We start from the raw sequence: 56,629 nt of genomic DNA on the forward strand, positions 1-56,629 counted from the left end.
CCGCCGAGATGGCACTCTCGGTCCTCGCCTATAACCTGACACGGGTCATGAACATCGTCGGGACCAAGCCGCTGATGGCTGCGATCGCGGCGTGAGACCGAACCGGTCCTGGCTTCTCACCGACTTCCTTGGAAGGGTGTTTTTACACGGCCAAGACCCAAAGCGGAAGTGCACGCTCGCCTCAATTCGGTCAGTCGTATAAACTGTCTGAGTTTGGTATTCGTCCACATTTCAAAGAGGCAGATTATGGAGCTTCCCCGTCGACGATTTCTGCAACTGGCTGCCAGCGCCGCTACACTGCCCGTTCAGATATATAGTGCATCAGCGGCCGATTATCCTGTGCGACCTGTTCGTATTATAGTCGGCATTCCTCCCGGACTCGCGCCTGATGTAGCGGCCCGCTTGATCGGCCCAGCTTTGTCGGAACGGTTTGGTCAACCCGTCATTGTTGAGAACCGCCCAGGTGCGGGCGGATTGATTGGCGCCCAAGCTGTAAGCAGCGCCGCACCAGACGGCCACACGCTGCTATTGGTGCTATCGGGGTACGCGGCCAGCGCCGCGCTTTATCCGAGCACCACGTTCAATTTTGTCAACGACATTGCGCCGGTCGCCCTCATCGGCAACACGCCGTATTTGTTGATACTAAATCAGTCTCTCCCGGCAAAAACGGTCCCTGAATTCATCGCCTATGCCAAGGCTAATCCGGGCAAGATCAACATGGCCTCTCCGGGTATCGGAACAGCCCCTCATCTCGCAGGCGAACTATTCAAGATGATGACGGGTGTTGATCTTGTTCACGTCCCGTATCGCGAAAGCTATATGACGGGGCTTTTGGGCGGACAAGTTCAGGTCGCGTTCCCCGCAGTCGCTCAGGCGATTGGCTATATCAACGAAGGGAAGCTGCGTGCACTTGCGGTGACGGAAACGAAACGCTTAGACGTGCTACCGGAAATTCCGGCTATGAACGAGTTTGTGCCCGGCTATGATGGCAGCGGCTGGCTCGCTGTCGGCGCGCCAAAAGGCACACCCTCCGATATCATCGACAGGCTCAATACAGAAATTAAGGCGGTGGTTGCAGATCCCAAGTTCAGGGCTCGTCTGGTCAGCGTTGGAATAGAGCCTGTGCAAATGACACCTGCCCAGCTAGGCAAACTGATCGAGGGTGCCACCGAAAAGTGGGCCAAGGTGGTCAAGTTTGCCGGAGTGAAAGCAGAATGATGGAGCAGGCACCCGTTTACGATATTCGCACCGCAACGGCCGAAGACATTCCCGAATTGCTCGCGTTGCAGGCGGACAACCAGATCAGTAGGGGTGGTGCTCTATCAATCGAGTTTCCGGCGACATGGTTCGCGGATGTTATTCGTGACATGCCGATCGTTACCGCTTGGCGGGAGCATCGCCTCGTCGGGTTCCTTGTTTCGAGCCCAAGAGAGGCAACACAACATTTGCCGCTTGGTAAGGCCAAATTTGGTGCGTACCCGGCTGGGTCGAACGCCTATAACTCCGGACCATTATGCATCGCGGCCACGGAACGTGGGCGGGGCTTGGTCGCACAGCTGTTCGACAAACAGGAGTCGCTTTTGCCGGGCCGCGAGGGCGTCGCATTCATTCGCCGGGACAACGCGGCGTCTCGCGCAGCGCACGCCAAGTGTGGTTTTCGAGAGGTAGCGGAGTTCTCATACGCAGGTGTCGACTACCTCGTTGCGGCACGCGCGGCTCCGCCCGTAGCATAGAGATGTCCGCTTTGGCGATCGAATGCCAGTCTGCGGTGCCACGACTTCCGGTATTGGCACCTTTGAGACATGCCGACAGCCTTTGACGAAGTCCGTTGTCGAGGGCAAAGCCGACCTCCCGAAGGCCCGCTTGGACTTCTCAGTTTCCCAAAGCGGACATCACTCGTGCCGTCATCGATGTGCGTTCCTCGCGCGTGAACGCGTTGAGGTCCGGAACAAAATTTCGACTGCCTTTCGGGGCAGTTAAGATCCGCGATCTAGGGCCTTGCCATATCAACATTGTTACTGGGGCATGGTAGGCAAAGAAGGTCTTGTTAGTACTAGAAGCCGGTGGCTTGCGCTCTGGAACGTGGACATGACCGGTTACCAAGGATAGACGGGCTGTCGACCTCTGGGCGGTGACGCGGATCGCACCGAAGCTATGACCGGCGTTCGCGGGAATGTTGTCCGTGGGGGTCGTCGAAGGAGTTTATTCTGGGGCAAGCTGCCTTGCACTGGTGGCCGATCATGGCACCAGACTTCCGGTGTGAGCAGAGAACACGGCGAAAGGCAGGTCGGCTTGCTTAAGTCCTAGCCATTGAAGAACGTCCGATCGGCTCGAGCCTTGCGCGGCTTTCTCCCTGAGCAGCCACTAAGCGCCAGGGCTCCCCCCTGATCCAGATCCGATCAATTTCGATCGAACGCCACCCAGCGGGCAGGATCACCGGTCCTTTGCACCAGTGTTGAGGATTGTCGGGCCCGGGCTGTATCCTCGGAAAACCCAGAATCAACCCCAACAAAAAGCCGCCAAGATTTGCAAAGAATGGTCCGGCGGGCGGTTGCTCCGGAAATACGTCTTTACGGTATTCGAGGGTTTGCATAAATCTGCCCGTGCAGAAATCGCCGTAGCCTCGCTCCAACATCTCTAAGGAAAGTCGTCTGTTGCCTGTTCGGGCGGCCCAAACGCCGTACAGGGCCGACAACATAGGACTGCCAATGTATCGTTTTGCGACTTTCAAATAAAACGCGAGAGTGGCTTGTTCTGTCTCCACATCAAAACCGCTTCCGAGGGGGAAGATCCCCATTAGCGGATCGGGTGTAGCGGCCTTTTCTTCATCAACCCGGAACTCATCGTGAGAAATCACTACTTTACCCCGTTTGGGGATTACCATCTTCGTTGCGATCTCAAGCCACGCGGGATCCAACGGTATGTTTAGTCGCTTCGCAGCTGAGATAGCGTCTAGCAAAACGGCTCTGGCTGAAATATTCGTGAATACTGCGTTGTCCGACGGCGATTTACGCTCGGCGATACCCATTGAGGCACGAATTTCATATTTGCCGCGCCGCTTCGTCACGCGGCTCTTGACCCATTCGGCTACGCCCGACAGCACAGGCCAGGCCTTGTCCCTCAAGAACCCATCGTCTCCGGTTACATCTGCGAAAAGCGCAAATGCGCGAGCTATATCAAGTGAAGCATGATCTTCGCGCCAAGCTGCCGAACCAGGCATCGGGGCGGCCTCTTCGCCGGTGGATGGCGCACTTTCCCAAGGAAATTGCAGGCCGCGCCTTCCCATTAGACGTGCATTGCCGCGGGCAGACTCCAGACTCCGTACGCGGTAGTCTAGGATACCTTGCGCCGCGTCGGGCTGAAGAAAAATCAACGGCGGAACACAGAAGCTTTCAATGTCCCACATCACGTGACCAAAGTAGTAATGGTAGTCATGCCAGGTCGCCAAGCCGAACATGGATGTGGAAGCGGGAGATGAGGCGTGGGTCGACGACACCAAGTAGAAGAATGCGGCATCAGCCATGGCTTGCCATCGCTTCTCTGCGCCCACCAATCGAATTCGGCTCTTCCATAGTTCGGCCCAGCGAGCCCTGTTATTTTTCCTGATCGCGTCAAAGCCGATGTTGGCCGCCATGGCAATCAATCTTGCGGCCTGGTAATCTGGCTGACTATGGAGTGCGCTAGGAACCAAACTCACTAGCTGACGGAGTTTGTATTGACGCCCGCGGCGAGCGCGCCACGCATACTCGCTTCTCAAACCGTCACCATCCAATGGCGGTCGTTGCGCTTTTGCATCGTTGCCAACGAGCTCGGTTACGTACGCTAGTCCGCATTTCGAAATCGCGCCCGCGCTTTCCCACAGCAGCGACCCGTCGCATGAAGGTTTGGCTTCTCCGGGCGTGTCGCGATTGTATCGCAGAGGGCGTCCTTCAATACTGGACAGGTCTATCCTTCCGCGAACTTTAAGGTCCGAGGCGGCATCGATATCAATGGCAATCTCTTGGCACACTACAGTGGGCTGCTCTCGGCTACAGAACGACGTCACGACGATTTTTGCCTGGAGCTCCCCGACTTTAAAATTCAATCGGGTGATCAATTCGGCGGTCGAAAAATCGTAAGCTTGGTCGACAATGCGAACGCCTTGAGGTGTGTCCGACATCCACACTCCATCTACGCAGATGTCGCCGGCAAGCGGATAGGGAGCGAATGCGGCAGCCTCTATTTTTCTTTCGGGATGCTCACCGGAGAACCCACTGAGCAGCGCCATGCCAGGAGCCAGTGGATTGTCACGAACCTTCAGGCCTACGACGCCATTTGACATATAGGCCGGCAACTCATCGCCCGCGCTTCCGGCGACTGATCGAGGACTAATAGGACCGTCCATTGCAGCTTCCTCCAACCGGCGCAACGCTTAGCGAGGTGGGGCGTTCCAAGGCCCTTGCCCGGCAGAGCGCGCATCAACGGTAGGAACGCTGGATTTACCGGCGCGTTGCTAAACCCGAGACGTTCAAAGCTTAAAAAGGTAGGGGTTCAAGATGGCGGGAGAAAGCGCGAATTGGTGGCAGACTGGGGTCATCTATCAGATCTATCCCCGTTCATTTCAAGACAGCAACCACGACGGCGTAGGAGACCTGCGGGGAATTTTACATCGGTTGCCTTATCTAGAAGAACTGGGTGTCGATGCCATTTGGTTGTCTCCGATCTTTACGTCGCCTATGGCAGACTTCGGCTACGACATAGCTGATTACACCGATGTCGATCCACTATTCGGAAATTTAGCGGACCTCGATAGCCTTATAGACGCAGCCCACCGCCATCAGCTCAAGCTCATTCTGGACCTCGTTCCCAATCACACATCGGATAAGCATTCCTGGTTTGTTGATAGCAAATCATCTCGCAATAACCCGAAACGCGATTGGTATATCTGGCGTGATCCGGCTGCAGACGGAGGGCCTCCGAACAATTGGCTTTCAGAGTTTGGGGGAAGCGCGTGGGCATTCGATCCGAACACTAATCAGTATTATTACCATACGTTTCTGTCTGCCCAGCCAGACTTAAACTGGCGCAATCCTGCCGTTCGCGACGCCATGCATGACGTCATGCGGTTTTGGCTCCGGCGAGGCGTCGATGGCTTTCGTGTGGATGCCGTGTGGTATCTAATTAAAGACGATCAGTTCCGCGACAATCCCCTGAACCCCCTTTTCCAGCCGGGCGGGCTACCCCGAGATGCGCTGATACCGTTCTATACGGCAGATTTACCCGAGGTTCACGAGGCGATTACCGGGATGCGACGAGTTCTAGATGAATTTCCCGATCGAGTGTTGCTCGGGGAAATTTATCTTCCGATCGAGCGTCTTGTCGCCTATTACGGCCGAGATCTGAAGGGCGTCCACTTTCCCTATAACTTTGCGCTCCTCACCGCCAAATGGGAAGCCCGATCACTCGCACAGCTAATCGATGAGTATGAGGCCGCTCTTCCGTCGGGCGGGTGGCCGAATTGGGTTCTGGGCAATCACGATCGACCTCGCCTCGCAACTCGAGTGGGGCCGAACCAGGTGCGAGTGGCCGCAATGCTTCTGATGACTTTGCGCGGGACACCGACCCTCTACTATGGTGATGAAATTGGCATGCAGCAGGCGGCAATTCTGCCGGAACAGGTTCGGGACCCGTTCGAAAAGAACGTTCCAGGCATCGGTATTGGTCGCGACGGGTGCCGCACCCCGATGCAATGGGACGGCACGAAATCCGCGGGTTTTTCGGAAGCTGACCCATGGTTGCCAATTGCTGATGACTTTCGCGAGGTAAATGTGAACAGTTTGAGCAAGGATAAGGGATCGCTCTATTGGCTCTACCGTCGGCTGATCGATCTCCGGCGCAAGCACGTTGCTCTTGCAGAGGGCTCGTATAAGCCCCTCATGGCCAGCGGCGAACTGCTGCTGTTCTATCGTGAGCTGCGGAAGGAGCGAGTGTTGATAGCCCTCAACATGGGGCCTGAGCCTATCGCGGTCTCATTTCCTGAGGAGAGAGTATCTGGCCGCGTTCTTTTATCTGCATTTGCAGACCGCGAGGGGGAAGAGGTGAGCGCCAGTTTCGATTTACGTGGCAACGAAGGCTTAGTCATGAAATTGGACTCGGATCGGCGCGACAATTAGGAACATATGGCAACATTGAGCGTTCGATGAGTTGCTAGACATCAAGTGTTTAAACATGGGTGAAAAAGGAGATGAGGATCGCTCAGATTGCCCCGCTGATGGAGAGCGTGCCCCCAATGCTCTACGGCGGGACTGAACGGATCGTTTCCTACCTTACGGAAGAGTTGGTCAGATTAGGTCACGAGGTTACGTTATTCGCCAGTGGAGATTCTGTGACCTCGGCGAAATTGGTGGGCTGCGTTCCGACGGCCCTTCGGCTGGACCCTAAAGTCTGTGATGTCATTCCGTACTACAGGCTCATGCTCGACCGGGTCCGGCGCCAGGCACACCAATTCGATGTTCTCCACTTCCACCTCGACTATTTGCACTTTCCACTTTTCCGCGAAATGTCCTCGCGAGTCCTGACCACACTACACGGAAGGCAGGATCTCCCTGACAACAAGCCCATCTACACGTGTTTTGATGAGATGCGTTTGGTCTCCATTTCCGATAGCCAGCGGATTCCGATTTCGAACGCAAACTTCGCCGCTACAATCTACCACGGGATCCCAGCGACAAATCTTAAGGCAACCCTACGACCGCAGGGCGGCTATCTTGCTTTTCTGGTCGCATTGCTCCGGAAAAGGGTCCGGAAGCCGCTATTCAAATCGCACGATCTGCCGGTGTGCCACTCAAAATTGCGGCCAAAATCGATCGGGTGGACGAACAACTTTCGCGAACGAATCGCGCCCTTGCTGGATCAACCGGATATCGAATTCATTGGAGAAATCAACGAACAACAGAAAGCGGAATTTTTGGGTCAGGCTTACGGCCTGCTTTTTCCGATTGATTGGCCGGAGCCGTTTGGCCTGGTGATGATAGAGGCAATGGCGTGCGGCACTCCCGTTCTGGCTTTTAATCGAGGCTCGGTATCGGAGATCGTGGAGGACGGCAAGACGGGTATCGTAGTTCAATCAAAGGACGAGGCGATCGAGAAATTACACCACGTTCTAACTTTGGATCGACGGAGAATCCGGCACGAGTTCGAACGGCGTTTTTCGGCTCAACGAATGGCCAGTGATCATGTTAGACATATCAAGAGCTGCTAAAGGGCGAGCAGGAATGCCTCCTCCAAAGAGGTTTGTTCGGAAACAATGCTCAGCAAGCTTGTCTCACCTCAGCCGTTCAGTGACCAATGTGTTGCCGCTCGTTGATAACAGTCGACCGTCGTAGCTTCTTCTGGGACTAATTGCCGCTAGCGTTCGCGGGACGTTCCAGTGGGAAGGAGCCGGGCTAGCTGTTCACTGGCTGCGCTCACTTTACGGACTTAACAAGGGCCGTTTCCTTCTCGTAGACGTTGATGATGGTTTGGCCGCGGGACCCACGGCGACGGTCGCGGTGTGGGCGACGCCGGCCCGTTCGGTCGTCAGCTTTACCTAGTCGCCAATAACGCGAGGCCGATCCTGTTCATTAATTGCGCCGCGCTGCGGATCGGGCGATCGTCGGCCTTCCTCACGATATCGCCTTTGTGCAAGCCTGCGGCTTCCGCTGGCGATCCAAAGCCAACCTCCGCGATCCTAGCGCCCTCGCTGCGGCCACCGTCGGAAGCAGGATGCATGTCCTGCAGGGAAATGCCGATCCGGCCGCGATCGACGCGGCATTTCTCGACGATCTGATCCATCACGCGCCGCGCCATGTTGATGGGGATCGCAAACCCGATTCCGACGTTGCCGCCGCCGGGAGAGATGATCGCCGAATTGATGCCGATCAGTTCGCCCTTAAGGCCGACCAGCGCGCGCCCAGCCCCCAGGCCGCCGGCGACGGCCAAGTGCTGATCGCGAACAGTCGAGCAATTTAGCGTCAGCCGTTCACCGACCATCGTGGCCGCGGGCGATCTAGAGTCAGAAAGTAATGTCAGTCGAGTCGAAGCCTCAATTGCCGGCGGCTGCGCAATCGTTCGAGCAATGGAACGGCGCCATGGCAGTCCTGGACATTGGCCGGGTGAACATGGACCCCGAGCAGAAGGCCGTTGGTGTCGGTGACGATATGCCGCTTACGTCCATAAATGCGTTTGCCGGCATCATAGCCCCGCGGGCCGCCAGCCTGCGTCGCAGAAATAGTGGTCAAGCCATCGGCCACTGCGCTCTGTTTTGAGAATTTTATACTTTATCGCTTTGATTTCTTCTTAGTAGCCCTCTTGCTTTTCTTGGCGGACTTCTTCGCACGCTTAGCCGACATTTTGGCTGCTTTTCTCGGCGGCTTTTTGGCAGACTTCTTCGCGGATTTCTTGGCGACCTTTTTCGCAGACTTCTTGGCGGACTTTTTCGCCTTTGCGGCCTTTGCAACCTTCTTGGCTGCCTTCTTTACCGATTTGGGAATGCGCTTGGCCACTGCTTTGGTTGCGGTCTTGGCAGTCGACTTAACGGCAGTCTCTGCGAGCGTTCCGGCCGCCGTCGCCAGCACGTCAGTCGTCTGCTCGATGATGGGCTTCTTCTCTTCTGGCTTTTCGGTGTCCATGGTGTCCTCCAGAATCGGGAGCGTAGCTCATTTTCCCTTCTGGCGGCATTGGCGGGGGAGGGGTATGTCCCCAAGAAATTCATTCAACACGAAGGTTTTCGGGCGGTTTCTGCGTTTGTCAGGCTCCTGGCTTAATTTGAGCAATGGCAGGCCTCCAGGTCGTCTTGTGGATCTGATGCCGTGTTACCTATGATCCGAGCAATTAAGTAGTGTAGATCGCGCCCGCGATCGTCATCATCTGAACGCCTAAGTGCCGCCTCGACAAGCGACGCATACTCGCTGCTTACGAGGAGCACACCGACAGCGCGAGTTGTGCGTCTCGCTAAGCTTAAGAGGTATCTAGTCTACCACTCAGCCATTCCGTAGGTTGATTGAAACCGGACGGCCCGCTTGCATGGTGTCAAACGGACCGCCCGGCCGAGGACCGTCTGCTGGCTAAACGAGACGGCTGATACGAGAATACACGGCCGCTGCTCGTGTTCCTATTATTTTAAGAGCAGGCAACCAGACGCAATCGGTTGGCCCGGGTGCCGTGGCCTCTGTCGTGGAGATACTCGCGCAACCAAGACATCGGATTAGGAACGCATGAGGTCATATGAAGTTCTTAAGGCAGCTAGTGTGAGGACCGTATGTACGCTGCGCACTTTCCTATTACGGAAAACCACCCGGACCTGGGCCGAGCTATGGATATCGCGATGGGCTACGTCTACGGAACTGGATTGATCGACAGATTTCCAAATCCTGAAATGTTGGTCGCTACCGCGATCTCGAATGCATGGAAGGCCGGCGTCAGGCACCCAATAGCGCTTGCGAATGCGGGCATCGTCTGTGCCGAGCGAACGGCTCGCCGGGGCAGCTGCCAGACCTTCCAAATGCTAGTGTAGGCTGGGCCTGAGATCGCATAATGCCAGCAATCTGGGCGAGCCGGTTGCAGCAGGACGCGAAGGCATGGAGCGGCGAGAGGGGTAGTTCGGTCCGTTTACGCCATGTGCAGTCCAACGGTCCGCGAGGCATCCCTGTCACCGTCAGACGTTCTCGTCGTGCTGCGGATGCCCTTAGGTTCGAATAGAACCGCAAGATTTCAAAAGCGATGGATGACCCGTACGATCTGGTGCTGGGCATGTTTGCCGTGGCGATCGCTGCCGTCATGCTGATAGCGGGCGAACTCTACTTTGTGTGGGCGCCCGATCCACCGCAAACGTACACGCCGCCGCCCTCGGTCGTAACGTCATCCATCAACGGGGACCGTGCGCCAAATTAGGTCTCAAATTTGGGTACGAAAACGCTGGATACGAGCTGTCGAATAGAGACGAGGAGGTGAACAATGGGAGGCACCGCATTTGTTCCGATGCTGTCGCTCGACGCCGGGTTGACGCTTTATCTTGCGGAAATCCGCAAGTTTCCCATGTTGCGGCCGGACCAGGATTCGGCCTATGCGAGGCGCCGGCGCGACCATGGCGACCGTGAAGCAGCCTATCATCTCGTCACCAGCCATCTGCGGCTCGTCGCCAAGATCGCCATGCGTTATCGGGGCTACGGGCTCCCGATTGCGGACATCATTTCGGAGGGAAACGTGGGCCTCATGCAGGCCGTGAAGCGCTTCGAGCCCGAGCGCGGCTTCCGGCTCGCGACCTATGCGATGTGGTGGATCAAGGCTTCGATACAGGAATACATCCTGCGTTCGTGGTCGCTGGTAAAAATGGGAACCAGCGCCGCCCAGAAGAAACTGTTTTCAAGCTTCGGAGGACAAAAGCGGAAATCTCGGCACTAGAGGAAGGCGACCTTCGTCCGGAGCACACCGCGATGATCACCAAGAGGCTCGCCGTGCAGGAGAACAACGTCGTCGAAATGAACCGGCGCCTTGGCAGCGACGTGTCGCTCAACACTCTGGTGCGTGCAGACGAGGCGGGCGAAATGCAGGACTGGCTCGTCGACCCGGCATCCAGTCCCGAAGCCGTGTACGCGCAGGAGGAAGCCAAACAGCGGCGTCAGGCGCTTGCCGGCGCCATGGAAGTCCTCAACCCGCGAGAGCGCTGCATATTTGAAGCGCGGTTGAATGGAAATGCTGGCCCGAGCGTTGCAGAACAGGCGAGGAGCCGCATTATTCGTGGGGCAGTCTCTTAGGAGGATGCAATGAACAAGCCGTTACAGGGCTATGTCCGCGCTGACGTTCCTTTGCGCATGTTGGATACCGCGCTGCATAAGTCCTCAAGCGACCCGTCGGCGGGTGTTCTAGATATTTCAACTGAGGATGGCGTGCTCCGTCTTGAGATAAGTGCGATGCTGCTAAAGACCTGCAGATTGATTTGAACCAATTCCTCGGCGTAGAATGACGCCGGTTCGATGCCGCGAGTACTTGGCATTAATTCTGCAAACGTGCAACGCTTGTTGCGAAGGTTGCTTTGTTCGACAATGCCGTATGCAACGTCCCCCACATTGCATCCAAAGATGGCCTCAGTCGCTGCCCCGCCACTGGGGCCGTTTCGGCTTGTGTTTGAGAATCACCGTCCGCACACCAGCCCCCTGAGAGCCGCCAAGTCGGTGGCAAGCGGTATGGCTGAAGAACGGAAGGATTGGCTGCTTTCGCCCGCTCAGTAACTAGCTCTCACCGATTTTGCCATTTCAACCTTAGCAGTTCCCATTTCTTCTCAATCCACACCAAGCAACTAACGAGAGGCTTTTGCAAAAAGGGGATATCCTGAGCGATCAAGAGTAGGCCAAGGGGCAGCATCCAGACACCCAACACAGGTAAGAAGCTAAAGACGCCCCCGAGAATGAACAGTAAAGCCACCGCTAGCCGAGCGGCGAATGACGACGGTTTGCGCAACCAGCGAATGAACTGAGAGACCCTGGTCGGCACTCGCCGATGGATCATCTCGAAATACCTATTCATCTCTTTAAGAGAGGCGGTCATTTATCTCGTTCAAAGTACGCAAGGAAGTATCGGAGATAACCGTAGCGGTTATGAAAGTTCCTCCGGGAGCCCAAAGCGCATAACTTGCTCGCATCCCTATTACCGAGCTAACGCGAGCCATCGTGCACACCCGAAGAAGGCCGCCAAACACCAATTGCGGACTGATTAGCGTCACTACCAGCTTGGGCGGACCTTCCCGGGAGAACTATCCATCAGATGTGCTTGCCTCGCGTTTGGCCACGCCACGGGCGAACGGTCCTTTGGAATGCCAAGTAGCCTCGCCCGGTGGCGTATGAGCCGGTGGAACTTTGCCTACGTTGCCTTGTTTCTTGTACTCGCGCACCTCGTTCGCTTAAGGAGTCATCATGACCTCAGCTGAGCATCCCGATAACCCGACTGGTTTGGACGGCAAGGAAACGACAGAAAACACTGAACCGAAAGCAACGATGGAATCTGCTTCGAGTTTGGACGAACCCAGTTTGACCACGTCAGCACCTCCCGCAAAGGCGAAGACAAAGGGCGTGGCTGATATCGTGTTTATGGTTGATATCAGCGGCAGTATGGCTCCTTGCATTGATGCGCTGCGGACAAACATCGAAGCTTTCATCGACTCTTTGAGCAAAGGAGAAGCGAATAACGCTCCACCGATCCGAGACTGGCGAGGAAAGGTGGTGGGTTATCGTGACGTCGAGGCGGCTCAATCGGAAGGAATTCAATGGATCGTGGACGCACCTTTTGTGCGGGATACTAGCCAGCTGAAGGCGCAATTAGCTGCTTTGAAAGCAGAGGGAGGGGGTGACGAGCCTGAATCGCTTCTTGATGCTCTGTACAAGGCTGCTTCGATGGAAGCCAGTCCAAAAGGTTCCCAGACCGAAGACCCGACCAAGTGGCGGTATAGAAGCGATGCGGCACGTGTAATCATCGTCTTCACGGACGCATCGTTCAAGGAGACAATGAGCATCCAGGAGGCAAAGGGCGGCTCCTTGCAAGATGTCGCAAACGTCATAATGGCCAACCGGATCATTCTGAGTTTGTTCGCTCCCAATTTTGAGGGATACGACCGCCTTAGTCAGATCGATAAGTCGGAGTGGGAAGTCGTAGAGTACGAGGGATTGAGTCCGCAGGAGGCTTTGAAGAAATTTACATCCGATCCTGTAAGTTTTCGAACGACCTTGAAACAGCTCGCTGCGAGCGTGTCTCGATCAGCGGAAACTGTGGCCCTCTGAAGAAGAGAGTGCCCTGTTATGGCAAAAAAGCTGAAAGTCGGTGACGTCATCCGAGGTTACCGCATCACGAAGGTCTTCGGACCTGGCATGATGGCCATCTCGTATGGCGCGGTTTCGCCCTCCGGGGAGTTAGTATTCTTTAAGCAGTACAAATCGCCTGCACCAACCGTGGTTTGGTACAATTCGTTTGTTGAATATCAGCGCGAGCTCTCAGCACGGGTGAAGAAGGGGAAGGCGGCTCGCTTCGCAGTTGGCCAGCTGGATGCCTTTGAGGAAATCTGGGGCGGCCGTTGCTATTTTCAGGCTTTTGAGTTCGTGAAGAATGGGGACGATCTACAAAAAATATTCGATGCCGAAGCCGATGAACACCGAAAAGCAAAGGTAGCTCCGACCCAAAATCCAGCAGTGTGGTCTCGGCATGTTACATGGGCTAAAGTCTTGATGGCCGGAATTGAAGCGCTGCACCAATCTAGCATTGCGCATGCTGATCTTAAGCCAGCTAATATTTACTTGATCCGTGATCCAACTATCAAAGCAGGCTATCAGCTCAAGCTTATTGACATGGATTTCTCGTTACTGACCGACCATCGAGCGCCGTGGCACGGTCATCAAGGATACATCGGAAGCGATAACTACCGCTCTCCCGAGCACCTCACCCGTCGTCGAGTGCCCGATGTCCGATCAGATATTTTCACCTGTGGCCTAATTCTTTCAGAACTGCTAGCGGGTAGGCATCCTTACTGGAGCGAAGACCAGGGCCAATATGCCAAAATGGTACTGGGGGATGAGGCTAAGCCTCTGCCGCTGGTGGGGACCATGCCGCTACCAGCCCAAAATTCGTCCGTAAGTTTGGCGATCCACCGCTCTCTTTCTTCCGATCCTGCCCTTCGCCCAACAGCTTCCGAATTGCGTGCCGCTCTGAGCGGAAGCGATTCGAATCGGGAACGGAGCGAGACGTCAATAGATACCGTGTCCTCATCGACAACCAGCGATAGAAGGAAACGAAGAGAGCCTATCACCGCCGATTTGTTGCAGCTCCAAAATGCCGAGGGCGCATCCCTGAGAATCGGCGTTCGAACGGAGCTAACTCGGCCTCTTATGCAACAACTTGGTCCAGAGGCTCAATTTTGGGATGACAAGCAATGTATCCTCGACCGCAACTCTCGAGGTCAATGGGTCCTGACCCCACTAGAAAGAACAGTCAACGAGACCTTGCTTAATGGAGCAGCGGTTACCGGACCGGTGGTGCTCAGCCAAGGCGATTCGATCGCTGTTGGCCGAGAAGCAAAGGGCGTTGTCAAAATGCCACTCGCAGTGCGGGGCGGCTGATGCCAGTGATCGGCCGCCCCGACTCGGAGGACGAACCCCAAAAGGTGGCCGACCTTGCATCACAATCTGACGGGGTGACCGGTCCGGTCGTCGATCGAAACCCCGAAAAAGTGAATGCACCTTCAACTGCGGAGTACGCAACGGTTGACCCACCGGAATCGACGGGTACAACGCCTGATTTGCCGGACGGAGGCCATCGTGCATCCCCGCCATTCCTTCCCGTCGTTGATATTGAGGATTTAGATTGGCACGCAATAAGTCAGCTCATGATTGGTACTGGCATCCGCGGTCGGATCGCCGATACTGTTAGCAAATTAGAGGCCTTTCTCAGCGCTTCTGAGAAAACGATGTTATTTGATACCCATCGTGCTTTTCCGGACGATAAAGTCATTCATGTAATTGAGCCGGGCCAGTCCCCGCTGTGGTTTATCGGTGACCTTCACGGCGATCTACTCGCGCTTGAATCCGCCTTATCCCTGATTCTTACCCATCCGAAGTATGGATCCCCCGATTCCCGGATTATTTTTCTCGGCGATCTATTCGACGACGAAGGTTTTGGTTTGGAAGTGGTGCTTCGTGTTTTTGAGCTTATCCTGGCCCACGGTGCAACTATTTGTGTGATTGCTGGAAATCATGATGAGTCGCTTGGACACGACGGTAACCGTTTTACGTCCAATGTATCTCCATCGGACTTCTCTGAGTTCCTTAATAACAATCTGTCCGACGATGCGATTGTTAGCGCTGGAAAGTTAGCTATACGCCTTTTTGCGAATGCGCCCCGAGCCCTCTTTTTTCCTGACGGGCTTTTAGTTGCGCATGGAGGTTTTCCCTTGGCCGACCTGCATTGCACGCTCAAAGAGACCGGAGACTGGAACGCTCCATCCTGCTTATCAGACTTCGTGTGGGCCCGAGCCCACCCGACTGCCCGGAAGAAACTACCAAACCGCTTTACCCGGGGCAGTCAATTCGGTCATGAAGATTTTTCAGCGTTCTGCTCGGTTGCGGCCTTCTTGGGCCGTCCTGTTACACACATGGTGCGGGGGCACGACCATGTTGAAGAGCGCTATCAGCTTTACGCAGCATACAAAGCGAACCCCGTTCTGACTACTGTTGCCTTATCCAGGCGCCTTTCTAGAGAGTTTCTGGGCTCCCATGAACGGCTTCCGACAGTAGCTCTATATACCGAGCATTCGTTACCTCAGGTGTTTCGACTCCATATCCCACCACATCTGATCCGAGGAGTTTACCCAGACTTGTCCGAACCTCAGGCTTGTGACGCATCATGAGTGCCGTTGTCTTGCGATGCGACAACTGCGGCACTTCGCATTCCGTTCGCGGGGTGTGCGAGGCCTGTCATGAGGGCCAGGTTCGGTACTTCTGTAAGAATCACGATCCTGGCCGTTGGCTAGACGGCCCGAAGTGCTCACAATGTGGTGCTGAATACGGTGTAACTATAACTCCGTCGCCAGCCCGTCCTACCGTAGGGACCGTCCGAAGCGGCGGCACTAGAAAAAGCGCAACGACTAGCGATGCTCCATCTCGAAGCCCGGCATCTCCGAAGAGACGGGGGCCTTGGGGCTCAAGACCCACTCATTCCGACGAAATCCTTGTAAGTGATGAATTGGTAGCGCGGGCAAGGGCCATAGAAAGGTTGCGTCGTATACTTGGTGGGGCCGGTTACGGCCCCAGAGTGCCGGATTCATCCGATTACACTTATGTCCCCACTACCCCGAGGATAGCAGGTGGCTGCTTTAGGGTCATTTTGCTTTTCATGTTCTTCTTTTTCCTGCTCTCATTGCTTGGTTCAAATTTTGGAGCGCTGCTGCTTGGCTACTGAAACCCGGCCGCAGCGTTGACAGCGGTGCGCTTGTTCAGTTGCCGGGCCCCGGTCTTTGTAGCGGATTCGACTGCGCCGTAAGGATGACCGCCGCCCGGGAAAGTGAGCAGCCTCTCACTGGGAAGGCGTCGGTATCGGAAGCGGGAGACATCAACGAAAGGTTTGTGCCATTTCTCCCGATTTGGAACCTCTTCGATTACTGGAGCGTTTCAGGAAATAAATCTGCGGGAGAACATCTATGAAGAGAATCTTATCGTCCCTTGGAACAGCAACTCTCCTGTTGGCAATCTCGTTTGCCAACGCCCATGCAAAAGACAAGCCGAGCCAGACATTCCTCAAGAAGGCAATCGAGGGCAATTTCGCCGAAGTTAGCATGGGAGATCTTGCACAGAAGAATGGGCAAAGCGATGACGTCAAGGCGTATGGCAAAATGCTTTCCGCAGACCACGCCGCCGCCAATCAGAAAGCTTTGGATGCTGCCAAGGGCCTGGGGGTGAATCCACCAACCGGACCAAATGCGAAGCAGAAGGCCGACTATGACAAGATGGCAAAAATGTCCGGTTCGGCTTTTGACAAAATGTTCGCCACTCACATGGTTGCCGACCATCAGAAAGATATCGCCGAATACACGAAGGCGTCCAAGCTTAAGGATTCAGCCGGCGAATATGCTTCAGGTCAAATCGATACGTTACGGAAACACCTCGATGCCGCAAAATCGTTGAAACCCGGTAAGTAATCCCACGCCTCCAAGGCCGGTGAAGAAGGGCTAGAGACAACGGTGTTTAGTTGGTTCAAGCCAAACAGGCAGCGAGAGAAGATCCGGAAGGATTGTAAACACCTTGAAGTCAGGGCTCGGCGCCTGTTGAAGAATTACCTGTCTGCGGACGGCCCATCGAAAGCAGCAATATATGAATTGGTCGCTGGAGCAGCTGCAGGATGCCAGCCTGATATTTCTGACGCGGAGTTGGAAGGTGTTCGACTCGCTCAAGCCTCCGCTAAAATAGCCCTCAAGGTGGTTAGGGTGCGTGAACGCCAGTCAATCGATGACAAAGATCAGTTAGCCGCATCGATCACTGATGCTTACGCGACGGTCGCCATTGCATACCGTCGTGCCTCCGCCGCCTATACTGTCGATGGAGAGATGCAGAAACTAGGAGACTGCGGCTGTGCACCTGCTTACCATAGCAACCTCGTATATGGCGGCAAAGGACAGTGCGCACGAGTGATGACGGACCCTTCTCTGGTGCAACGTCGCTACTGCGAGGACGCCGTGGACAAGTTACTCCAAATCGAAGGGGCCGAGCTAATAATTCCGACTCATTCGGTGGCGGAGATGATGTTGCGGGGCACAGTAATGTACCTGTCGCTTTTCATTATCTTACGATTTGTGATGGTGCGTCAGACCTCAACCATTGGAATTGCCGACATACTTGTTATGTCGTGATAACCGACGCCGTACAGAACGGATTCTCTAAAGAATGGGGACCTACCGCCCCGGCTCGCCATACGTTTTAACCATCGGAGGTGGCTTTAGCATCCGCTCTTTCACGGGACCGCAATAACCAAAGGCGGTTGTCGACAGCGCCGACCGTGCGCTTCAGCGCGTTGGCGATCGAAACGGAAGTACGGCCGGCATCCCGCAATTCCAGCAGCCGCCGGTCCTCGTCTTCGCTCCATGATCCTGTCTTGACCATCTGCCGGCCCTACGCTTCACGCCACCGAAGGCGGCACTCACTTCTTGTCGTCAAGCTTTTGCGCCATCTCGAGGTGATGACGAAGATGCGGCAGCGTCTTGCCGGCCCAGGCCTTCAGCTCGGCGTTATCACCACCATTTGCGTATCGTTCGAATAGCGACACCGCGTCCTTATGAGCACTGACCTGTATCGAATTGAATTCGGCGACAAAGTCATCGCCGGTTTTTGCTTTGAGTTTATCGAGCTTGCTCTGGTGAGAGCTGGCGACAGCCGCCGGTAGTTCCGCCGTTACCTTTCCGCTCGAAACAAGCGATTTCAACTCGGCCGACGTTTTGGTGTGATCTCTGACCATTTCGGCGGCGAATGACTTTTGGGCTGCGTTGCCCTTGTTCTCGCCTATCTTGTTCGATTCAATTTCGAACATGTCCGAAATGGCGACTTGTTTGACGAAGTCGGGGGTGGACGGGCTAATGCCCTGCGCAGAGTTGACGCCCGTTTTTTCTCCAACCGACTGTGCGAGCACAGGCGCTGCCATGACGAGGCAGGTAAGCACGATTAAAATCCGCTTCATTTTTCTCTCACGAGTTGGAATGCTTGTTCGACAAAACAAAGTGAGGGGCTGCTAGTTCCTAAGGCAGCCCGGAGGGGGCCAAATCAAAAGACCCTGCCGAAAGAGGCCGTTTGGAATGGGGTACGTCTCCGCCCGGTATGCGGCTTCCGTCGTTCCGTTTGTTGATTGAGTTCGGATGACGTGGGCTAAAGATTTTCCCGCAGCCCCTTGAAGAACGGGTGCCGGACCTTGCCTTCGGCGGACTTGGCGCGATACTCAATCTCGGCAAGCAATTCGGGTTCGACCCAGATGCCCCTGTGCGCGATTTTCCTGGCGTAGGGCTGGGTTTTGCGGATCAGCGGCGTCAGGCGCTTGCGCAGTTCGGCAGCGGACTTCTTGTCGAAACCATGGTCGACCTTGCCGGCGTAGATCAGGTCGTTGCCCTTGCGCCGACCGACATAGATGCCGTCCCAGTCGCTGCCGTCGAGGGCGAAGCCGGCGATCGTCAATGTCTCGCGCTGAGCGCAGGTCCTCTTGACCCAGTTGTTACCGCGGCCGGACGCATAGCCGCTGTCGCGCACCTTGGAGACCACGCCTTCCAGCCCGACCTTGCAGGCGTGCTTGTAGATCTCGCGGCCGTCGGTCTCGAAGCTTTCGCTGAACTGGATGTCGGTGGCGGCGATCAGCTTCTTGAGGTGCGCCTTGCGCTCCATCAGCGGCAGCTTTCGTAGGTCGTAACCGTTGAGATAGAGCAGGTCGAAGGCGACCAGCACGATGCGGGTCGATTTGCCCTTCAGTTCGTTCTGCAGAACGGAAAAGTCGGTGGTGCCGTCGGCGGCCGGCACCACGACCTCGCCGTCGATGATCGCGGACCCGGCGCTGATGTGCCAGGCGTCGTCGGCGATCTTTCTGAACCGGTTGGTCCAGACGTTGCCGCGCCGGGTGTAGACCTTTATCGCTTCGTTGGCGAGGTGGACCTGGACGCGGTAGCCGTCGAACTTGATTTCGTGAATCCAGCGTTCGCCATTGGGCACATTGTCGATCGAGGTCGCCAGCGCTGGCTCGATGAATCCGGGGAAGGGCGCCTTGACGCCGATCGCCGCTGGTTTCTTGCGCTGAAAGGCCACCGGTCAAACCAAGTGTATCGGCAGCGGCAGCTGCACGTCGCGGTAGCGTTCGAAGCGGTCGGTGAAGCCTTGCAGGAAGAACGGGATATCGCGCCCCTGCAGATCGCAGCGCCGGCGCAGCTCATGGGCGGTGTCCTCGGAAACGTCCTCCGACCAGCGCTCGGCGGTGTTGAAGGCGACAACGCGGATCGGGTTGCTGTATTGCCCCGTGAGCAAATCCTGGATGACCGTCTCGAGGTCGGGGGTCTCATAGTCGGTCTCGCGCCAGGCGCGGCCGATTTTGCCAAAATCATCGGCCACCAGATAGACCGTCTCGTCGTTGCCATTGGGCACGATCGACGGTGTCCAATTGGACGTACGCATAAACCAACTCCACGAACAGAACCGGGATTCAAGCGCGCCCCAGGAGATTCGTTCCCGGGCGGGATATGCCGGATAAGACGGGCGACGTTTATGTTCAAAAGTATACTTAGCTCGTGCGCAGAGAGGCAGGTAAGCGCTTAGACGGCCTTAATTCCTTTGCGTCATCCTCGGGAAAAAATGGCAATAGGCTGGCCGGAGAGTGGAATGGGAACACCAAAGGAAAGCGAACGTCGGGTGAAGTTCGAACACGGGCTGAACGCGCACATGATGGCCATTGACGGCACCTGGCGCCGGGACTGCGTGATCAGTGATGTATCCGACGGGGACGCGACATTGACGGTGAATGTCTCGATTGAAGGCTTACAGCTGAAGGAGTTTTTCCTTCTGCTTTCCTCCACCGGTCTCGCTTATCGGCGCTGCTCGCTCAAATGGGTAAATGGAGACCAGATCGGCGTCTTGTTTCATCGACAGAAGGGCAAAAAGGCTAACCGATCTTCGAAGGATCCTGAGTTTGTTGAGTGACCACATTGAGTCTTTTGAATGTGGCAATGCAGACGTCTAGCAATCCGTTATTTTTTGCGCCGGGTTGCTGGCCAATGAAAAAGGCCACAGTGCGTCGCGCGCTGCGGCCTTGCCGGGAAAATTGAATGTCAGTGCAATGCGGACTTCCAGCCCCGATAACGCCGAGGCTGCCGCAAGACGTTCGATCACGGAAGTTACATTTAGTGTTCCAAGAAGCAGAACATTCTCCATGTTGCAAGGGGGAGACAGTTCTTGCCTTTGCACGTATGCGGGACAAGTATGCAAGAAAAGAGATCGACTGTGCCGCCTATGCTATTACAGTGTCAGCAGCCTCACTCGGGCTAAGAAGCAATGATACCCCGACTTAGCCCCGCCCTAACCGGCGGGGTTTTTCGTCTGCGTGCCAAGCGTTGGATGAAAAAAAGGGCCAGCCTGACGGCTGACCCTTAATCTTCATCTTACTAAGCCGTCAGTAACGAGAAGCCGCCGCGTTGCCCCAACCGAACCGGTAGTTCAGGCCGGCCTTGATCGTATGCTCGTCGTTGCGGAACCCGACAGCGGTGACAACGCCAGCAGCGCTGGTGAAGAGAGCGTTTCGGGTACCGAAATCGTAGTACTGGTATTCGATTTTGCCCGACCAATTCTGGGTGAACAGGTATTCGAGACCGCCGCCGACGGTGTAGCCGTCGCGACCGCCGCCGTCGTTTGAAAAGGTGCCGCCGCCGAAACCGTTGGTGAGGCGGGAGTCAGCCCAGGCATAACCGCCCTTGACGTACACCAGCGCCGGACCCCACGTGTAGCCAAGGCGGCCGGTGACCGAACCTAATCCGCGGTTGACGAAGGGATTGTTGTTGGTGTCGAGGAAGCTGTAGTTCGCTTCAAGGCCGAGTACCCAGTTCGGTGAGAACTGGTGGTCGTAACCAACCTGCACGCCGCCCATGAACACACCGTCGTTGCCGTTGGTGCCGGTGAAGCCGGGAGCCAGAATGTTGTTGTCGCCACCGAACGCGCCGCCGACGTGACCACCGATGTAAAAGCCAGTCCAGTTGTAAATCGGGGAGGCCTGCACCATTGGGGCTTTAGTGTAGGGACGCGAAGCGGTCATTCGGCCAAATGCAGATGTCAGAGCCTTACGTTAAGCGTGATTGGATCGGTGGCTACAAAAGACGAGGTCATCGCGCGACGCATAGCGCGCTGTATCGGATCAAAACGCTGTTTCAGCATAAGACTTTGATGACGTTGCATCGGGGGTTACCAGTCCTCGTCGTAGATCCAATCTCTTGGGAGTCGAGGCCGCGCCCTTACGTGCGGCGACTGAAGCGTGCGCTCGGGCTTGCGCAAGGTCGTCGTCGGTTGCGTGGGAGGCTGTGACGTCTTGGGCGGGTTCTGCTCGGAGACCCTCGCTAGTGCGCGTTTCATCTCTTCCTGGTTAGCCTTGAGCTCCTCAATGGCCTTTGAACTGTCGCGGACTATTTGTTGCTGGTTCGCCTTGAGCTGTTCGATGTTTCGCTCGAGAGTCGCGAGTTCGCGCGCCATCGTTTGCAGCAACTCTGTCTGATCAGGAAGCGCTGCAGTGGTTGTCGGCGCGGCGTCTTGCGGTGCGGCTTGGGGCAAGGGCGATGCTTGCGGTGGTGTTGCCTCCACCGCGGCCAATTGAAGGGTAGATGGCGCCTGCGGGGCGAGTACCGGCGGATTCTCCGACGGCAATGTTGAAGCGAGCTGGGGAACCCAACGGGCGACAACCAGCTTGGCTCCCGCTCCATAAGAGGACTGCAAAACCAGGGCACCGACAACGACGCACGCCGCCAGCACCAAGCCGACGAGCGCCCGGCGCGCCAGCTTTCCAAGCGGTGATTGCGGGCGAGGTCCGGCCGGAGAAGGTCCAGCCGAAGGTGGGCGCTCGGCATCGTGCTCCATTTTTGCAACCTGTTCACTCACACGCGCAAGCTCTTCACCCGCGCGTGTGATCTGTCCGTAGGCGTGTGCGAGTCGTTCATCGGTGCGCGGGACCGGGGCATCGGGGGAGACATTTCCCATCGAAGTGGGCGTGGAGTTCATTGGCGCTTCCATTTTCCGTCCAACGTCATCCCAAGGTTGAGGTCGACGAGCCGCCGACACTGAGTCCAGTCTTGTTCAAAGAATGGCCGCATGATGGAGAGAATGCTCGTGTGGTGACAGACATCAGCAGACCAGCCGGGGGCGGGCCTATAGGTAAGGTCTCCAGACCAGCTCAAAAGCAATCGATTAGCCAACCAGCTCAGATGGTGGCCTTCTGGAGTCCGTAACGCGCGCACCAACCTCAATAATTCGTCAGAAAAGCCGATTGGCGAATGGCAGATTGAAACCTACGATGCGCAAGCGGGCGACAAATTCATAGCTCTTAACAGATCACCATAAGGACCAGGCCGGCTGCATGGCTTCACCGGATCAGGTGGTCTGGATCGATCGATAGCTTGATTTCGTTTACGGTCAGCGTTCTTTTTCGTCTTTCTGAGTTCGCTCCGTCGCGAATCTTTGAACGAAGGCGAAAAGGCATGAGGGTCGCGCCAGTGTCGGCTTATGATTTTAGCTTCCACCGGCGGGCTGGGCGGAACTATGACAGGGGCGGTTGGCTCGATTGACTGCAAGACAGCTTGAGGCGGGTTTCCTCACGCACGGAGTTGATCTCAAGTCGATCCGCCTTGCTGAGCGCGTGTTCAGCGTCAGCAACGCCGACCGTCGATGCGTCTGGTGATACCTGAGCGGCCGCGAGGCCGGCAGGCGTCCAAACCGCCTTGCCGACCGTCAAGGCGCTGAGCAGCGCTAGACATACAATCGCAAGCCAGATCGCTGCCCTAGACCGGTATCAGCGGGTAGCCTCAGTATGGATTCTGGCGGTTAAAGGGCGGGATGGACTCAATTGTGAGGAATAAATGGAAATCGCCGGCGAGCGCGCTACGCAAGGCCGCCTGCGGTTGCTCGGTATGCTCGGCTCTTACACGTCAAGCACCGAGCATAGCTCGCAAAGTTGAGTAACACTCAGTTATATAGGTTTGGACCATTTTGGATTTCGCTCCGCTGTATTTCATTGTGCCCACTGGAGGGTACTCCATCGGGCTGACCGCAGCGGCCCGGATATGAATTGCATTCAGCAGCTCGCTGGCCCAGTGATAAAACTGGGGCGATTTCCACAAATGCACTCAAAGCGACATAAGCAGCAAAGCTCGCCACCGTGTCGGCAACTTGGTAATGCGCCGCAGTCCTATCGGCATCAAGGGAGCTTGGGGTGATGTCCGAAAAACTGGCGCTCTTTGTCGACGGCCTGAACCTCCACTACACGGCGAAAGCCTTGGACTTCAGCATTGATTTCAAAAGGCTTCTCGCCGAGTTCAGGACGCGCGGCGTGCTTGTGCGTGCTTATTACTATACGATCATCGCTGAAGAATTTGAAACGGCCCGGCCACTCATCGATTGGCTCGATTATAACGGTTTCGCAGTGCGTACGACACCGGTCAAAGAGTTTGGTGATGTTCAGGGCCGGCGGAAATACAAGCGCAATATTGGAGTTGAGCTCGCAGTCGATGCGCTCGAGATTGCGAAGTCCTTAGACCACCTATTATTGTTTTCCGGGGACGGCGATTTTCGTCGCCTTGTGGAAGCAATACAGCGCGTCGGTCCTCGCGTCACAGTCGTATCCAGCATGCGGACGAAACCTCCGATGGTCGCTGACGAATTGCGTCGGCAGGCGGATACGTTCATCGAGTTGGATGACCTCAAAGCTGCGATAGGGCGGACAAAGGATGAGAGGCGCAACCCGAGGGATGAGTTTTCGTAGGGAATCTCAGGAACGACGGGAGCTTGTCAGAACTCGACGTGGTCTCGGGTGGGTTGAAGTTGCAGCTCGGTGGACTTGGTATCGACATTGGCGAGCACGGTGTCGCGTTAGGCATGTACATAAACGGCGTCGGCGGCATCGCGATCGGGAGGTATGCCTGCGGGGTGCTGAAGGGCGTGGGCGCCGGTTGCATCTGATCCGCGTGGTGAGCGCGCACCAGAGCCGCCGGGGCACCTACCAGCGGGGTCCCTTATACGAGGCTGACAACGGCGAGGACTATTTCGGAGCCGAATTCGCTCGATGCGAGCGCGATAAATGTTCCGGCAAAGACGGCCAAAATGGCGGTGACTGTGAGAGCAATCATTTTGAGTATCCCCCTGCGTTGCCTGTGACGATGAGACTGCGCTGGTTTCGTTTCCGGACGATTGCGTGGGGAGGGCAATCGGTTTCGTTCACCGAGGCGTTATCTTCCGTCATGCGATCGATAAAGGCTGGGAACACGCGACGCGAGGTCATGTCCCCAGACCGCAAGGGCCTGTAATGAATGAGGCCGCCAATTGAGGCGGCCTTCCTGCTTCGTCCATTGGGATAATTCGCTATGTCGGCCGGTGTAGTTCTTGCGAGGCCGTCCATTCTTCAACTGGGCGCGACCGTAGATCTTTCACTCGCTTCAATGCCGCGAGCCGGAATAAGCCTAGAACAATGACGGTCGGGACAAAGACGGCACCTACCACCAACGCCAGCAGATCGTCCCACATAGCAGCACCCGTTTCTGCTGCCGCAGGGTAAACTCGGTCAGGCGGGACCAGTTCCTGGACGGAAACTTTTCGCGAACGATGCTCTCAGCTGTGCGCACAAGTTGGCATTGGTGCGACTTTGTTCTCCTCCGGAGAACTACGGGGCTATCCGTGCGCTGGATGAGAATTCCGCCTCGACTTACCCTTTCGAGAAATGCAAACAGCGCCCCCCAAGTTGAATCTATGTCTGGGCGAGACATGCCAAGGTTCAACGACGCGCAAGAATTTCGGGAATAAGTGGCGGACAGCCTTGGATGCTGTGCTAGTTAGGACACTCATACGTCCGAAGTCGGCGGGATGGGCCGCATCAGATGGTGAATGTCTGGGCGGCGGGCGATTGGAATAGCGCCCCAGCCTAGTTCCCCACCTTCTCTGCGGAGTTACTCAATGATGTTGTCCACCCGGGTGGTAAGCCTGGATAGCAAAAGCTTAATTGATTATGGACCTTTGCCTTCGTACTCCCAGAGAACTCCCTCTCGATCGAAGAACTCTAGCACATTCGTTGCGCGGTTCGAATTCCAGAGGCCGATGCAGTAGAAGCCTATCAATTGTTATCTTGGCCAATGTCCCCGCCCCACAGGCTAACCGCAACACGTAGGCGTGAAAGCCTCCCCGAGGGGGTGCCGCCATCGGGCTTACATTCGATACGTCCGGAGCCGTTCCAAATGGACGAGGAACTTTCCAGTTTTTTCCCGAGTTCAGAGTTTCGTATTTGAGGCGGAGCAAGTCGATGGGTAAGCGTTGGACTGACGAAGATATTCAGGACCTTAGAAAACTGGCGCAGCGACACCCCATTCCGAAAATTGCGGAAATTATGAACCGAACGGTGGGCGGTATTGTTTTCAAGGCCCATAAGCTGAAGGTCTCGCTCAAGAGCCGCAATCAGGACAAACGCGAGAATTTCGTGCGTCGATCCAGGACTCGTCGGACTCTTGGAAAATTGTCCACCTAAGATTTAGCTGGGTTATCCATCAAGAGAACGTATCGAATCGCAATCGAATGTCCCGAGTTCAGTCATCTTGAAGCGAGTCCCGCCGAGAGGGAAAACCTCGTCCGTGGCAGTCGCTTCCTCGGACAGGCGTAATCTATCAAACCCGGCGATCACCATTGCACTGCAATGCATTCGTGCTTTTCACCTTCCGAGATCAGTACCCAAGTAAAAACAACTACGGGCATCGATCTGAAAATAGCCGTTCCGGTTGGAGGTAATGCTGCTCGCATGGCTTGGATTGCCAACTACGAGAACTTGGCCCAGTACGAGGCTATGGGGCTGAAGCTTCTCGCGGATCAAAAATACCTGGAGCTGATCAAGAAGGCGGCGGGCCTCTTTGTGCCCAACACGCTCCATGATGAGATTTGGCGAACGCTCTAAAGGCGCGCAAAAGCCGCGTCCAGATCGTCGAAGGAGGCCGCCAGCGGGACGGCCTCCTCATAAAACTCAACTGTCAGCCAAAATAGCCGTAGTAGTCGGTTGGATTGTTGCGGGCAAACGCCGCGGTAAGCTGTTGCTGCAACGCAATCCGCTGGTCCGTCCGCACCCCGAAGCCAGCAATGGCACCGGCGCCGCCGCTGACAGCGTCAAGCTGCTCGCCCGTCATTTCGGTTGTCTCAATCTGAAAATCCGATTTCTTGTCGCTCTCCTAGTTCCTTTTTCTCCCGATGCACCATTGCCCTCGGCTTCTGCGACATTGACGGATAAATCCTCGTGCCGCTGTTCCCTACGGAACAAGCTAGGCCGCGCGAATTCGGTCAGCCTAAGCACTATGGGCGGTCGCTGGCGTTCGCGAGGATCGATGAAAACTCGTCAATCGAATAGCGATTGACGCCGTCGCTAATAGAAACGTCGGCGAGCTTGCTCAAGACATGCCATTCGACCGCTTTGGCAAATGCGTCTTTCGCAGTTTCGGTAGTCACGGAAACGAGATGATCGTCAACGTAGGCAGAGACTGAAAATGGCATAGGGGCGGTAATTCCGAATCGAAAGTCCAGGTCTTTCAGATGACGCGAAATCCCCCGTCCGGGGGGCTGGCGCGGACGGGGGCATTCCAAAGCGCTCTCGGCGGCGTTTTGGTGAGCGCGCCGAAAACCTATCAGCGGAGTTACTGCCGGAAAGGAGATTTCGGGGGAGTTAGTATTTGTACTGGGAATAAGTGGCAATTTTTCCGAGTTACTTCCGGTCTTAATGGGATTTAGACATCGTGACTCAACGGTCTTAGTGCTCGTCCCCGTTTGGCGCTGAGACTTTTTTTGAATCTCCCGCATACCAGTAGGTTGAGGTTGCGGATAGCACCGCGAGCAACGGGGCGAACCGCGTATGGCCGACTCCTTCTTCTGTTGTTTCGAGTCGGCGCTCAGGCGTTTGTCATGCGCTTTTTGCGGCGTTTAGCGTGTCCCTGAGATTCTCCGCAACGGAGAGCGATAATCCCACCAAATCCTCACCCTCAAATCGGGCAAGCCGCTTCAGCTTACGGTCCCAGACCATCTAGTTTGTTTCGGCACGATCCCGTCTGACTAGGAAGCGGGACGGCGGGGGCACGAGCATTGCATCCTCCCAATCAGGATGGGACCTTGACGCTCGCTCGAAGCGTGAAGTCCTGTTGCGACGCGATCGTTCCACGATAAACCAAGACAGCAGCAAAACGTTCCTGCGTAGACGGGCTACCAATCTTCCCGTAGCCCCATTGAAAATGGATGCCGAGCCTTTCCTCGGCGGACTTGGTCCGTACTCGACCTCGGCCAGCAGCTCGGGCTCAACCCAGATGCCTTTGTGCGCAATGCGCTTCGCGTACGGCTGGGTTTTGCGGCTCCGCGGCGTCAGCCGTCTGCGCAACTCGGCGGCGGACGTCTTATTGAAACCGTGCTCGACCTTGCCGCATAAACCCCAGTTTTTTCCCTCGCAACGGCTGGAGACGACGACGGCGATAGCGCGCGAGCAAGAGCGCTAGTTTCTAGGTCTCGCACCGGATGATGCGACCAGCGCACAAGAACCTTGCCTCCGTATTGCGCGATCACAGGAGTTACGAGCTTGGCGTACTTGGCGTGAGCCTCAGCATCCGTAATCGACCTGTACCCGATGATCGTGTAGTAGATTTTCGTTTCGGTTGAATGTGTATCGTTGCGGGCGTTTAATCGCACCGTTCACGTTACGATTCAAACGAGCCCGCTTAAATTCTCGATTCTTTCCTAGTGTCCTAGCCGTCAGCAAGCAGTCGCTGAAGCCGATTAGGCAACTCCGCCGAGGCCTTCAAATCCTTGCAGCTTACCTTCCAGGCCTCGAAATACCTTTCTATCGGTAGTGCGCTGCGGGCTTCCCACCTGTTCAGCGCCCCAAGCGCTTCGATGCCGGCGGGGTTGCGTTCATACTCGGCGAGGATCGTGAGCGATGCCGCTTGTGCGAAGGCATTCAGACCCGGCTGCGCTTCCATTGCCGGGCGATGTTGCTTAAACCACATGCTGAGGTTTTTTGGATTGCCTTGTTCGATCGCAAGCTTGCCGTAGCGCTCGACGATGTTTTGCCGGTAGGTGGCCACCGCTGCCCCGAACCCGCTATCGTCCTTGAACGGCGGATCCTTTGACCAGCCGTCTGCCAGGAGCGCAAGGCCGCGCAGCGAAAATGCCTCGACCAGGGCCTCTTCAAACCATTGGCTGGGAGCCGCCGGCTTGGCATCAGGGCGCCATGAGTTGGCGGTCACGTGGCCGAGTTCATGGCCGAACTGATAGGCCAGCTGTGACCAGTCGCGTTCACCGATATTCACAATGATCCAGCCGGTGTTGGACGGATCTGCGTGAAGCCAGACAGCGGGCGACCCCGACGTGCGTTCCTCAATGCGGAGGCGGTCGGGTTGGTCATCCGAGACAAGGCGTGCGCCATCAAAGCAGGCTGCTCGCATGCGCTCAACCACGTGCAAAGCTGCGTCCGGAATCATGTGGCCCCAGTTGCCGGTGAGTTCGATTGGCGCGGTCAAGAGGGAGCATCGATTTATCGTTTCGGGTGACATCTGTGCCAAAAAACGTTGGAGTTGCCGTGCAAGATCAATTGGCCAAGTTCCGATATCAACTTTTATCAACTCACTAAGGTCCGTCTCAAGTTCAACTCATTTCAACATTGAAGGAAAGCCGTTTTTCAGCCTGCATAATGTTGCTGAAACCATATTTCGCGTTTCAGCGCTCGAATGGTCTGCGTCGCCCTTTTGCGCCGATCTCAGAGTTGATCCACCAGCGCGGACCATGGCGAACTTCCAAGCCGTCGAGTTCGCCACCGAACGCTCTGGACCCATGGGCAGCATACCAACGCGACTACGTCAGGGGGAGCAACCGGCTTCGACAATCCCGGGGCGGTTCAGAACGCCAGTGTTCTGCTCATTGCTGAGTGTTGGGGCTACATCCCCAAAACACTATATCCTCTGGAAGAAGCAGTTCGCGAAGGTGTACTTCAGTCCCATGTTGTCTACAACCTGCTCGTCTGCGTCGAAATGCTCTTCACCTCCATACAGTCTAAATCCGCATTCGGAAGCTTGCTTGATCAGACGTGCCAGGTCGGTCCGGTTAAAAATGGTGAAAGGAGCGCCGAACATTGTCACACTACTCGTATCAACGGCATCGGGCCAATAATCGGTGGATACAAAGAGGAAGCCACCAGACCGGATGATTCTCGCCATTTCCTGCAAAAATATCCTTGTGTCGACGCCGTGTTCAATCACACTAAGGCAGGCAACAAAGCTGAATTGACCACGCGGATAGACGGTTCCAGTGATGTCGCCGTACTCATAAGTTATGCTTCCGATTTTAACCGGCTTGTTGAAGAGCAGGTTTATTCCCCACAGATTATCGAAACCGCTCATCGCGAGACTTGGAAGGAAAGCGGACTCCAAACCTGACCCGGCATCGAGAACGGCGGAACGAGGGTCGACCAGACCTTGCGCTAGGCAAACCGCTAGCAACGTGTCCCACGCTTTCGGGCGGTCGGGATGTATCGGTAGGCCCGCCCTTAGTAATGACGACGTTGCGAAATCGACCTGCATATAGTTGCGCAAGGCTTTATTTGTCTGGCCAATAACGAACTCGTTGATGCTTCTCTCTCCTGACGTCAACGGTTTACATAGAGATATCGGCGTCAACGGTCTAAGTACCGTTCGCCACTCTGCGTCCAGCCGGTGCAGCGATGCTTCAATGTCGGAACTCGAAATCGTGGCCAGCCAAGACTCAGCGTCATTAACTCCGAAGCTGACCAATAATTGCTCACCGTTCGGATGCCAAGCTAGGCCAGCAACAAATTCGATTCCCTTGCGAAGCAGGAAATGCCGCGGGCTGATCCCGAGTACGGTGCCGGCTCGGTCGAGCTTGATAAAGCGGTGCAGGTACGTGCGCGCGCTTCCTGCTATCGAGACCTCGTGCACTACCGCGAGCCAGCCGTCGCCGAACGGGATGACCTGCGAGCCGCCTCGAAAGTGTGCGAGGCTCGCAGGAGGCCGCGATTCTGAGATGAGCTTACCGTAGGGGTCGCGCACCTGACTTGGATCGCAGGAGGCGAGAAACTGTAACTCATCGCTGCATCGCCAAGGCATCCAGTTTTTCTCGTGAGTGAGCTGATGCTCCGGCCGCATGACTCGCCAATCGGCTAATCGAGCGGCGCCGATGTGGGCTGGCTCAATTCGGGCAAGGAATTGTTCGCAGAGACCTTGCGGATTCGATTCGCGGACTGTCGAAGAAGTCCACAAACTTCCTTGCCATTCGGTGAGCCGCATGTCTTCGAAACCGAGCACTGCGGGGAACACGGGCTCGGGCATGTCGTGAGGTGGCAAGATCTCGCTGGAAGAAGTGACATCAAACTCGTCGTCGAGGGTCAGCAAGAAGTTTCGAGTGTGAACGCTTGAGCCTTTTTGGATGTGGTAGCGCGCGCCGTCCGGCGTCACCGTGTAGTTCGCGGTACGCTGAATCAAGACGAGCTGGTCGCCAAATCGAGCAACAGAAGGATTCAGACAGGCGTATCCCGCTGGAGCACCGAAATTGATGCGTGTTGGCCTGAAGGAAGGAAAAAGCTGTTGAGCACCTTTCGCGTAGAATGCTAAGTTGCGGTGGGCTAGCTCGCGCATTCCTTCCGGTACGGCGCGCGACAGCGCCAACCATTCGCAGGCGGAGTGGCCGAGCGCGTAACGCAGAGGATTGTCGGAATAATTGGCCGTGATCGACAGTTCTTCGATCAACTCGATTCTTAGATGCGAACTCAATTCGCCTTCGCGATCCGTCTGCGCCAGGCCAAGCTCCGCGAAGTACGCTCCCGGGGTGTTTAGTCCGGCCTTGCGGCAAAAGCGAGCTGCACGAAGAAGGTTCGCGGAGTCCTCCTGATGCAATTCGAAGGCCCGTTCGTAGGCAGCCGCGACGTCCGCAGCCGGGCAACCCAACTCTTCGGCGTGCACAGCAACACGGAGTGCGGCATCCCAAGAGACTTCGCCTTCCGGCAGCGTGAGTTCGCCAACACGTTCCTCCGCGAAACGCAAGTTGCCAGCGATCCGTTCACGGTCACCAGGGGGAATCTTTTCGTTGCTTAGTAGGCGCCCGCAGAGTTCCTTCGACTCCGCGAAGCGTCCGGTCCAGTACGCGGCGATCGACAACTCATCGAGCAGGCCGTAGTCGTAGATCCAGTCGAAGACGAACAGCCCAGATTTGGGATACGCAATCTGCAGGCCCTCGCGAGCGAATTGATAGGCCTCAACGTATCGTTTCTGGTCGCGGCAGAATCGCGCAGCGGCGTGAAGTGCTTCGGCGCGGCTTGGAAGGCGGTCGGAGGCACGGCGGTATGCCGCGATTATATCCTCTTCGTGATACTTTAACTCCTCTTTGATTTGCGCAGCATAGAAGAGGCTCATGAACACTTCTTCCTGCCACCCGCCAAGATCGGCGCGTTTAAGGTACTCTTGTAGCGCTTCCTCCTTGCGTCCGCCGTCGCGAAGCGTGTTGGCGAGATAGAATGTGTAACGCGATACCATGCCGGCGTCGATCTCCTCGACCAGCGCGGCCCGTAACAGGCGCGCATCGCGGTCGACCTTCTCGACTCGATTCGATCCGCTTGCGTGATCGATGAATTCGATCTCAGCAAGCTGCACCGTACTGCCACCTCGCACATCGAGAAATTCGTGTGTCACCCCCTTATAGTCTGCGTCGGCCTCGCGCCGCAGGAGCCGTACGTTCCAGTAGCTGATCCCGGCGCGCTGCAGAACCTGATAGGCATCTCCTCTGAGCTGGTTGACGAAGGCAGGGTCGATGACCCTCAGCTCCATATCGGCGTCGGTAAGCAGGAGGTAGTCAAATATCAGCGTGGAGGTGCGGGCGCGAGTAAGCGCCTCGTTGCGCGCTTGGGCAAAATTGATAAACGCGAATTCATGGAGTTCGCCACGGATGCCGCGTGCTGCGAAGAACTCTCGAATAAATTGTTGGGTTCCGTCAGTGGAACCCGTGTCGCCTATCACCCAGCAGCCAATGTGGTCCGCGACAGAATTCAGACAGCGTGCGATATTCGCCATCTCGTTCTTGACGATCATGTTGAGACACAGTGTCTTGGGGTTCGTCATCGCCGATCATTACCCGTTAACGTAACCGTCCGCCGGGCCCGCGCTTGTTTTGCACCATACTGCTCGAGTAACAGGATGGCATCGGCTGCACCTGCCGTAGTCAATGGCAATTGGTCATGAGGGGCAATAGCGGGCAAACTGACACCGCCCTCGCTGAGCGCCATATTGGCTATGGATTCCGCGCGATAAGCGCCAAACTCTGCCGGCGGTCGTTCCAGGACGCCGCCTGTCCAACCAGCGCCGCTGAGGCTGCGTCGCCTCGGAAAACGGCTGCCAGGACCTGGTTTGGCCTTGCTTGGTGAACCATGCAAAATCAAGGTTCGCGCATTCCCTCGAGGCCAGCTGGCATTACCCGCGCGAACAAATAGGTCAGCAAGGTCCGCTTGCCCGCCTTGACGTCGGCAGTAACGGTCATGCCCGGCTTGAGCTGGAAGCCGCCGGGTACACCGTGCATCTTGAGCTCATCAATGGCCGCGCGCGCTTTGTAGAAGACCGCAGAGCTATCGCCTTGAGTGACGACGGTTCCACGCTGCGTATCTTGCCCGCCGCCGAAGCTATCGGGGCTGATAAATCGGACTGTCCCCTCGGCCATGCCGTATTGGACGAACGGGAAAGTGTCGAATTTGATCGCAACCTTCTGTCCGGCGTGGACGTAGCCGGCGTCGGCCGTGGCGATACGCATTTCCACCTCCAGCGGCGCATCGCTCGGCACGAGAGTGATCAGCTGCTCGCCGGATTGCATCACCGAGCCGACCGAGACCTTAGCCACACTGAGGACCACTGCGTCCTGGTCGGCGCGTAAGTCAACGAGTTCGCGTCGAAGGGTAGCCTTGCGCAGGCTTTCAGTTGCATCGCTAAGGCTCCGCCTGCGCAAGGTGAGTTCCTCGCTGATTTTCGCCTTCCACTGCTGTTCGTAGCCGTCACGCTCGGCCACCAACTGGTCGAGGTCGCGGCGGGCGCGCTCGGCTGCGCCCGTCGCGTCCGTCAAGTTGCGTTGCATCTCGATGGCTTGGTCTTCCGCGATTAAGCGGTTCACTTGGCTGCCGACCTGCAACCGCTCGAGTTCCCGGCGCTTTGACTCGAGCACGCTCGCGATCCGGTGGCGTTGGCCAAATGCCGCGACGTCGTGCTCAGCGCGGGTTATCTGCGCTTGAAGCCCGCTGAGTTTCTGGTTGTAGCTCTCAATCTGAAACCGATACTGCGCCTGGCGCTGGCCATACATCGCAACTTGCAGGACCGTGGAGGTATCAGCGCTTGTCGGCTGGTACGGCGTCCCGGAAGCTTCAGCCGTGAGCCGGTCGACCTCTGCCTGAAAGCTTTTCACCTGTGTCTGGAGGGCGCTTACGTCGGCCGCGGAGAAGGTCGGGTCGAGGCGAGCCAGCAGCTCTCCGGCGCGCACGGTTTGGCCCTCGCGCACGTTGATCGCGCGCACAATAGCCGTCTCAAGCGGTTGCACGACATTGGTCGCCTGAAGCGACACGACACGTCCCGAGCCGGTCACGACCATATCAATAGGAAACAGCGCAGCCACCGCCATCGAGGCCAGGATCGCCGAGACAACCGTCCAGAGCATGCTTCGCGCCGCGGGCTTGATCGGTGCTTCGACAAGCGCTGCCGTCGGGGACTCAAATTCCAGGAGCGACGACGGTTGCACATCGACTTTATTACGATCGCTGAATAATCGTTTTATGGCAGGGACTGTGGGAATAGAGGGCCAACGAATGCTTCCGGCCGTAGGCTTGGCTAGAACCTTTCGCGCGGTGCTCGAAGACTTGAACCCAAATGGCGGCGGAACCGACGGCATTTCCTGCTTGCGACCCAAAAACAAACTGAAGCGCTTGCGCAGGGGCGATGGCGCCCGCTTCGGATCCGCAGCCTGGGTTGCGGCCGACGCTGTTTCGATGTTGGCGGGGAACACCATCGAACGGGGGAATACTTCTACTTTCTCGCGGCGCGTGACTACAGGCTGCTCACGCTGCGGCGGTTGGACAGGCTCGCGACTGAGTACAGTAACTGCGGCCGATACTGGTTGCAGGGCCGGGGAGCGATCGCCGTTTGGAATCTGCCCAACCGCCGCCGCCGAAAAGGCTTCGCCGCTGGGCGGGTCAGTGCGACTGCGAGCGGCCTCTACCTTCTGGATCGCTTCCTCAAGGGCGAGATGCTCACATATCAGCTCTGTTTTCGTGAGCGGCGGATTTTGGTTGACCGAATGCCGGATGAAGGCGGAGCGAGTGCGCTCATAAAGCTCACGCCGAGCCTCGCCGGTATTGTGCGCCAGCTCGGTGACAGCCTTATCGATGAGCGGGTAGTACTTGGTCATTCTATACCATATTGGATTAAAGCTTTCGCCGAACGCGTTTTAGTTTAGCCAGTGCCTTCGCGTCGCTCAGGTTCAGGCTTTGCTAGCTTGCGCCACCAAACGCGAGAAAAATTCATTTCTGATCCCGCATGTAGATCTTCCTGTTGACTACGCGGCCGAGGCACTTCCTTTCAAATTGTGAGCCTCTCCGCCCGGTTCTTTAGCAAGACGTGTTAACTCAAGCGCCGCTTCAGTCACCCCTTGGGCTTCAGCCGCCTCGAACCATTGCCGTGCTTCGGCAAGATCAGTCCGGCCCGCAGCGCCGCCGAGGAGATATCGGCCGAGCATCAGTTGCGCCCGTGGGTGGCCGCGCTGCGCCGCCTCGCGAAACCAGCGCTGCGCCAGACCAGGATCTGCCGCGATATCATGACCGCCATGGTAAAGCGCACCGAGCGCAAACATCGCCCCAATGTGGCCCTGACTAGTAGCTTTTTCAAATAGCGCGCGGGCCGTGCGATGGTCGGGTGGTCCGCCTCGGCCGTTTACAAGCATCTCGCCGAGAAGAACTTGCGCATCGACGATCCCGGCGTCGGCGGCGCGTCTCAGCCACATTCGCCCTTCGACTATGTTTTCTGGGACGCCACGACCTTCGATCAAGATCCTACCATACCAGTATTGGGCAGTCGGGACGCCCACTGCCGCGCGGCGAAGCCACAGCGCAGCCGCGGTCTCATCGCGCTCGATCCCGATTCCTTCAGCGATGCAGACGGCGAAATTGAAGGCGGCTATAAGGTCCCCCGTCTCGGCGGCCTCTTGGAACCAATGACGAGTCTTGGCCTGATCGCCGGATTTTCCGCCGCCGCGGAGCACGAGATTCGCAAAGTCGGCTTTCGACGCCTCGTTACCAAGTTCGGCTGCACGTTCCAGCCAGAAATTTGCGAGGTCCAGATCGCGGCCGACGGCGGTGCCGATCGAGTAGAGCTGACCCAAAGTCCTCGCAGCTGGCGCGTAACCTCCTTCGGCGGCGCGCTCGAGCCATGCTACGGCTTCGACATAGTTAGGTGGCAATTCGCCTCCGCGAGCGTAGAGAAGGCCGACCCGGGCGGCTGCCTCTGCGTCGCCGGCAAGTGCGGCCCGGCGCAGCCAGGTTTCGCCTTCGACCAGGTTGCGCTCGATACCGTGACCATTGATGAGGGCCACGCCCAAACGCCTTTGCGCTAGGCGCACGCCTTTGTCGGCAGCGAGACGATAAAGCTCGACGGCTCGAGTGAGTTCGCCCCCCACGCCTATGCCAAATTCCGTGAGCACAGCGATGAGATAGAGTGCCGTCGGAATGCCGGCCGCTGAAGCTTTCGCGATCTGTTCAGCTGCTTCCTTTTGTGTCCGCTCGTCCTGTGCCCGGCGAAGCAGGGCGAGCCCAAGCCCAAGAGACCCTTGAGGACAGCCGGCTTTCGCTGAACGCGCGTACCAGCGCTCAGCTTCCAGCTCGTCGGTTATGGTATCGGGGCCGGAAGTTAGAATATATCCCAGAAGCGCCTGGCCCTCGGCCGAGTTGCCCTCGGCGGCGCGGCGCGCCCAGTTAAGTGCCGTGAAGAAATCTGGGCCGCCACTTTCATTGTGGACGGTAAAGAGAGCCGCACTCGACTGCTCAGGGTTGATCACGCCTTGAACATACAGAAGCGCGAGATAAAACTGGGCGTCCGCTGAACCGGCTTCCGCAGCACGTTGGAGCCAGCGTACCGCCTCCGTGGTCGCTTGTGGCACGCCGGTGCCCTCGTGATAGCATCGCCCGACTCGATACTGCGCCTCAATACAGCCGCCGCGGGCGGCGTAGGCGAGTTGATGGAAGCCTTCAGCCGCGCGGCCGGATTCGAGGAGCTCAATCCCACGCCGGGCGCGGGCCGATATTGAGACTGGCGCGATCAGACGATCAACGAAACTCATTCTATGGCCTTGCTTGGTGAACCATTCAAAGAAGCTCGAGTGACGTAAACAGGTGGACCTCGGCCTGAAATTCGAAGAGCGCCGCCAGTATCGGTTGCGTGGGCCCGCGCTTCCTTGGGTTTAGCAACAATCCGCGAGTGGTGACCGAGCGCCTGGCCATAATCGTCACTCTCGTGTCGTGGCGGACTTAAGCGGACGTGGGCGCCCGCCCTCCAAATGCCGGTGTTGCTGCTGCCACAGTTGTCGATAAACGGCGCAGCGATCAAGCACTTCCTCGTGTGGGCCGATATCGACGACCTTACCCTTGTCAAGGATGAGGATCTGGTCGCAGTCGACCAGCGAGGACAACCGGTGCGAGACGATGATCATCGTCCGCCCCTTGGCGATGCGCAAAAGGTTCGCGTTGACAAGGGCCTCACTCTCGGGATCGAGCGCGCTGGTCGCCTCATCTAAAATCATAAGGCGCGGATCGGAGACGAGCGCGCGCGCGATGGCAAGACGCTGGCGCTGTCCCCCCGACAGGTTGGACGAGGTTTCCTCGAGCCAAGTCTCGTACCCGCGCGGCAGCCGCTCGATAAACTCCTCGGCACCCGCAAGACGGGCCGCCTGCACGGCATGCTCAAGTGTCAAGCCAGGTCGGCTGGCAATGATGTTATCCCGCACAGTGCCGCGAAACAGGAAATTGTCCTGCATCACTACTCCAAAGCTGCTGCGCAGGTGCGTTAGATTGATCTCCCGTAGATCGGTGCCGTCGATCTTAAGGTAACCGCTATACTCGCGGTTAATGCCCTGAAGGAGGCGCGCGATCGTCGATTTCCCCGAGCCGCTGCGACCGACGAGGCCGAGCATGGTTCCCGCTGGAACTTCGAACGAGATGCGGTCAAGCGCCGGCACGGACGACCCAGGATAGGTGAAGGTGAGGTCCTGGAATGCAATCGCACCATCAAATTTCGGCCGAAGACCGGTCCGCATCGCCGCGGCTTCTGTCGGATGGTTGAGAACATCCGCGACCTCGCTCACCGAAAGGCGAACTTCTTCGATATCCTGCATGAGCTTTGCCAGACCAATCAGCGGGCTTGCTACTCGTGCGCCGAGCATTAAGAACGCGATGAGAGCACCGCCGGTAATCGCGGTGCTCCCGGGAGGCGAAGCAATGAGGATGTAGCAGCCAACAAGCAGAACGCCGCGATTGATGAACGCCTCGATTGGGCTCACGATGGTCTGCGCGACGTTCGAGATGCGACCGGCGTCGAGACGCGCTTGGCCTGCCTCAGCCACGCGCGCGTCCCACTCCTCGTTACGCACCTTTTCGATTGCGAGCGACTTGACGGTTCGCATGCCATACACCGTCTCGACGAGCACCGAATTCTTACGGTTTTCAGCTATCACGAGGCGCGCAAAAACCTGCCTTATCGCAGGTAAAAATGCGAATACCACGAGAGCAACGAGGGCAGATGCTACGAGCACCATCCAGGCGAGCGTCGCACTCATCCAGAACAGGAATGGCAGAAGAGCGATCAGGGTGAATACGTCGAGAAACGTGCTAACGAGCTTGCCGGTGAAGAAGCTGCGGATGTTGAAGATTTGGCCGACTTTGCGGGCCGTTTCGCCGGTCGGATGGCGCTCGAAAAAGTCCATTGGCAGTGCCAGCAATCGCCGGAAAACGTGCATCCCCAACCGCGCGTCAATCCGCGTCGCGGTGACCTCGATGATCTCGCGACGCGCGTACCCAAGCAGCGTGTCGTAGGCCGTGATGAGGATCAGTATCAGCGAGATCATGCCCAGCGTCGCCATGGCCTGATGCGTAATCACCCGATCGATGGCGACCATGATAAGGAAAGGCGGCACGATCTGCAGGACACTCAAGCTGATTGAGGCTGCGGCGATCTCGCGCAGATTGCGGCGCTCTTCCAGAACGCGACCCATCATCCAAGAGAACGAGAATGGCTCCTCATCGGCAGATGTGCCTCGCTCACGCCGCAGGAGCAATACATCCCCATGCCAGACGTTTGCGAGGCGAAGCTCATCGATGGCGACGGGCTCTTCACCGGGACGGCTCGGATCCCGTAAGTATATGGTGCCAGCATTGGCGTCGCGCGAGACGAGGACGCCCGCACCACCGTCGGAAAACAAGAGCACAACTGGGGCGTCCGACTGCATGCGGATCAGGTGGCGCCAGCGCAGGCGCGTCGCTTTTGCCCATAGTCCGCCCTCGCGCGCCCAAGTGACGAGAGCCGCGGGAGAGGGTACCTCGCCGGGGGAAACGCGTAGCGCTTTGCGATCTAGTTCGACGCCGTGGTGCTGAGCAACAACGGCGAGCGCATCCACGCGCGCCTTAGCTGCGTCATGCCTGACTTGCCCGTCCGGCATTGTGCCAGTGGGCGTTTCCCCGCGGCAAGTGTCCGGATGTTGGCTGTCAGGCCGAGGATTCACGTGAAGACCTACTCTCGATGCATCTCTCAACTCTGGACGATACGGCAGCGCAACCGCTACTTATCATCTGCTCATCTGCGCGCAAGCAGCATAACCACTCTACATTCAAATTCGGTCTGCGCCTACCTCGTCTTCGGTTCCTTCAATAATGCCGAGGGGAAAGAAAAGAACACCCTAGTTTGCTAACTCGAGCCAGCCGTAATCGCTTAAGGGGCGTCGGGCAGGCGCACCGGCCAGCGAAGACATTTCGAGGTAACTCGAAAGGGGTATGTCGTGGAACCGAATGCATCGGCGCGTTCGTCGATTGGTGCGATGGGAACAGGCGAAGGCAGTTCAGTCGGCTGCGCCGCTCGAAGTTCGTCAATTGAAACAGCCGAGGTGTGGCGCAAGTAAATTTTTGTTTCCGAGCGCCTACAGACAAACCAACGCGGACAGTTGCCAGTGAGGTTGCCGTTGGCTGATGCGGAACATGCGTGCACATATGTCGTGCTAGCGGCGATGTAATTGACTCAGCGCATCAGGCGGTACAGGTAATTTGCGCGTGTTTGTGGTGCGAATTATCTGGTGCGAAATTGCAAGTCCCATGAAGGCTCCTAGTTTCGCTGGAGGATCAATGGTCGAACTGAATATCAGAAATGTTAGTGCCACCGGTGAACGCCCCGGGCCGGCCTCGTTGGATGAGGCGAACCATGGCAACGGAGGAGCGAAAGGACCGCTGGCGGGCTACGGTTTCGTAGAGGTGGTCGGGCGAGCTCAGGCAAGCAGCAACGTCGAAATTAGGATTCGGCGCGGCGAAGGTGAATTCGCCATCTTGGGGACGACGACTACTCTGCCGCTTACGGATCCGTTCCTGCAACCGAAGGCGGCCCCGGATGCGAGCAACAGTTTCGCTTTTAGAACAAGCATCCAACCCGGAACTTATGCGATTGAGGTCCGGCTTCAGAACTCGTCACCAGAAGCAGCGTCTAACTTGTCACTGACCGACCTGGTGTCGGCCAGGAAATACTCTTTCAAAACAGAGAGCGCCGGTAACGGGCGTTTCGTCGCTCACGACGTAACGATAACGGCGGCGTCTCAGGTCGGTAGGTGAGCTCGGTTGCGCCGCTGTCCCAAACGTCGCGTTTAACAAACACCATCTGAGGGGGACTTACGTCATTGGAGTGCCAACGGAAGTGGCATTTAACTTGTTTCAGATGGATCTGGTTTCGGGCCAGAAATACTCTCTTGAAGCAACAATAACCTCCGCAGGCACAAGACTTCTCGTCACCCTGATCTAACGGCAGCCTTTCGGGGTCTGTCGTCGCGTACCCAGTTGAACGTTGCGTAACTGTTGCGAAATCCCAGTCAAGAGAGTTAGAGCAATGGCAGATCCCCTTGGCGTTATTACCATTACTGGCACCATTAACGGAACGAGCAATCAGGCCGTTTATATTTATTACAGGCCTGCCAGCATCAGTGGTACCAACACGGATAGCTGGATCTTACTTGGATCAACGCAACCAGAGGCATCTGGCGATCCGCTGAATACTGATGGGGATCAGGATTTCGCTTTCACGGTAGCTCTCCCCGCAGGCACTTGGGACTTTGCTGTCGCGGAAGCGACGGGCTCAGATCTGACGGCTTTGCAAATTACCGATAGCAGTGGCACGACCGTCACTAGCTTTTCGGAAGGGTCCGCTTCTGGAAACAGGTCGTATTACGTATCTGAAGGCGTAACCGTAAGTATTGCGAGTGGTCCCCCGGGGGCAACTGGCGCGACAGGAGCGACAGGTGCCACCGGCTCGACAGGTGCCACTGGTTCGACAGGTGCGACTGGCTCGACCGGTGCGACTGGTTCGACGGGAGCAACCGGCTCGACGGGTGCCACCGGCTCGACGGGAGCAACCGGCTCGACAGGTGCGACCGGCTCGACAGGTGCGACCGGCTCGACGGGAGCGACCGGTTCGACGGGAGCCACCGGCTCGACGGGTGCCACCGGCTCAACGGGTGCAACTGGCTCGACGGGAGCAACCGGCTCGACGGGAGCCACCGGCTCGACGGGTGCAACCGGCTCGACGGGTGCAACCGGCTCGACAGGTGCAACCGGCTCGACAGGTGCGACCGGCTCGACGGGTGCCACCGGCTCGACAGGTGCCACCGGCTCGACAGGTGCGACTGGTTCGAGAGGTCCAAACGGTGGAGCTACGGGTCCGCGGGGTAACAACGGCCTCGGCAACGGCCCGGAGGGAGGCGAAACCGGACCCTCTGGTACCGATCCGAGCAACCCGGGCCACCAAAAGTCGACCAAAGTGGGCATCAATGCTGCCGATGTCTCCACTGGCGCCTCTGGGCAGATGACCTTCATCAGCGGCACGCAGGGCAACATTGCCCACGGGTCGAAGGTACCGCCTACGCTCGCTATCCTTGGTGGGGTGCAGGACCTGCAGCCGCACGACTTCTCGGCGGGCGGCGCGACAGGAAGTGGCCACACAGGCGCGGGCAGTCAAACGCCCGACCCAGGGTCGAAGGTCAAAGGCGGACTGTCTCTCGACGATCCGCATGGGCCAAAGACTGTCGAGGGCGTGTTCAAGCCGAACGGCTAGTCGACAGGTATAACCATCAGAGGAGCGCGATCGAACTGGTTGCGCTCTTCAGCAAAACTCTAGCGCGGCGTCACACGGCGCCGCGCTTTTCCGTTTCCGGATAGGATTGATGAAGGCCCGAAGACGGGCCGACGTCGATCAAAGAAGGCGAGGGCAGCTTCGATCCGACCTGAGATCACGACGACGGCCTCGACAGCGCAGTCGATGCCGCAGCTCATCTGAGTTCTTACGTTCTAAACGTCCACGGCAGCAACTGATCGATATCGCGGTTGGGTACCCATTGACGGATACGTGTAAGAACGCTGGTCAGATTCGCGAGCGGGTCGATGTCGTTCGACTCCAGTCTCGGTCAAGCACGCGACGGTGGCCCAAATGCTCGCCGCCTCCGTCGCAACGTGTTACTCCGGTTGAATGCGAGCGGGCGGATGGAACGCTCGAGATTGTCTATGAGGCTCTGGCCCTTGATCACTCGCTTTCGATGGGTTCTACCAAATAGTTCTGTATGCGGCCGCGCTAGAGGTCGCTGATGCCCTCGATATGCTCCGGCGCCTTCACATCGGTCGCAACTACCGTCCCGTTGCTGAACGATCGGGATGTTCCTTTCGGCAGTGCGTGCCCACGCCAGCATCGCATTCTGGCCGACGGGAGAGCAGGCGCTGGCGCGAGCCTGAACCCAACTTTGGATTTGTCTCTAGGCGCGGATTGTCAATCTTAAGTCGACGATCGCTTGAAGTCTCATCGCGATGTAAGCAATCAGTCCAAGGTAATGCCAGCGGCCTTGATGGCCTTCGACCAATGTTCGATTTGGGCCGCAGTAAAAGCCGCAAATTCATCGGGTGGCATGTACGTGGGGTAGGAACCAAGTTCTTCAACGCGATTCCGGAATTCGGGGGTTTCCATCAAGGCTTTGATTTCGATAGTCAATTTATCGATAATGGGCTTGGGCGTCTTGGCAGGTGCGTATACCCCGAACCAGGCGTCGACCTCAAACCCGGGAAATCCCAATTCGGCAGTGGTCGGAACATTTGGCAGGATAGGGTGTCGCTGCTTACTGGCGATCGCGAGCGCGCGGATCATACCGCTTTGAACTTGCCCCACGATAGTAGGTGGGGATGTAAAAAATAGGTCGATGGTCCCGGCGAGCAGATCGTTTAGAGCTGGAGCGGCCCCTCGATATGGGATGTGGACCATTTTCGCGCCCGCCAACATCGCCAGCATTTCGCCGCCAATGTGATGGATTGTGCCCCGGCCGGATGAGCCGTAGTTCAGTTTACCGGGGTTTGCCCTGGCGTAGGCGATAAGTTCTCCAGCGTTTTTACGGGAAGATCCTTACGCACCACGATGACGTACGGCGCCGTAACTACATTAGCGACCGGAGAAAAGTCTTTTATTGGATCCCAGTTGAGCCGCGGAAACAGGGCCGGGTTCGTGACATGATAGCCAGAATAGGTAACGAGCAGGGAATATCCATCGGGTGCCGAGCGCGCGACCTGCGCAGTGGCGACATTTCCGCTCGCCCCGCCCTTGTTCTCGATCACGAAGGGCTGGCTAAGTCGGCGCGAAAGGCCCTCGCTCAACAATCGGGCCGCTATGTCTGTCGTACCGCCCGCTGGCGCTGGAACGACCATTGTGACAATTCGTGTCGGGAAGTCTTGCGCAACCGCGGGGAGTGTACCGACCAGAGTGGCGAAGGCGAACACGATGATTGCACCTGGGACGATGATTTTGGATTGTCGCTGAGTCATTGAAGCCACCTGGGTGAGATACTGCGCGTGGCCCAGATGCTCGCAAAGAGCTTCAATTCATGTCTAATGAATTAAAACGAACAGATAATCGGATCCTGCGATGAGGTGCTCCCCCTGCATTGGTCCGAGGACCTGGCGGCTCGGCGATTGACTTGCTTGATCTCGGCGATCGATCAGACTATCGCTGCAAATCATTAGACGACAGTGCCACCATCTGCCAACGTGATTAGACCGGGTATCGACGGGAAGCGTCCAACCGTTAGTGACGATCTCTGATTAGCACGGGTTGACCAACGAGTTTGTTTTTGGCTCTGTGCCTGAACCCGCTGTGCTGTGGGTTTCGCGACCGGATAGCTGCGTAACGGAGCGGGCAAGAAAGACAAACGGACGTGGCTCGGCATGATTTGATGGACATTCTGACAGATGAACAAGAGTTCTGCGTCGACGGACGCTTTGGATGGCCTGAGTTTTCTCACTGCTGCGGAACTCGGGTCAGGTTACCGGAATGGCACGCTAAAACCCGATGATGCGGTGGAATCCCATCTCACTCGTATCGCTGCCCTGAACGGCAAGGTCCATGCCTTCATCGATGTCTACGCGGAGGAAGCCCGGCTGGCGGCAGCGCAGTCGGCGCGACGCTATCTTGAGGCTGCGCCGCTCGGACCGCTGGATGGAATCCCGATAGCCATCAAGGATCTCATCGAAATCGAAGGCAAGGTGTGTACCGCGGGATCGGCCACGCGCCGTCACTATGTGGCAAAGCGCTCCGCAACGATCATCAAAAAGCTCGTGGCGCAAGGCGCAATCATTCTAGGCAAGGTACACACGGTCGAGTTCGCATTTGGCGGGTGGGGAATGCGCATCTCGGAACGCCAAGAAATCCGTGGGGAGGCGAGGTGCCGTACACGCCCGGAGGGTCGAGCAGTGGATCTGCGGTGGCGGTAGCCGCGCGGTTGGCGACGATGGCTGTGGGCATCGATACCGGCGGCTCGGTGCGCGGACCCGCAGGCTTCAACAATCTGTTCGGGCTGAAAACCACCTTCGGTCGAGTCAGCCTGAACGGCATCGTGCCGCTTAGCCCGTCGATGGATACGGTGGGGCCGTTGGCGCGCTCCGTGCACGACGCCTCGCTGCTCTTCCAGGGCATGATGGGACCGGACCCGCTCGACCCGACGACCGCGCCCTGTTACGACATGGGTGCGCAGGCAGCGTGAATGACAGTCCATGCAGGATAAACGAGCTCTAGTACCCTCAGAGCCGGCACAAGGTGGATCACAAGAGCGAGGCGTCCGCACATTGAGGGTTTGAAAGTACGTTTGCCGGTCGAACGTTCACGCCTCTAAATCTGCCCAAGGCCGGTGATTATCTTTCGCAGCAAAGAAAAAGCCCGCATCGCTGCGGGCTTCTTGTTCCTAGTACCAGCCCGGGCCACCACCGAAGCCGAACGAAACGCTCGGGCCACCATATCCATAGCCTCTGCCATAGTAGGGTCCGCCGCCGTATCCGCCACCATAGTGGGGACGGGGCGCGTAATAGCCGTAGCTGTTGCCGTAGTACGGACGATAGCCACGATGTCCGTAGTGACGATAATGCCGACGCTGAGAGCTGATATCGGTAGACTGCTGGGTTACGGTTGACGCTTTCGCCTGCGCCGCATTGTCTGATGCATTTGCGGCGGAACCACCGAGCAGCGCTGCTGCACCGACGGCTACGATTGCTAATTTATTCATTTGAACACTCCCGGTTACATGTGGGGTGCTAATTGATGCGCATAGCTTACGTTCCGATGTGCGACATTAAATTGGTGTAAGTTATTGAACAGTCGTTCATACTGGCAAAGACAAATGTGACGCCGATCTGAGAGCGAATGGATAAAAGTACAGGATGAAGGGCGTCACGGAGAAATGCAAATGCGGGAGCGATTTATACTCGAACCGATCTAAGCCCTCCGAAAGCCAATTAGCCAGTATGGAAAGTTCGGCGTCACGATGGAAACATGAACACCGCGTGGGTGCCCACTTACTGCTATCGGTCCATCCACAATGCGTGATCCGGCGGAGCAATCATTTTTCGAGATCGTCCGTTGGCCTTTTGGCTGTTGGTCCAACTGACTCGTTGTAATTCAGACCGGCATTCGACGAGGTGGGGCCCCGGTGGTCAATCCTGAAGGAGTCATGGCGAGTTCGTGCGCCAATTCGTTATAGCCAACGTCCTGATGTGGATATGTGATTAAGGCTTCGACGGCTTACGTTTTCGATGCCGTCCATGCGCTCAAGGACGATTCCGAAAAGTGCCGCTGCGGGTGACGAAATCGTTGACCATGACAATAGGGAGGAGCCCGGCTAACGATCACAGGTCGTGATGGAGGGCGTGATCGTCTAAAAGGAATTGTCGCAGGCCGAACTCGTGAGGCTTAACCGAACGACTCGCTTGCATGGTGTCAAACGAGCCGCCCGGCCAGAAGGACCGTCCTGATGGCTAACCCGGACGGACCGAATTATGAACGACTCGGATCGCTTGGCGTTCCTACAATTGAATATCTGGTGATCGGCGCCGCACCGTGGCTGCCTGAACCCGCATACGAGCCGATAGACATTGCCTAGTTGCCCTTGGCGGTGGATCCTTGCTGCCAGATTCTCTTGCTGCGGCATCCATGTCTGATAACATCCCTCAGATTAGCGCTCTCGGAGTGATAGGGGGCCCAGCACCGCGTCCCTTCAACACCTGCAGGAAGCGATTCATGGTCGCGGCGTTTCGCGGTGCGTAGGCTTCGTAGTCTCTATTAGAGTAGATCCATGCTCGCTTTGCACCGCTTGCTTTGATCCGCTCAGCCCCGTCGCGATTCAGCCAGGGACGGTCCTCCTAGGCCGGGCGGCGTAGGATTGCTCATGTTTCGAACGCCGCCCGGTTACCTTTCCAAATCAATCTATCGGTATCATAAGCGCTTGGTCTTCTTCTTGGCCTTTTTCGTCTTCTTGGGCATCACTTTCTTGACAGCTTTCTTTGCCTTCTTAGCCATCGACTTCGCGGCCTTTACTACCTGCTTGGCAACAGATTTCTTAGCTCTCTTAGCCACCATATTCTCCTTCAGCGTTTAGATTTTCTCGACTTCTTCTTCGTTTTCTTAGTGGCTGATTTCTTACCAGGCTTCTTACTAACCTTCTTGCCGGCTCTCTTCACACCAGATTTCGCTTTGGACTTACTTTTGCTTTTGGCGACCTTTGATGCGCGGGACGACTTTCTCGCCGTCTCACGACCTTTGCTATGGCTTTTGCCGGAGCGGTTTTTGCTGTTGCTTTCCTTACACGTTTGACCACAGCCTCGGCCGCGGTGTGAGCCAGCACGGTGGCTCCGCTGACCACCAATTCGCCAACGATCTCGCCGATATCCTTCTTGGGCTCTTCCGCAGTCTGCTCGCTCGATTTCTTCTCGGTGTCCATGACCTGAGCCCTCCAGAGTGTGTAGCAGCAGCGTAACTGATTCTCTCCGCTACAATGGGACTATGCGGTAGCGTAGCAGGGAACCCGGACGACTCCAAAACGCTAGTAGACCTTTTTCCCAATCTCGGTCGCCGCACCTCTTTCATGCCTTCTAGCGAGCCAAATGGCTTTCAGGCATAGGAACGAACGACAGTATTGCTCGTTCAACCTGCGCTGCAGCATCTCCCTGGCTTTTCAGGATAACGTGCATGCACCGTCGAGCGCACCGATGACCATAGCCCACCCCAGAGAGAGCACTTTCCCGACTTTCTTGAATCAAGGCCGGGAATTGGCCCGCGTTGCTAACAGTATTCATACGAGTCCTTGCAACAGGCATGGTTCATCAAACGCAGAGACGTGCGCGTTCGAAGACATTCCTCTAGTGGCATCATCGGAAAAATTCAGCAGCATAGGAGACGCGCCGAGCCCGGTCCGGTCTTCTCGCGTTAAACAGAGGTCAAAATGGCCAATCAGCCATTCAAAGCGCGTACCTCAAAAGAATTGATTGCACTGCAGGGTGCGGTAGCAACGTCGGTTTGGCTGTAATCATCGTGATGACGCTCTATTTCGGACGCGACATTGTCATCCCGATTGCGCTGGCAATTCTGCTTAGTTTTGTCCTGGCCCCCCTTGTTGGATTGCTTCAACGAACGCGCGTTCCCCGCGCAATTGCGGTCGTAAGCATTGTCGTCCTCGCCTTTGCGTTGCTCTTTGCATTAGGCAGCCTACTTGCATCGCAATTAACGCAACTCGCAAGTGAGTTACCGCGCTATCAATAAACGATAAGTGAGAAGATTCAGCTGTTTCGAGACACCACGGCTGGCCGGGGCACGCTCGAACGCGCCTCAGGGATGCTGAAGGACTTGAGTAAAGAACTCGATAAGCCGAAAGACGCCGGGTCCACACTCGGCGCGAATACGATAGTCAACCCCAAAACGCCACTTACTCCAGTGCCCGTAGAAGTGCGCCAACCGGATCCTGGCGCTCTGGAGAGTTTGCAGGCGCTAATCTCGCCACTCCTGCACCCACTCGCTACGACGGGTATCATTATCATCTTTGTGATTTTCATCTTGCTTCAACGGGAAGACCTCCGTAATCGGCTCATTCGGCTCGCAGGGTCGCATGACCTGCAACGCACGACGGCAGCACTCGACGACGCGGCCAGGCGCCTCAGTCGACTTTTCTTAATCCAACTCCTGTTGAACGGAGCGTTCGGCGTAGTCATTGGCGCTGGCCTATGGTTCATAGGTGTTCCAAGTGCCATCCTCTGGGGGATCTTAGCGGCTGTTTTGCGATTCGTGCCCTACATCGGCGCAGCTATCGCCGCGGCCTTTCCATTGGCTCTTGCCGTTGCCGTGGATCCGACATGGTCGATGCTGCTTTGGACTCTTGGCCTCTTTCTAATAGTGGAGCCGATTGTTGGGCACGTGATCGAGCCAATGGTCTATGGTCACAGCACCGGGCTTTCCCCAGTGGCCGTTGTCGCGTCTGCCACGTTTTGGACCGCGCTTTGGGGTCCAATCGGGCTAGTGTTGGCGACTCCCTTAACTGTCTGCCTGGTGGTGCTCGGGCGGCATGTGGAACGCTTAGCATTTCTTGACGTGATGTTTGGTGACCGGCCCGCGCTTTCTCCACCTGAGATTTTCTATCAGCGGATGCTCGCGGGAGATCCAACCGAAGCTTCCGATAAGGCGGAAGAGTTCTTAAAAGAGAGATCACTTAGTTCCTATTACGATGAAGTAGCGTTGAAGGGCTTGCAGTTGGCTCAGGCGGATGCAGAGCGCGGCGCTCTCGATCAGGAGCGTTTGACAAAAATTAGAGACGCGGCAATCAAGTTTGCTAACAACCTTTCTGATCAGGACGATCGTCCGGCGCCAAAAGTTCGCTCAACTTCGGACGCAGAAGCGACCTCGGCGGTAGAGAGCGTGGCTGAAGACGGGCCATACGCAGATCTGCCAATCGTCAGCAAGAAGGATCTGCCAGGCGAATGGCAGAGCGAATTGCCGATCTTATGCATAGGTGGGCGTAGTCTAATTGATGAAGCCGCCGCCATCATGCTGGCGCAGCTCTCTACGGCACACGGGCTGACAGCTCGCGCCGAGGGACCCGAAGCGCTGACAACCTCCAATATCTTTCGGCTCCAGACAGACGGTGTTTCGATAGTATGCCTAGTCTACTTGGATGGGACTGGACCCGCTCATATGCGCTATGCCGTTCGACGTCTTCGTCGAAAATTGCCGAAAGCAGCCATAATACTGTGTTGCTGGCTTAAGGACACTGATCAAGCAGAGTTAGAGCGGCTCCGCGAGGCAGCAAAAGCTGATCTGATCGCGAGCAACCTCGGCGAAGCGATCAAATTGGCAATTGAGGCCACTGGCTTGAACGTCGATAGTCTGAAAATGCAAGACAAATTGCCTGCAACAACGGCGGCTTAACTCTGGCGACGTCATTCGCACTTCTAACGGCGCTGTTCGCCGCCATTCACAAGGTCCTGCCCGAGATGTGCACACTGGCGCGCTTCTGACGGCGTTACCGCGGTCAAAGCCTGGTAGTGCCTGGGCACTACAGCGACCAGCCCGGGCCACGGCGCGGCAGGCGCGCTTTGAGCGTAAATTTGCTCCAGACTACTAGGCGCTAGTATTTAGGTTTGGGTAGGAGGACTAAAGCTCGCGACGCGCGGTCGCATAAGACCGAACCCGGGAGAGCCGCTCAGGCGTGAAACAGCGGAGTCCCCGGCGACTAGTCTTGGATTGCTTTGAAGAGGCGCGCTGTCGAGCTTGCGACTGTGAATCTTCTTGCTGCATTTGGAACGTATGGAGCTTGAGCCTGTTGCGCTCAGACGACATGGACCGGGGTTGTGCATGCCGTTTCCGCAAAGGAGAACGACCATGCGCGCATTGTGTTGGCACGGCAAAGGCGACGTTCGCGTCGACACGGTGCCCGATCCCAAGATACAGCAGCCGCGAGATGCGGTGATCAAGATCACCGCTTGCGCAATTTGCGGCTCCGACCTCCATCTCCTTGATGGCTATCAGCCGACCATGGAAAGTGGGGATATTCTCGGCCACGAGAACATGGGCGAGGTGATTGAACTCGGCGCCGAAGTCAAAAATTTGAAAATCGGCGATCGCGTCGTCGTCCCTTTCACCATCAGCTGCGGCCAGTGCTGGTTTTGTCAGAAGGGCCTGTTCTCGTGCTGCGACCGGACCAACCCCAATGCCGAGATGGCCGCCAAGGCCATGGGCCAATCGCCCGCGGGGCTGTTCGGCTTCAGCCATATGCTGGGCGGATACGCCGGCGGGCAGGCCGAGTATCTTCGGGTTCCTATGGCTGATGTGGGCCCGATCAAGGTACCGGACAACGTGACAGATGAGCAGGCGCTTTTCCTGTCTGATATCTTTCCAACCGGCTATATGGCAGCCGTGAACGCGCAGATTGAGCCAGGTGACACCGTAGCAATCTGGGGCTGCGGTCCTGTAGGGCAGTTCGCGATCCGCTCCGCGCTACTGCTTGGAGCCGGACGCGTGATCGCAATCGACGAAGTCTCCGAGCGGCTGGCCATGGCAGAAGCCGGCGGTGCCGAGATTATCGATTTCTCGAAAACCGATGTCTACGATGAACTCATGAAACGGACCAACAAGCGTGGTCCGGACAGCTGCATCGATGCGGTCGGGTGCGAGGCATCCGGTCACGGCGCGACCGACGCCGTGCTCGACAAAGTGAAGGCCGCAGCATTTTTGGCGACGGATAGGGTTCACGTTCTCCGCGAGGCGATCATGTGCTGCCGCAAGGCGGGTACGGTCTCGATACCCGGCGTTTACGTAGGAATGGGCGACAAAATACCGCTCGGTGCAGCCATGAATAAGGGACTCACGATCAAGACTGGCCAAACCCACGTGCAGGCCTATACGAGGCCGCTTCTGAAGCTCATTGAAGCTGGCGATATCGATCCGAGCTTCGTCGTAACGCATCCTGCGAGCCTCGAAGAGGCGCCGGAAATGTATAAGAAGTTCCGGGACAAGAAGGATGGTGTGATCAAGGTCGTGTTGCGGCCGGGAAGATAATTTCCGGCTGGCGAGCCGTACGATTTGAGGTTTGGCGAAGTCCCATGTTCTTCTTCTTTTCAAACCGGCTGGGTTGCTTCGGCTCGCTCATCCTCTCGGCCGTCGTTACCGTGGTCCTTCTCCTCATTTTCGGAGTAATTCGCATCTGACCCAATGTTGCTTGTGCATGATCGCTTCTATCCGGCCTTCCATGAATGGCCGACTTACGTCAGCTCTCGAACCTTCGTTCGCCCGATTTCCCCCGTCGGCCAAGGCTGCTCCGAGCAAGCGCAAAAACGGAGTTCGACCGAGCCAATCGTTACCGCAGACCTCGAGAATGGCGCGAAAAGTAGCCGTTAGCCCAAAAGTTGCTCTGAGCAGATCGGTGACCACCCAAGCCAAAAACGCCGCTATCGCGGCTAAAATCATTGTTAGATGGCGAGTACTGGCAATCTGGCGCCTGACATTATCCCAAAAATTGATCAAGGTCCCTCCGCCAACGTCAACTGTCCGGCCCGATCTGGAGCTCAAGCAACGCTAACCGCTGCAAAGCGAGTGGATCGCATTCGCCATCCCGGACGAGTCGAAGGATTGTTTCCGCCAAGCGATGGATGATGTGTGAACTGACCGGCTCCGGAAGTGCGTCGATGGCATCCTGGAGCGCGATATCCATCATCTGGATCGCTTCCGGAGAAAATGACGCATCCGCAAAGTCCTTCATTTTTCTGCACGGCAAGGGGTTGAAGCATGCCGGTAACGGGAAAAAGTGGCAATCGTTCCAAATCATCGTTGGGACGGTTTGGGGATCGCAAGACGAGGGGCTTCAAGGTTTCTGGACAGGGACGCCGACATGCGACCATCGCGACGATAGGGTAGTCTGGGACAGCGACGAGCGGTTTCGATGCCGACAGGACGAAGCGGGGCAGTTGTCTCCGACAAGCTAGCCGAACCGTCTTCCGTGCTTCGTCGACATTTCAGCGAGCCCTTTGAAATGCCTTCTGTGGAACCTGCGCCGTTTCGAAGGGTTTCCCAAGTCTCTTGGACGGGTTGGACCGCTGTCCTTACTTGCGCTGAAGGGACAAAATGGACGCCCCCGTCGACAACCGAGAAAAGCTGAAAAGGGGCACTCCGGGCGACTTTGTTCGTGTCTTTGGCGCCCGTGAGCACAATCTAAAGGACGTCTCGCTTGACTCGCAACGCCCTTGTGGTGTTCACAGGCGTTTCAGGGTCCGGCAAGTCGTCTTTGGCGTTTGGAACGCTCTATGCGGAAGCGCAGCGCCGCTATCTTGAATCCGTTTCCCCTTACGCGCGCCGGCTGTTTCACCAGATGGCGGTGCCCGAGGTCGATGAGATTGAGGGACTGCCCCCGGCGGTGGCGCTGCAGCAACAACGCGGATCGCCCACCACTAGGTCCTCGGTGGGAAGCGTCACGACATTGTCGAACCTGGTGCGAATGCTGTATTCGCGGGCAGGTGACTACCCGCCCAATCAGCCTCTGCTGTACGCGGAGGCGTTCTCGCCGAACACGCCAGAGGGGGCCTGTCCGAATTGCCATGGCATCGGCCGCGTCCACGAGGTCAGTGAGCGCTCGCTGGTGCCTGATGACAGGCTGACCATTCGGGAACGGGCCGTCGCCGCGTGGCCGACTGCCTGGCAAGGGCAGAACCTGCGGGACATTCTGGTCACCCTTGGCTACGACGTCGATAGGCCCGCGCGAGAGCTTCCGAAGAAGGACCGCAATTGGATCCTCTTTACCGACGAACAACCGACAGTGCCGGTCTACGCCGGATATACTCCCGCCGAGACTAAGCGAGCGCTCAAGCGCAAGGAAGAGCCAAGTTATCAGGGGACCTTCACCGGCGCCCGCAAGTATGTGCTGCAGACCTTCGCCACGACGCAAAGTGCGATGATGAAACGTCGCGTGACACAGTTTCTGTCCAGTACCGACTGCCCGGTCTGCAAGGGCAAGCGGTTACGGCCGGAGGCGCTATCGGTTACCTTTGCCGGAATGGATATCGCCGAAATCTCACGGCTGCCGCTGAAGCGACTTGGCGAACTTCTTCAACCGTATCTGAATGGCAGAAGCAGTGTTTCCGACACCCATCCTGAGAAGGCTCTCGTTGTCCAGCGTATTACGGAAGAGTTTCTCGGGCGTGTGGACGTGCTGCTCGATCTCGGGCTCGGTTATTTGACCCCTGAGCGCAGCACGCCGACGCTGTCTCCAGGCGAACTACAGCGACTTCGTCTAGCCACGCAAGTTCGATCCAACCTGTTTGGGGTGGTCTACGTATTGGACCAACCGTCGGCTGGACTTCATCCTGCTGACACCGAGGCATTGCTTCGCGCGCTGGAGCGGTTGAAGGCGGCCGGAAATTCGCTTTTCGTCGTCGAGCACGAACTCGACATCGTCCGACACGCGGACTGGATTGTTGACGTCGGCCCGGGTGCCGGAGAGCAGGGCGGCGAGATACTGTACAGCGGTCCATTACCTGGTCTCGCCGAGGTGCCAAACTCTCAGACGCGGCGCTATTTGTTTGCGGAAGCTCAAACGGCCGCCAGGTCGCTCCGGCATCCTCACAAATGGCTCAAGCTTCGGGGAGTTACCCGCAACAACCTCGATCGTCTTGATGTCGACATTCCACTGGCAGTATTTACCAGCGTCACTGGAATCTCGGGGTCCGGGAAGTCGAGCCTGATCAGTCAGTTTCTGGTGGACGTCATTGGCGACAAACTGGGTCAGCGAAAGGGGCTTAGCGCAGATGATGACGCGCTTGATGCAAGCGTAGAAACGCTAGGTGGCGACGTCACCGAAGGTCTGGACAGCGTAAAGCGACTGGTGGTGGTGGATCAGAAGCCGATCGGCCGAACGCCGCGCTCGAATCTTGCGACCTATACGGGCCTTTTCGATCATGTCCGCAAGCTGTTCGCAGCCACGAAGCAGGCTCGCGCCAGGCGCTATGATGCTGGTCGTTTCTCATTCAATGTCGCGAAGGGACGCTGCGAGACCTGCCAGGGGGAGGGGTTTGTTTGCGTTGAACTGCTATTTCTCCCGAGCGTGTACGCACCTTGCCCGACCTGCAAGGGAGCCCGCTACAACGCCAAGACGCTGGAGATCAAGATTCGCGACAAGTCGATTGCTGACGTGCTTGCCATGACTGTGAATTCAGCGTTTGAGTTTTTCGTCGACGACGCATCCCTCCGTCGATCCTTGGGCGTTCTTCAAGAGGTCGGGCTGGGATACATTCGGATCGGCCAATCAGCCACGGAACTATCAGGTGGCGAGGCACAGCGCATTAAACTCGCCACCGAACTGCAACGCTTGCAACATGGCGAGGTACTCTACGTGCTTGACGAACCCACAACGGGCTTGCACCCGTCGGACGTAGCGAAACTGATGAAGCAGCTTGACGGCCTCGTCGAGTCTGGAAACACCGTAGTCGTTGTCGAGCATGATATGGGAGTTGCGGCAGCCAGCGACTGGATCATCGACATGGGACCGGGAGCAGGCGACGAGGGCGGCAAAATAGTTGCATCAGGACCGCCAGAACGGGTTGCGTCCACGCCTCAGAGTCGGACAGCTAAATATCTCGCTCGAGTTCGGTAAACGATCGACTGGCCCGTAACGGCAAGTGGCAAGTGGCAAATGGCTGGTCGTTGTAGAGCGTAAACTGCAATCCTCCGATTGGTTCCATTGCTGTCTGCGAAGAAGCAACGAGGCGCGAGGCATCGGCAACTTGCCACGTCTTCCCGATCAATCTTGCGGTGCAACCGATGTCGGTGGAGACGAATCGGGACGTCTCATGCGGTTCGCGATTGGAACCTTCCCAACAGGATTTCCATTAAGGGTCACGCGGCGCACTTCCGTGCCGGGTTGGCTCGCGCATTGGTAAATAGAGGTGTTGGTCCCAGCTGGCTTGGCATTTCGAACTTCTTGATCGGCGCACTTGTCGTCGCCGCCCTCTATTTCACGCGCGAAATCCTCGTTCCGATCGCAGTCGCCGTCCTCTTGAGTTTTGTCTTGTCGCCCCTCGTGAGGGCATTCCAGCGCATGAAGGTGCCGCGGTCGATAGCGGTGCTCAGTGCCGTCAGCCTGGCGCTGGCCATCGCCCTCAGTCTTGCGGCGATGGTGACGATCGAGGTCAACCAACTCGCGAGCGACCTGCCGCGCTATCAGTCCACGCTGGGCGAAAAATCCACAATTTGCGGGACAGGATTGGCAGCGTTGGCGTGCTCAAGAACGCCTCCAGCCTATTGAAGAACCTGGACAAGGAGCTGAAGTCGCCCGGAAGTGGCGATGCCGAAACAACGAAGCCATCGTTGTCGGACGGCCCGGCAAGAACGCCTATCCCGGTCGAAGTCCATCAGCCAGACCCGGGCGCGTCGGAGGCACTGATCGCCATGCTGCGACCACTCGCAGCTCCCTTCACCACCACCGGAATCGTGGTGATCTTTCTCATCTTCTTCCTTTTTTCAGCGCGAGGATCTAAGCGACCGGTGCATCCGGTTGCTCGGCAGCGAGGATTTGGAGCGCACCACGGCGGCGCTCGATGACGCAGGGCAACGGTTAGGCAGGCTGTTCCTGACCCAACTCATTCTGAATGCGACTTTCGGCGTCGTGATCGGATTGGGCCTCGCCGTCATCGGCGTCCCGAGCTCGCCGCTATGGGGATTGCTGGCTATGATCCTTCGGTTCGTGCCCTACATCGGCGCGATCCTCGCTGCCGGCTTGCCGTCGAACCGCTGGTCTGTGGGCGAAGTGCCGGCCTGTCCCCGGTCGCCGTGGTCGTGGCCGCGTCGTTCTGGACCTGGCTCTGGGGCCCCTTGGGGCTTTTGCTCTCCACGCCGCTCACGCTGTGTCTGGTCGTCTTTGCCAGGCACGTCGACCGTCTCCAGTTTATCGACGTCATGCTGGGAGACCAGCCGGCGTTGACGCCGCAGCAGACCGCATACCAGCGCATGCTGACGGGCGATCCGATTGACGCGATCGAACAGGCGCGGTCGTACCTGAAGAAGGGGTCCGCTGTGGCCTATTACCAAGAAATCCTGCTGGGCGCCTTGCGATTGGCTGAGGCCAATGCCGCCCAAGGCCGGCTTGACGACGTCAGGCTCGAGAATATCCACGAGACGGTTTCCGAAATCATCGAGGATATGGCCTCGCACGAGACCGCTGAGGGGAACGCGAGTGCCGAAGCGCCCGCCAAAAAGGGGAAGATTGTCAACAACGACGCTCGCAAGCTGGGCAAGCCGGTTTTCTGCATACCCGGACTGGGTCGACTCGACGATTGCGCCGCGCTGATTGTTGCAGATGCGCTGAAACGTGAAGGGTTCAACGCCCGTGTTTCCGGCGCCGATACCGAGATTGACGCCGGCAACGCGGAAACGATCTGCGTCTGTTTTCTGGAGGAGGTATCGGAGGCGAGGTTGTCGTTTACGGTTCGCAAGTTCTCCCGGCGGGCAGCTTCGGCCAGGATCATCGTCTGCCGGTTGGGAAATCAGTTCGAGGCGGACAAGGAGCAACGGAGTGATGATGTAGGGCCGCAGTCGCTCGCGACTACCATCGCCGCCGTAGTCAAAAGTACCAGCGTCAAAACGCGTCGGGAACAATAGGCAATGTCCGCGAGTTCACGTTTGGAACAGCAAGGAATCAAGGTCATGCAACAGACGGCCGATCGATCGCTCCGAGAGCTACAGCGCGAGACCGAGCAGACGCGCGCA

46 protein-coding genes and 8 pseudogenes are annotated in these 56,629 nt (G+C 57.1%); 27 read left to right on the top strand and 27 right to left on the bottom strand.

What is annotated here, in order from left to right:
* Positions 1 to 246: 246 nt before the first annotated feature.
* Entirely contained in the window at positions 247 to 1,218 is a 972-nt protein-coding gene (locus JQ558_RS33730) for a tripartite tricarboxylate transporter substrate binding protein (RefSeq protein ID WP_212296446.1), read from the top strand.
* A complete protein-coding gene (locus JQ558_RS33735; RefSeq protein ID WP_212212473.1) occupies positions 1,215 to 1,733 on the top strand; it encodes a GNAT family N-acetyltransferase in 519 nt (172 codons plus the stop codon). Before JQ558_RS33730 ends, JQ558_RS33735 begins: the two co-directional genes overlap by 4 nt.
* 563 nt (positions 1,734 to 2,296) lie before the next feature.
* On the opposite strand, the gene JQ558_RS33740 is transcribed toward JQ558_RS33735, so the two are convergent.
* On the bottom strand, positions 2,297 to 4,384 hold the full coding sequence (locus JQ558_RS33740; protein WP_212212478.1) for a glycoside hydrolase family 65 protein: 2,088 nt from the start codon (positions 4,382 to 4,384) through the stop codon (positions 2,297 to 2,299).
* 151 nt (positions 4,385 to 4,535) lie between these two features.
* On the opposite strand from JQ558_RS33740, the gene JQ558_RS33745 reads away from it, so the two are divergent.
* Both JQ558_RS33745 and JQ558_RS33750 read left to right on the top strand, forming a co-directional pair.
* The gene (locus tag JQ558_RS33745; RefSeq protein WP_212212480.1) at positions 4,536 to 6,152 is read left to right on the top strand and encodes an alpha-amylase family glycosyl hydrolase; all 1,617 of its coding nucleotides are present in this window, start codon (positions 4,536 to 4,538) and stop codon (positions 6,150 to 6,152) included.
* A gap of 71 nt (positions 6,153 to 6,223) precedes the next feature.
* Positions 6,224 to 7,219, top strand: a pseudogene (locus JQ558_RS33750) (glycosyltransferase family 4 protein); the annotation flags it as partial.
* A 344-nt stretch (positions 7,220 to 7,563) separates the two neighbouring features.
* Here the strand turns inward: JQ558_RS33750 and JQ558_RS33755 are convergent.
* The 3 genes and pseudogenes from JQ558_RS33755 to JQ558_RS33765 form a co-directional block, all read right to left on the bottom strand.
* Positions 7,564 to 7,959, bottom strand: coding sequence for a S1C family serine protease (locus JQ558_RS33755; RefSeq protein ID WP_409363435.1), 396 nt, complete (start codon positions 7,957 to 7,959; stop codon positions 7,564 to 7,566).
* 119 nt (positions 7,960 to 8,078) lie between these two features.
* Positions 8,079 to 8,243, bottom strand: a pseudogene (locus JQ558_RS33760) (transposase); the annotation flags it as partial.
* Between the two features lie 54 nt (positions 8,244 to 8,297).
* Positions 8,298 to 8,648, bottom strand: a complete 351-nt coding sequence (locus JQ558_RS33765; RefSeq protein ID WP_212212483.1) for a hypothetical protein — start codon at positions 8,646 to 8,648, stop codon at positions 8,298 to 8,300.
* 1,090 nt (positions 8,649 to 9,738) lie between these two features.
* Here JQ558_RS33765 and JQ558_RS33770 point away from each other — a divergent pair.
* From JQ558_RS33770 to JQ558_RS33805, 8 genes and pseudogenes are all read left to right on the top strand, one after another.
* Positions 9,739 to 9,909 carry a hypothetical protein gene (locus tag JQ558_RS33770; RefSeq protein WP_212296447.1) on the top strand — a complete coding sequence of 57 codons (171 nt, stop codon included), beginning with the start codon at positions 9,739 to 9,741 and terminating at the stop codon, positions 9,907 to 9,909.
* Positions 9,910 to 9,972: 63 nt separating this feature from the next.
* Positions 9,973 to 10,700: pseudogene (locus tag JQ558_RS33775) on the top strand (RNA polymerase factor sigma-32); the annotation flags it as partial.
* An 81-nt stretch (positions 10,701 to 10,781) separates the two neighbouring features.
* Positions 10,782 to 10,958, top strand: coding sequence for a hypothetical protein (locus JQ558_RS33780; protein ID WP_212212486.1), 177 nt, complete (start codon positions 10,782 to 10,784; stop codon positions 10,956 to 10,958).
* 969 nt (positions 10,959 to 11,927) lie between these two features.
* Entirely contained in the window at positions 11,928 to 12,788 is an 861-nt protein-coding gene (locus JQ558_RS33785) for a vWA domain-containing protein (protein WP_212212488.1), read from the top strand.
* Positions 12,789 to 12,806: 18 nt separating this feature from the next.
* Positions 12,807 to 14,117 (top strand): protein kinase domain-containing protein, encoded by a 1,311-nt coding sequence (locus JQ558_RS33790; protein ID WP_212212491.1) that lies wholly within the window; start codon positions 12,807 to 12,809, stop codon positions 14,115 to 14,117.
* Positions 14,117 to 15,403, top strand: a complete 1,287-nt coding sequence (locus JQ558_RS33795; protein ID WP_212212494.1) for a metallophosphoesterase — start codon at positions 14,117 to 14,119, stop codon at positions 15,401 to 15,403. The genes JQ558_RS33790 and JQ558_RS33795 overlap by 1 nt, the downstream gene beginning before the upstream one ends.
* 789 nt (positions 15,404 to 16,192) lie before the next feature.
* Positions 16,193 to 16,690, top strand: a complete 498-nt coding sequence (locus JQ558_RS33800) for a DUF4142 domain-containing protein (RefSeq protein WP_212212496.1) — start codon at positions 16,193 to 16,195, stop codon at positions 16,688 to 16,690.
* A 126-nt stretch (positions 16,691 to 16,816) separates the two neighbouring features.
* The gene (locus JQ558_RS33805; protein WP_212212499.1) at positions 16,817 to 17,398 is read left to right on the top strand and encodes a hypothetical protein; all 582 of its coding nucleotides are present in this window, start codon (positions 16,817 to 16,819) and stop codon (positions 17,396 to 17,398) included.
* Positions 17,399 to 17,465: 67 nt separating this feature from the next.
* On the opposite strand, the gene JQ558_RS33810 is transcribed toward JQ558_RS33805, so the two are convergent.
* The 4 genes from JQ558_RS33810 to JQ558_RS33825 form a co-directional block, all read right to left on the bottom strand.
* The gene (locus JQ558_RS33810) at positions 17,466 to 17,648 is read right to left on the bottom strand and encodes a hypothetical protein (protein WP_212212502.1); all 183 of its coding nucleotides are present in this window, start codon (positions 17,646 to 17,648) and stop codon (positions 17,466 to 17,468) included.
* 37 nt (positions 17,649 to 17,685) lie between these two features.
* Positions 17,686 to 18,219, bottom strand: coding sequence for a DUF4142 domain-containing protein (locus JQ558_RS33815; protein ID WP_212296448.1), 534 nt, complete (start codon positions 18,217 to 18,219; stop codon positions 17,686 to 17,688).
* 185 nt (positions 18,220 to 18,404) lie between these two features.
* Entirely contained in the window at positions 18,405 to 19,325 is a 921-nt protein-coding gene (gene ligD / locus JQ558_RS33820) for a non-homologous end-joining DNA ligase (protein WP_212212508.1), read from the bottom strand.
* A 3-nt stretch (positions 19,326 to 19,328) separates the two neighbouring features.
* On the bottom strand, positions 19,329 to 19,688 hold the full coding sequence (locus tag JQ558_RS33825) for a hypothetical protein (protein WP_212212511.1): 360 nt from the start codon (positions 19,686 to 19,688) through the stop codon (positions 19,329 to 19,331).
* A 204-nt stretch (positions 19,689 to 19,892) separates the two neighbouring features.
* On the opposite strand from JQ558_RS33825, the gene JQ558_RS33830 reads away from it, so the two are divergent.
* Positions 19,893 to 20,210, top strand: coding sequence for a PilZ domain-containing protein (locus JQ558_RS33830; protein WP_212212514.1), 318 nt, complete (start codon positions 19,893 to 19,895; stop codon positions 20,208 to 20,210).
* A 36-nt stretch (positions 20,211 to 20,246) separates the two neighbouring features.
* Here JQ558_RS33830 and JQ558_RS33835 read toward each other — a convergent pair whose 3' ends face one another.
* The 3 genes from JQ558_RS33835 to JQ558_RS33845 all read right to left on the bottom strand — a co-directional run bounded on the left by JQ558_RS33835 (position 20,247) and on the right by JQ558_RS33845 (position 22,268).
* Entirely contained in the window at positions 20,247 to 20,399 is a 153-nt protein-coding gene (locus JQ558_RS33835) for a hypothetical protein (protein ID WP_212212517.1), read from the bottom strand.
* Positions 20,400 to 20,679: 280 nt separating this feature from the next.
* Positions 20,680 to 21,315, bottom strand: a complete 636-nt coding sequence (locus JQ558_RS33840) for an outer membrane protein (protein ID WP_212212520.1) — start codon at positions 21,313 to 21,315, stop codon at positions 20,680 to 20,682.
* Positions 21,316 to 21,461: 146 nt separating this feature from the next.
* A complete protein-coding gene (locus JQ558_RS33845) occupies positions 21,462 to 22,268 on the bottom strand; it encodes a hypothetical protein (protein ID WP_212212523.1) in 807 nt (268 codons plus the stop codon).
* Positions 22,269 to 23,478: 1,210 nt separating this feature from the next.
* Here JQ558_RS33845 and JQ558_RS33850 point away from each other — a divergent pair.
* The 4 genes from JQ558_RS33850 to JQ558_RS33865 all read left to right on the top strand — a co-directional run bounded on the left by JQ558_RS33850 (position 23,479) and on the right by JQ558_RS33865 (position 26,193).
* Positions 23,479 to 24,024 (top strand): NYN domain-containing protein, encoded by a 546-nt coding sequence (locus JQ558_RS33850; protein WP_212212538.1) that lies wholly within the window; start codon positions 23,479 to 23,481, stop codon positions 24,022 to 24,024.
* A 23-nt stretch (positions 24,025 to 24,047) separates the two neighbouring features.
* Entirely contained in the window at positions 24,048 to 24,221 is a 174-nt protein-coding gene (locus JQ558_RS33855; RefSeq protein ID WP_212212541.1) for a hypothetical protein, read from the top strand.
* Positions 24,222 to 25,551: 1,330 nt separating this feature from the next.
* Positions 25,552 to 25,773: a hypothetical protein gene (locus tag JQ558_RS33860; protein ID WP_212212544.1), complete on the top strand. Its 222-nt coding sequence runs from the start codon at positions 25,552 to 25,554 to the stop codon at positions 25,771 to 25,773.
* A gap of 267 nt (positions 25,774 to 26,040) precedes the next feature.
* Positions 26,041 to 26,193: a hypothetical protein gene (locus JQ558_RS33865; RefSeq protein WP_212212547.1), complete on the top strand. Its 153-nt coding sequence runs from the start codon at positions 26,041 to 26,043 to the stop codon at positions 26,191 to 26,193.
* A 73-nt stretch (positions 26,194 to 26,266) separates the two neighbouring features.
* Here JQ558_RS33865 and JQ558_RS33870 read toward each other — a convergent pair whose 3' ends face one another.
* From JQ558_RS33870 to JQ558_RS33910, 9 genes and pseudogenes are all read right to left on the bottom strand, one after another.
* Positions 26,267 to 26,419 (bottom strand): hypothetical protein, encoded by a 153-nt coding sequence (locus tag JQ558_RS33870; RefSeq protein WP_212212550.1) that lies wholly within the window; start codon positions 26,417 to 26,419, stop codon positions 26,267 to 26,269.
* Between the two features lie 163 nt (positions 26,420 to 26,582).
* Positions 26,583 to 26,780, bottom strand: a complete 198-nt coding sequence (locus tag JQ558_RS33875; protein ID WP_212212553.1) for a hypothetical protein — start codon at positions 26,778 to 26,780, stop codon at positions 26,583 to 26,585.
* Between the two features lie 699 nt (positions 26,781 to 27,479).
* A pseudogene (locus JQ558_RS33880) lies at positions 27,480 to 27,696 on the bottom strand (DNA ligase); the annotation flags it as partial.
* Positions 27,636 to 27,956 carry a DUF1330 domain-containing protein gene (locus JQ558_RS38415; RefSeq protein WP_212212556.1) on the bottom strand — a complete coding sequence of 107 codons (321 nt, stop codon included), beginning with the start codon at positions 27,954 to 27,956 and terminating at the stop codon, positions 27,636 to 27,638. The gene JQ558_RS38415 and the pseudogene JQ558_RS33880, both read right to left, overlap by 61 nt.
* 56 nt (positions 27,957 to 28,012) lie before the next feature.
* Positions 28,013 to 28,786 carry a hypothetical protein gene (locus JQ558_RS33890; protein ID WP_212212559.1) on the bottom strand — a complete coding sequence of 258 codons (774 nt, stop codon included), beginning with the start codon at positions 28,784 to 28,786 and terminating at the stop codon, positions 28,013 to 28,015.
* Positions 28,787 to 29,215: 429 nt separating this feature from the next.
* A complete protein-coding gene (locus JQ558_RS33895) occupies positions 29,216 to 32,389 on the bottom strand; it encodes a glycosyltransferase (RefSeq protein WP_212212562.1) in 3,174 nt (1,057 codons plus the stop codon).
* A 313-nt stretch (positions 32,390 to 32,702) separates the two neighbouring features.
* A complete protein-coding gene (locus JQ558_RS37630; RefSeq protein ID WP_249119669.1) occupies positions 32,703 to 34,709 on the bottom strand; it encodes an HlyD family type I secretion periplasmic adaptor subunit in 2,007 nt (668 codons plus the stop codon).
* A 147-nt stretch (positions 34,710 to 34,856) separates the two neighbouring features.
* Positions 34,857 to 36,632 carry a tetratricopeptide repeat protein gene (locus tag JQ558_RS33905; RefSeq protein WP_212212565.1) on the bottom strand — a complete coding sequence of 592 codons (1,776 nt, stop codon included), beginning with the start codon at positions 36,630 to 36,632 and terminating at the stop codon, positions 34,857 to 34,859.
* 165 nt (positions 36,633 to 36,797) lie between these two features.
* Positions 36,798 to 38,960, bottom strand: a complete 2,163-nt coding sequence (locus JQ558_RS33910) for a peptidase domain-containing ABC transporter (RefSeq protein ID WP_312014755.1) — start codon at positions 38,958 to 38,960, stop codon at positions 36,798 to 36,800.
* A 718-nt stretch (positions 38,961 to 39,678) separates the two neighbouring features.
* On the opposite strand from JQ558_RS33910, the gene JQ558_RS33915 reads away from it, so the two are divergent.
* Positions 39,679 to 40,155, top strand: coding sequence for a hypothetical protein (locus JQ558_RS33915; RefSeq protein ID WP_212212571.1), 477 nt, complete (start codon positions 39,679 to 39,681; stop codon positions 40,153 to 40,155).
* A gap of 606 nt (positions 40,156 to 40,761) precedes the next feature.
* Here JQ558_RS33915 and JQ558_RS37635 read toward each other — a convergent pair.
* Positions 40,762 to 41,202, bottom strand: a complete 441-nt coding sequence (locus JQ558_RS37635) for a DUF4573 domain-containing protein (RefSeq protein ID WP_312015062.1) — start codon at positions 41,200 to 41,202, stop codon at positions 40,762 to 40,764.
* A gap of 151 nt (positions 41,203 to 41,353) precedes the next feature.
* Here JQ558_RS37635 and JQ558_RS37640 point away from each other — a divergent pair, with 151 nt between their 5' ends.
* On the top strand, positions 41,354 to 41,647 hold the full coding sequence (locus JQ558_RS37640) for a hypothetical protein (protein ID WP_212463758.1): 294 nt from the start codon (positions 41,354 to 41,356) through the stop codon (positions 41,645 to 41,647).
* A 226-nt stretch (positions 41,648 to 41,873) separates the two neighbouring features.
* On the opposite strand, the gene JQ558_RS38420 is transcribed toward JQ558_RS37640, so the two are convergent.
* On the bottom strand, positions 41,874 to 41,990 hold the full coding sequence (locus JQ558_RS38420; RefSeq protein ID WP_212212654.1) for a transposase domain-containing protein: 117 nt from the start codon (positions 41,988 to 41,990) through the stop codon (positions 41,874 to 41,876).
* Between the two features lie 410 nt (positions 41,991 to 42,400).
* A pseudogene (locus JQ558_RS38425) lies at positions 42,401 to 43,392 on the bottom strand (Bug family tripartite tricarboxylate transporter substrate binding protein).
* Positions 43,393 to 43,815: 423 nt separating this feature from the next.
* Here JQ558_RS38425 and JQ558_RS33940 point away from each other — a divergent pair.
* Both JQ558_RS33940 and JQ558_RS38000 read left to right on the top strand, forming a co-directional pair.
* Positions 43,816 to 44,337 carry an amidase family protein gene (locus JQ558_RS33940; protein ID WP_212296449.1) on the top strand — a complete coding sequence of 174 codons (522 nt, stop codon included), beginning with the start codon at positions 43,816 to 43,818 and terminating at the stop codon, positions 44,335 to 44,337.
* Positions 44,289 to 44,606: an amidase gene (locus JQ558_RS38000; protein WP_212212582.1), complete on the top strand. Its 318-nt coding sequence runs from the start codon at positions 44,289 to 44,291 to the stop codon at positions 44,604 to 44,606. The genes JQ558_RS33940 and JQ558_RS38000 overlap by 49 nt, the downstream gene beginning before the upstream one ends.
* Before the next feature lie 198 nt (positions 44,607 to 44,804).
* Here the strand turns inward: JQ558_RS38000 and JQ558_RS33950 are convergent, their stop codons facing one another.
* From JQ558_RS33950 to JQ558_RS33960, 3 genes are all read right to left on the bottom strand, one after another.
* Entirely contained in the window at positions 44,805 to 45,122 is a 318-nt protein-coding gene (locus JQ558_RS33950) for a hypothetical protein (RefSeq protein WP_212296450.1), read from the bottom strand.
* 1,205 nt (positions 45,123 to 46,327) lie between these two features.
* Complete coding sequence (locus JQ558_RS33955; protein ID WP_212296451.1) at positions 46,328 to 46,468, bottom strand: hypothetical protein; 141 nt, start codon at positions 46,466 to 46,468, stop codon at positions 46,328 to 46,330.
* Positions 46,469 to 46,568: 100 nt separating this feature from the next.
* A complete protein-coding gene (locus tag JQ558_RS33960) occupies positions 46,569 to 46,832 on the bottom strand; it encodes a hypothetical protein (RefSeq protein ID WP_212296452.1) in 264 nt (87 codons plus the stop codon).
* Positions 46,833 to 47,333: 501 nt separating this feature from the next.
* Between JQ558_RS33960 and JQ558_RS33965 the strand changes: the two are divergent.
* Together JQ558_RS33965 and JQ558_RS33970 are read left to right on the top strand one after the other, a co-directional pair.
* Positions 47,334 to 49,306 (top strand): annotated as a pseudogene (locus tag JQ558_RS33965) (AI-2E family transporter).
* 453 nt (positions 49,307 to 49,759) lie between these two features.
* A complete protein-coding gene (locus JQ558_RS33970; RefSeq protein ID WP_212212591.1) occupies positions 49,760 to 50,935 on the top strand; it encodes a zinc-dependent alcohol dehydrogenase in 1,176 nt (391 codons plus the stop codon).
* A 481-nt stretch (positions 50,936 to 51,416) separates the two neighbouring features.
* Here the strand turns inward: JQ558_RS33970 and JQ558_RS33975 are convergent, their stop codons facing one another.
* On the bottom strand, positions 51,417 to 51,635 hold the full coding sequence (locus JQ558_RS33975) for a hypothetical protein (RefSeq protein WP_211996198.1): 219 nt from the start codon (positions 51,633 to 51,635) through the stop codon (positions 51,417 to 51,419).
* A 362-nt stretch (positions 51,636 to 51,997) separates the two neighbouring features.
* Here JQ558_RS33975 and JQ558_RS33980 point away from each other — a divergent pair.
* The 4 genes and pseudogenes from JQ558_RS33980 (at position 51,998) to JQ558_RS33990 (ending at position 56,521) form a co-directional block, all read left to right on the top strand.
* Positions 51,998 to 54,518 (top strand): annotated as a pseudogene (locus tag JQ558_RS33980) (excinuclease ABC subunit A).
* Between the two features lie 327 nt (positions 54,519 to 54,845).
* On the top strand, positions 54,846 to 55,169 hold the full coding sequence (locus tag JQ558_RS33985) for an AI-2E family transporter (RefSeq protein WP_212296453.1): 324 nt from the start codon (positions 54,846 to 54,848) through the stop codon (positions 55,167 to 55,169).
* Positions 55,170 to 55,436: 267 nt separating this feature from the next.
* Positions 55,437 to 55,577: pseudogene (locus JQ558_RS38430) on the top strand (hypothetical protein); the annotation flags it as partial.
* The gene (locus JQ558_RS33990; protein ID WP_212212597.1) at positions 55,577 to 56,521 is read left to right on the top strand and encodes an AI-2E family transporter; all 945 of its coding nucleotides are present in this window, start codon (positions 55,577 to 55,579) and stop codon (positions 56,519 to 56,521) included. The pseudogene JQ558_RS38430 and the gene JQ558_RS33990, both read left to right, overlap by 1 nt.
* The last annotated feature ends 108 nt before the right edge of the window (positions 56,522 to 56,629 follow it).

The organism is Bradyrhizobium sp. AUGA SZCCT0160 (assembly GCF_018130105.1).
In the GTDB taxonomy this organism is placed as follows: domain Bacteria; phylum Pseudomonadota; class Alphaproteobacteria; order Rhizobiales; family Xanthobacteraceae; genus Bradyrhizobium.

Excerpts from the sequence above, each read along its gene's own strand:
- JQ558_RS33850 (WP_212212538.1), top strand. The coding sequence starts at position 23,479 with ATGTCCGAAAAACTGGCGCTCTTTGTCGACGGCCTGAACCTCCACTAC.
- JQ558_RS33975 (WP_211996198.1), bottom strand. The coding sequence starts at position 51,635 with ATGAAGGACTTTGCGGATGCGTCATTTTCTCCGGAAGCGATCCAGATG.
- JQ558_RS33895 (WP_212212562.1), bottom strand. The coding sequence starts at position 32,389 with ATGACGAACCCCAAGACACTGTGTCTCAACATGATCGTCAAGAACGAG.
- JQ558_RS33830 (WP_212212514.1), top strand. The coding sequence starts at position 19,893 with ATGGGAACACCAAAGGAAAGCGAACGTCGGGTGAAGTTCGAACACGGG.
- JQ558_RS33825 (WP_212212511.1), bottom strand. The coding sequence starts at position 19,688 with ATGCGTACGTCCAATTGGACACCGTCGATCGTGCCCAATGGCAACGAC.
- JQ558_RS33785 (WP_212212488.1), top strand. The coding sequence starts at position 11,928 with ATGACCTCAGCTGAGCATCCCGATAACCCGACTGGTTTGGACGGCAAG.
- JQ558_RS33800 (WP_212212496.1), top strand. The coding sequence starts at position 16,193 with ATGAAGAGAATCTTATCGTCCCTTGGAACAGCAACTCTCCTGTTGGCA.
- JQ558_RS33950 (WP_212296450.1), bottom strand. The coding sequence starts at position 45,122 with ATGAATAAATTAGCAATCGTAGCCGTCGGTGCAGCAGCGCTGCTCGGT.
- JQ558_RS33780 (WP_212212486.1), top strand. The coding sequence starts at position 10,782 with ATGAACAAGCCGTTACAGGGCTATGTCCGCGCTGACGTTCCTTTGCGC.
- JQ558_RS33795 (WP_212212494.1), top strand. The coding sequence starts at position 14,117 with ATGCCAGTGATCGGCCGCCCCGACTCGGAGGACGAACCCCAAAAGGTG.
- JQ558_RS33860 (WP_212212544.1), top strand. The coding sequence starts at position 25,552 with ATGGGTAAGCGTTGGACTGACGAAGATATTCAGGACCTTAGAAAACTG.
- JQ558_RS33740 (WP_212212478.1), bottom strand. The coding sequence starts at position 4,384 with ATGGACGGTCCTATTAGTCCTCGATCAGTCGCCGGAAGCGCGGGCGAT.
- JQ558_RS33770 (WP_212296447.1), top strand. The coding sequence starts at position 9,739 with ATGGATGACCCGTACGATCTGGTGCTGGGCATGTTTGCCGTGGCGATC.
- JQ558_RS37630 (WP_249119669.1), bottom strand. The coding sequence starts at position 34,709 with ATGACCAAGTACTACCCGCTCATCGATAAGGCTGTCACCGAGCTGGCG.
- JQ558_RS33765 (WP_212212483.1), bottom strand. The coding sequence starts at position 8,648 with ATGGACACCGAAAAGCCAGAAGAGAAGAAGCCCATCATCGAGCAGACG.
- JQ558_RS33870 (WP_212212550.1), bottom strand. The coding sequence starts at position 26,419 with ATGACGGGCGAGCAGCTTGACGCTGTCAGCGGCGGCGCCGGTGCCATT.
- JQ558_RS33840 (WP_212212520.1), bottom strand. The coding sequence starts at position 21,315 with ATGACCGCTTCGCGTCCCTACACTAAAGCCCCAATGGTGCAGGCCTCC.
- JQ558_RS33960 (WP_212296452.1), bottom strand. The coding sequence starts at position 46,832 with ATGGACACCGAGAAGAAATCGAGCGAGCAGACTGCGGAAGAGCCCAAG.
- JQ558_RS33730 (WP_212296446.1), top strand. The coding sequence starts at position 247 with ATGGAGCTTCCCCGTCGACGATTTCTGCAACTGGCTGCCAGCGCCGCT.
- JQ558_RS33970 (WP_212212591.1), top strand. The coding sequence starts at position 49,760 with ATGCGCGCATTGTGTTGGCACGGCAAAGGCGACGTTCGCGTCGACACG.
- JQ558_RS33845 (WP_212212523.1), bottom strand. The coding sequence starts at position 22,268 with ATGAACTCCACGCCCACTTCGATGGGAAATGTCTCCCCCGATGCCCCG.
- JQ558_RS33915 (WP_212212571.1), top strand. The coding sequence starts at position 39,679 with ATGGTCGAACTGAATATCAGAAATGTTAGTGCCACCGGTGAACGCCCC.
- JQ558_RS33940 (WP_212296449.1), top strand. The coding sequence starts at position 43,816 with ATGAACAAGAGTTCTGCGTCGACGGACGCTTTGGATGGCCTGAGTTTT.
- JQ558_RS33745 (WP_212212480.1), top strand. The coding sequence starts at position 4,536 with ATGGCGGGAGAAAGCGCGAATTGGTGGCAGACTGGGGTCATCTATCAG.
- JQ558_RS33790 (WP_212212491.1), top strand. The coding sequence starts at position 12,807 with ATGGCAAAAAAGCTGAAAGTCGGTGACGTCATCCGAGGTTACCGCATC.
- JQ558_RS33810 (WP_212212502.1), bottom strand. The coding sequence starts at position 17,648 with ATGGTCAAGACAGGATCATGGAGCGAAGACGAGGACCGGCGGCTGCTG.
- JQ558_RS33735 (WP_212212473.1), top strand. The coding sequence starts at position 1,215 with ATGATGGAGCAGGCACCCGTTTACGATATTCGCACCGCAACGGCCGAA.
- JQ558_RS33905 (WP_212212565.1), bottom strand. The coding sequence starts at position 36,632 with ATGAGTTTCGTTGATCGTCTGATCGCGCCAGTCTCAATATCGGCCCGC.
- JQ558_RS33865 (WP_212212547.1), top strand. The coding sequence starts at position 26,041 with ATGGCTTGGATTGCCAACTACGAGAACTTGGCCCAGTACGAGGCTATG.
- JQ558_RS33875 (WP_212212553.1), bottom strand. The coding sequence starts at position 26,780 with ATGCCATTTTCAGTCTCTGCCTACGTTGACGATCATCTCGTTTCCGTG.
- JQ558_RS33990 (WP_212212597.1), top strand. The coding sequence starts at position 55,577 with ATGGGGATTGCTGGCTATGATCCTTCGGTTCGTGCCCTACATCGGCGC.
- JQ558_RS33815 (WP_212296448.1), bottom strand. The coding sequence starts at position 18,219 with ATGAAGCGGATTTTAATCGTGCTTACCTGCCTCGTCATGGCAGCGCCT.